Origin of the sequence: Sphingobium sp. LF-16 (assembly GCF_003711185.1) — a bacterium.
Taxonomy (GTDB): domain Bacteria; phylum Pseudomonadota; class Alphaproteobacteria; order Sphingomonadales; family Sphingomonadaceae; genus Sphingobium; species Sphingobium yanoikuyae_A.
In genome coordinates this window covers 3,490,982-3,545,000 of the sequence record NZ_CP029335.1, presented here as the reverse complement: position 1 = coordinate 3,545,000, position 54,019 = coordinate 3,490,982, and the positions used below count along the sequence as shown (strand labels likewise).

Here is a 54,019-nt window from a genome sequence, read left to right as displayed (position 1 = left end):
GTCGCGAGATCTACCAATTCTAACCAAACTCCGAATACCAACGAGTCTAGTTCGGCAGACAGACGGCGGGTGCTAAGGTCCGTCGTCAAAAGGGAAACAGCCCTAACCTACAGCTAAGGTCCCCAAGTCATCACTAAGTGGGAAAGCATGTGGGATTTCCAAAACAACCAGGAGGTTGGCTTAGAAGCAGCCATCCTTTAAAGAAAGCGTAACAGCTCACTGGTCTAAATAAGAGATCCTGCGGCGAAGATGTAACGGGGCTAAAGTGATGCACCGAAGCTTAGGGTTCAGTCTTTGACTGAGCGGTAGCGGAGCGTTCCGTAGGCCGTTGAAGCGGAAGGGTAACCGACCGTGGAGGTATCGGAAGTGCGAATGCAGACATGAGTAGCGATTAAGAGGGTGAGATGCCCTCTCGCCGAAATTCCAAGGGTTCCTGCTTAAAGCTAATCTGAGCAGGGTAAGCCGGCCCCTAAGACGAGCCCGAAGGGGGTAGTCGATGGGAACCACGTTAATATTCGTGGGCCTGGTGGTGTGTGACGGATGCCGTAAATTGTTCGGGCTTATTGGATTGCTCCGGGCAGTGAAGGGGTCCCAGGAAATAGCCCCACCGTATAGACCGTACCCTAAACCGACACAGGTGGAATGGTAGAGTATACCAAGGCGTTTGAGAGAAGTATCCTGAAGGAACTCGGCAAATTGCCTCCGTACCTTCGGAAGAAGGAGGCCCCATCTTAAGGCAACTTTTGATGGGGGGCACAGGCCAGGGGGTAGCGACTGTTTAGCAAAAACACAGGGCTCTGCTAAGTCGGCTTCAAGACGACGTATAGGGCCTGACGCCTGCCCGGTGCCTGAAGGTTAAGAGGAGGAGTGCAAGCTCTGAATTGAAGCCCAGGTAAACGGCGGCCGTAACTATAACGGTCCTAAGGTAGCGAAATTCCTTGTCGGGTAAGTTCCGACCTGCACGAATGGCGTAACGACTTCCCCACTGTCTCCAGGATATGCTCAGCGAAATTGAATTCTCCGTGAAGATGCGGAGTACCCGCGGTTAGACGGAAAGACCCCGTGCACCTTTACTGCAGCTTCAGAGTGGCATTAGGAAAGAACTGTGTAGCATAGGTGGGAGGCTTTGAAGCATTGACGCCAGTTGATGTGGAGCCATAGGTGAAATACCACCCTGTTGTTTTCTGATGTCTAACCTCGCACCGTTATCCGGTGCAGGGACCCTCTGTGGCGGGTAGTTTGACTGGGGCGGTCGCCTCCTAAAGAGTAACGGAGGCGCGCGATGGTGGGCTCAGGACGGTTGGAAACCGTCTGTTAGAGTGCAATGGCATAAGCCCGCCTGACTGCGAGACTGACAAGTCGAGCAGAGACGAAAGTCGGTCATAGTGATCCGGTGGTCCCTCGTGGAAGGGCCATCGCTCAACGGATAAAAGGTACGCCGGGGATAACAGGCTGATGATTCCCAAGAGCTCATATCGACGGAATCGTTTGGCACCTCGATGTCGGCTCATCACATCCTGGGGCTGGAGCAGGTCCCAAGGGTTTGGCTGTTCGCCAATTAAAGTGGTACGTGAGCTGGGTTCAGAACGTCGCGAGACAGTTTGGTCCCTATCTGCCGTGGGCGTCGAAATTTGAGAGGAGTTGACCCTAGTACGAGAGGACCGGGTTGAACATACCTCTGGTGTACCTGTCGTCACGCCAGTGGCGCAGCAGGGTAGCTATGTATGGACGGGATAACCGCTGAAAGCATCTAAGCGGGAAGCCTCCCTCAAGATAAGATTTCATCGAGCCGTCGTAGACCACGACGTTGATAGGCTGGATGTGGAAGTGCGGTAACGCATGGAGCTAACCAGTCCTAATTGCTCTGTTCGCGCTTAAGAGTCCCACCATCAACGACAATGCTGGAAACAGCCAAGGCGCTGATGGCGTGGTTTTAAGCCAGCCCAGATATACGAACATACAAACACACAAGCTCTTGTTGTTCACTTTCCCAAGTGAAAGTGAATAGTGCACGGTATCGATTAAAAACCCGCAGTTATGCGCCTGCTTCATTGCTTGGTGACCATAGCGTCTGTGACCCACCCGATCCCATCCCGAACTCGGCCGTGAAACCAGTCTGCGCCGATGGTACTATTGCTCAAGCACTGGAAGAGTAGGGCGTCGCCAGGCATTGAAGCACGCGCATAGCAACGGATCAAAAACCCATCACAATGTTACAAAACAGGGCGGCCCGCAAAGCCGCCCTTTTTGCGTATCAGGGCCACACAAAAGCCCAGTGTCGCGGGATGGAGCAGCCCGGTAGCTCGTCAGGCTCATAACCTGAAGGTCGTAGGTTCAAATCCTACTCCCGCAACCAACACACAACACAACACACACGCCGCCTCGGATCTCCCCAAGGCGGCTTTTCGCGTCCGCGCCCTACCAAAACAGCGGAAGCGACTTCGGTCCAACCACACCGCCAGGCCAGTAGCTGATCTCCGCATCCGACCGAACCGCAAAGTCAGGAATGCGCCGCAGCCACTCCTGCAACGCAACCTTCACCTCCAGACGCGCCAAATGCGCGCCGATGCAGCTATGCACCCCGCCGGCAAAGGCCAGAATCGGCTTGCGCGGTCGGTCGAAGTCCACGCGCGTCGGGTCCGGGAAGACATCCGGGTCATAGTTGCAGGCGGGCAGGATGCTGTTGAACTTGTCGCCCTTCTTCATCTGTACGCCGCGCATTTCCAGATCCTGGGTAAGGGTCCGGCCGGAAAAGGTAACGGAAAAGACCCGCAGCAATTCCTCCACTTGGGCATTGATCTGGTCGGGATGGGCGATGATCTCGTGCCGCCGATCGGGATTTTCCGCCAGCCACAGCCAGATATTGTTGAGCGTCGCGAACACGGTGTCGAGCCCGGCGATGAACAGGAAGAAGGTAAAGCCAAAAATCTCCCGCTCGGTCAGCGGTTCGCCGCCGGGCCGCGCCTGGATGATCGTACTGATGACGCCATCATCGGGCCTGGCCGTCTTCTCGACGATCACCTGCGCCAGATAGGCCTCGATCCCGCGCATGGCGAGGCCGGCGGTCATGCGATCCTGCGAATGGAGCAGGTCGACCGCCCAGCCGACGAAGGTATCGCGCATCTCCTGCGGCAGGCCCATCAGGTCGAGGAAGATCGACACCGGCAGCGGGCGGCCAAAGGCCGTAGTGAACTCCACTTCGCCCGCATCGATGAAGCCATCGATCAGCTCGTTGGAAAGGCGGCGCATATAGGCTTCGAGCCGCAGCACGCTTTGCGGCGAGAAGGTCGAATCGAGGATCGCGCGATATTTGCGATGATGCGGCGGATCGATCTCCAGCGGGATGAAATGGAAATAATTATTGGGATCGCGCGGGAAGGGGGTGGCCCCGGCGGTGGTAAAATATTCCGGGTGGCGCAACGCGAAGAAGGCATCCTCATGCTTGATCGTACACCAGCTGTTCCCGATCAGCGGATTGACGCTGTAGAAGATCGGCGGATGCGTCTCGTGCAGCTTCGCCATGAAGGCGTGGGGCGCGGCGAGAAATTCCGGGCCGGTGGTCAGGCCGATCTCGCGCACCAGTTCGGGCGGGACATGGGCGGGAATGTCCATAACGGGCGTCGCTTGGGCGGTTGCCATGATCGGGCTCCTCAATATTGCGCGGCGGGCAGATGGACGACCAGCCCGTCGAGCGCATCGCTGGCGATGATCTGGCAGCTCAGGCGGCTGCTCTGGCGGCGCTCGCTGGCGGTACATTCAAGCATGTCCAGCTCGGTCTGCGCCGGCGCGGGCAGGCGGTCGGCCCAATCCTCCTCGACATAGCAATGGCAGGTCGCGCAGGCGAGCCCGCCGCCGCATTCGCCGACCATGCCCTCCAGCCCCTCATTGAGCGCCGCGCGCATCAGATTCTCGCCCGCCGGCACATCGATCCGATGCTCCGCACCGCTGGCCTCGACAAAGAGGACCGTCGCCATCTTGCTCTCCCATATATCTTCGTGATGAGAACGGTGTTCTCAATGCTGGCACTATAGTCGCGGGCTGCTAGATGGAAAGCGATTATTGCAGAGAGGATCGATGAGCATGTACCGGGCGCTGCAGACCGACGACGCGATCGCGGAACTGGACGATCGTAACCAGCAGATCGTCGCCGCCGCCTATGATCTGCTCGACGAGGAGGGGCTGGAAGGGCTGACCATCCGTGCCGTATTGCAGCGCACCGGGCTGGCCCGTCGGGCGCTATACGATCGCTTTGCGGGCAAGGATGATCTGGTCCTGGCGGTGTTTGACCACACACTTCGCCGCGCAGCGGAACAGTTCGGCGAACAGGTGCGCGACCTGCCGGACCCGCTGGCGCGCTTGCATCATATCGTGACGGCCATCGTCATCGGTCGCGCAGCCATTGATGGCGATTGGCAAGGCGGCCAGCGCCGGAGCGCGGCGCTCAGCCGCGAGCATCTGCGCCTGGCGGAGGCGCGTCCGGTCGAACTGCAAAAAGCTGTCAGCCCGCTCATCGACCTGATCGCCACGATCCTGTCCGAAGGCATGGCAGAGGGGCAGGTCCGCGCAGGACCGGCGTCGTGGATGGCGCTGCTCGTCTATAATCTGGTCTCGACCACCGTCCACAGCCAGTTGCTTGCCGAAGAGGCCGCCATTCCCGACCGCCAGCGCCGATCCGAATTGGCGGTGGAGATATGGGAATTTTGTCGCCGGGCGATTGCGGTCTAGCGCGCCAGCTTCAGCCGATCGCGGAAGAAGGCGGTCATGACGTCGAAGGCCTCACGCGATTCTGGCAGGGCGGGATCGTAGAAGAAGGCATGGCCCAGCCCATCCCACATATGCAGGTCGGCATCGACCCCGGCCTTGATCAGTTCGCGATGGGTATTGACGGTCGCGCTCATCTCGAAGGCGCGGGTGCCGGTGATCAGCAGCGTCGGCGGAAACAGTTTCAGCGTGGCCGGCGACAGCGCCGGTGACACCAGCGGATCGCTACGGTCGATACCCTTGAAATAGGCGCGGACATCGTCGCGCGGCGGCAGCGCCTGGAACGGCCGGGCAAAGCTCTGGCTGTCGCCGCCCCAGCGCGCATCGCCCGACGCGCAGAAGATGCCGATTGCGCCGGGCAGCGGCAGTTTCTCATGGATGAACCAAGCGATCGCCTCGGCCGTCAGCAATCCGCCGGCCGAACAGCCGAAGATGCCAATATCCTGCGGCTGGTAGGTCTTGAGCAGTGCGCGATAGACCTTGGTCACATCCTCGGTCGCCGCCGGCCATATGGTCTCGGGCGCCTGGCGATAGGTGATGGAGAGGATCTCCACCCCGACCAGCCCCGCAAGCGGGATCGATTCCATCATGCCGGTGCCGCCGGCCACGCCCATGATGAAGCCGCCGCCCGGCAGGTTGAGCAATATCTTCCTGCGGTTGCCCGGTGCGATGCCAGCCGCCGGCGTCGCACGCACGGCCGCTATGCCGGCAATCTGCTCCTCGCGCGTCGTCACCTTGTACATCGCCTTCAGCGCATCGATGCGCGGCGCGACCAGTTGCGGCATGCGCTGGCGCAGCGCACCGGCCTGCCCGGCGGCGACCGCGCGCATCATCGGCTCTTCGGGATCGGTCGGCGTGCGCGGCAGCGCCTTCTTTGCCGCCTCGCTCAGATAGATGGAGGGGGGCAGGCGAAAGCCGGGAACATGGACCGTGCCATCCGGCTCGATCGTGCCGGTAGCCGCCGGGCTATCGGGTGGCGGCGTCTGGGCCGCTGCCGTCCCGGCCAGGGCCAGCAGGACAAACGGCAAGGCGAATCGCATCGTCATGAACATCGCTCCTCTCCATCTTATATTATGGCATATAAGATATCGACTTGAGCCGGCACGGCAAGGGGGCTAGACCGGCGGGGTGACGATCGATCCCGACAGCGCCTTCACCGACCCGCTCGACGCGATGCTGGGCTTCCATCTCCGCCGCACCGCAGCGGCGGTGACCGGCGCGCTGGGCGAGGCGCTGGCCCCGCTCGGCCTCAATCCTGGAGAAGCCACGCTGCTGCGGCTGATCGGTGCCAATCCAGGGTGCAGCCAGAGCGACATTGCCCGTGCGTTGCGCGCCCAGCCGGCCAATCTGGTGCCGCTCATCAACAAGCTGGCGCTGTCTGGCCTGTTGGAGAAGGGCGCGGGCAAGGGCCGTGCGATCCCGCTGACGCTGACGGCGGAGGGACTAGCGCTGCACGGCCAGGTCTGTGCGGCGTTTGACGCGCATGAGGCGCGGATTGGTCGCGCCATCCCGGTCGAACAGCGCCGCGACGTCATTGCCCTGCTGCGCCAGATCTGCCTCGACGCCTGTTGCGGTCCGGACTAGCCGGCGTCCGCCTCCACCCATAGCGGGTGCCGCACCATGGCTTGAGCGAACAGCTCGGATTCCAGATGCCCGGCCAGCCAGCCGCGCAATGCGGCCCAGGGCTGCGCGGCAAACCAGTCCGGCTCCACCGCCGCAAACTGCCGCACGAATGGAAAGATCGCCATGTCGGCCAATGTCCGCCGCGCACCGCAAAGCTGGGCCTGATCCCGCAACCGCGCCTCCAGCGCGTCGAGCAGCCCGGCCGCCTCGGTCCGATGGGCGACCGGGTCGCTGCCATGGCGCTCGGCATATTTGTAGCGATCGAGATGCCGTTTGAACGGCCCGTCATTGGTCGCGATCAGCGCCGCGTCGTCACCCGCCAGCCACGCCTCTGGGTCATGCCGCCCCAGCGCCCAGCGCATGATCGCCAGACTCTCGTCGATCACCCGGCCGTCGGGCAGCACCAGCACCGGCACCGTCCCCTTGGGCGACGCGGCCAGCATCGCCGCCGGTTTGGCGCGCAGCAGGATTTCGCGATGCGCCACCGCCTGCCCGCTCACCAGCAACGCCAGCCGCGCCCGCATCGCATAGGGACAACGGCGGAAGGAATAGAGGATCGGGGCATCGGCCATGGCCCGCCCTAACCGAGCGGCGAGCCAAAGAGTAGTCTTACTCCGCCTCGACCCATGTCGTCGTCAGCGCGCGCGGCGAGAGATATTTGGTCGAGGTCCAGCCGCCATCCACGACGATCGTCTGTCCGTTGATGAAGGCGGCGCCGGGCGAGCAGAGGAAGGCGATGGTGCTGGCCACATCCTCCACCTCGCCCAGCCGCGGGAAGGGGGTGGTCTCCACATTCACCCGCTTGAACATCTCGTCCTCGAACCGGTGGCGCACCATGTCGGTCATGGTGACGCCCGGCGCGACGCAATTGGCGCGGATGCCCTGCGGCCCATAGTCGCAGGCGATATGCTTGGTCAGCGCGTCCAGCCCGCCCTTGGCCGCCGAATAGGCGCCGCCGCGCCGCCCGCCGATCACCGCATAGGTGGAGGTGACGTTCACGATGCCGCAGCCCTCGCCCATATGGACGATCGCCTCGCGCGCCAGGCGGAAGGGCGCGCGCAGCATCAGGTCCAGGAACCCGTCCAGCGTGGCGTCGTCGGTTTCGTGCAGCGGCTTGGGGCTGCCCGCGCCGGCATTGTTGACCAGGAAGTCGATCCGGCCGAACCGGTCGAGCGCCAGCTGGACGATCTGCGCCGGGGCATCGTCGGCGGTGACGTCGATCGACAGGGTGGCGACCCGCGCCGGTTCGCCGATTTCGCTCTCCAGCGTCTCCAGCTTGGCCGGATCGCGGCCGACGCCGACGATCGCCATGCCGGCGTCATGCAGCATCTTCGCCGTGCAGAGCCCGATGCCGCTGCCCGCCCCGGTGATGATCGCTACCTGCATCTATCCTGTCCTCTACTCTGTCCTGCCCCGCTCTTATCCGCTTCGCCGGGCATCGGCGAACCGCCATGGCGATGCCTTGCCGCCCCGGCTTGAACCCGCGCGCGCGCCGCGTCACCCCTGCGCCATCATCTGCATAATCCAGCGAAAGGCCCGCTCATGTCCGAACTGCGCTACGACGATCGCGTCATCGTCATCACCGGTGCCGGGCGGGGGCTTGGCCGCGCCTATGCGGAACTGCTCGGCGCACGCGGCGCCAGGGTCGTGGTCAATGATCCGGGCAGCGCCGTGCGCGGCGAGGGGATCGATGCCGGCCCGGCGGCCGAAGTGGTGGCCGCGATCAAGGCGCAGGGCGGCGACGCGATCGTCTCGACCGACAGCGTCGCCACGCCGGAGGGCGGCCGCGCCATCATAGAGGCGGCGCTCGACCATTATGGCCGGATCGACGGGCTGATCCACAATGCCGGCAACGTCCGCTACGGCTCGATGCAGGCGCTCAGCCAGGAGGATTTCGATGCCGTGCTGGACGTTCATCTGCGCGGCGCCTTCCATGTCGCGCGCGCTGCCTTCCCGCATATGTGCAAGGCGCGCTATGGCCGCATCATCCTCACCAGCTCGATCGGCGGCCTCTATGGCAATCGCGATTGCGTCAATTATGGCATGTCCAAATCGGGCATGATCGGCCTCAACAATGTGCTCGCGCTGGAGGGGGAGGCCGAAGGGGTCAAATCCAACATCATCGTGCCCGGCGCCGTCACCCGCATGGCCGAGGGGTTGGATATCTCGCAATATCCGCCGATGGGGCCGGAACTGGTCTCGCCGGTCGTCGCCTGGCTGGCGCATGAAAGCTGTTCGGTCACCGGCGAGATGCTGGTGTCGATCGCCGGCCGGGTCGCCCGCGCCTTCATCGCCGAAAGCAAGGGCGTCTATCAGCCCAGCTGGACGCCGGAGGATGTCGGCGCCCGGATCGACGCGATCATGGACAGCCAGGATCCGCTGGTCTTCGGGCTTGAGGGCCATGTCGATCATATCCGCTACAGCTTCGGCCGCGCCGTCGCGGGGGAATAGGGCGCGCGGTCAGGTCGAACCCGGCCGATCGCATCCGGCCAGTCGAACCCCGGCGGTCGATGCGCTATGGATCGGGCATCCCCGTGCGGAGTCGGAACCCATGAAGGCGGAACGGATCGACGAGGCCAGCCTGCGCCAACTGGTCGAAAGCTTCTATGCCCGCGTCCGCGCGGACGACCGGCTTGGTCCGATCTTCAACGACGCCGTGGACGACTGGCCGGCGCATATCGACCGGCTGGTCGATTTCTGGTCGTCGGTGATGCTGTCGTCGGGCCGTTACAAGGGACAGCCCGTCCCGGTGCATATGGCGCATCGCGACCGGATCACGCCCGAGCTGTTCGACCATTGGCTGAATCTCTGGTCGCAGACGACCGACGCCGTCATGGTTCCGGCGGCGGCCGCCGCCTTGCAGGACAAGGCGCAGCGGATCGCGGAAAGCCTGCAACTCGCGCTGTTCTTTCGGCTGGGGGCGCCACCGGCCGCGGGTGCATGAAGGGCGCGTGGATACGCGCCCCTTTCCGCCTTATTCGATCGTCACGCCGACCACGCGCCAGGCGCCATTTTCGCGATCCAGCGTCACCGTCTCGATCGCCTGTGCCTGATTGGCGTAGCTGGCGCGGAACTTCACCACTTCATAGCCATGGGGCGGGGCGGGCAGTTCCTCCTGGCTCAGCAGGCTGCGCGACTGGAGGGCGCCGAACCGGCCGCGCATCGTCTGCGACACCTCCGTCCAGACCTGCACCGTGTTGAGTTTCTGGAAAGCGCTGCCGGTGCCGCGATAGCTTTCGGCCCATTTGTCCTGATCGATCAGCGCCAGCCATTGGCGCGCCGCGTCGACGACCTCGGCATTATGCGCCTGGGCAGCGGCCGGCGTCGATTGTGGTGTGGGGGCGGCATCGGGCAGGGCGGCGAGGGCCAGCAGGCCAAGGACAAAAGTCATGAGAAGCACTCCAGGCAGGATCGGGCGCCGGCGATCGGCCGGCCCCACGCCGACGACCGGCGCCTCGTCCTGATCCGCTTCGACCGGGGCTGCGTCTGCCCCCAATAGCCTGTCCCCCAGAAAATCGGGGGGTGATGCCTCGGGCGTGCCTTCGGCTTCCAGCAACAGCCGGGCCGCCTCGCGGCTGCTCGACACCGCCATCTTGCGCCGGGCATCGCGCAGCCGTTCGTTGATGGTATGGACCGACAGGTCCAGGCTGCGCGCGATCGATTTCGCGTCATGGCCCCGGACCATCAGGCGCAGCGTCTGCTTTTCCTTCTCGGTCAGCGCCCAAAGGCCGTCTGTCATCCCGCTGGTCATGGCGCCAGATGTACGAAGCCCCCGGCGCGCCAGCTACCCCAAAAAATTCGTATCTTTGGCGGGGCCGGTCAGTCCGACAGGCTGCGCAGATAGGCGATCAGGTCGGCGCGCGCGAGCGGGTCGGGGATACCGCTGAACTGCATCTTGGTGCCGGGCACGAAGCGTTGCGGATTGGCGATCCAGGCGTCGAGCGCCTTGTCGTCCCAAACGCCGCCCTTGACGCGCAACGCGGCGGTATAGCCGAACCGGGCGCTGTGCTGGCCGATCGGCTGGCCGTAAATGCCGTGCAGATTGGGTCCGCCGGTGTCGGGTCCGCCAGCGCTGCTGGTGTGGCAGGCGGCGCAGGTGCCGAACAGGCGGGCGCCGGCCTTGGCGTCGGCCACCGTCATCAGCTTTTCCAGTGTCGGATTGGGGCCGGCGGCCTTCAACCGCTCGGCGCGGTGATCGTCGGCACAGCCGATCAGGCTCAGGGTCAGTAACAGGGCGGCGGAGGCGGGACGCAACATGGCGCGCCCATGCCCGATCGGCGGGCGCGCGGCCAGCGGACCAATTGTCCTACGACGCCGCCGGCGCGGGCTCTTCCACCAGCCGGGCGCGGATCTGCTGCTTCAGCACCTTGCCGGCGTCATTCTTGGGCAGGGCGTCCCACAGCGCCACCGCCTCGGGATATTTGAAGCGCGCGACGCCAAGGCCGGCCAGATGCGTAGCCAGCGTTGCGACATCCGGCGTGGCGCCGGGGCGCGGCACGATCACCGCCACCGCCCGCTCGCCGGTGCGCGGGTCGGGGACGCCGACGATCGCGATCTCGGCAATGGCGTCATGGCCGACCAGCAGATCCTCGATCTCCTTGGGCGCGATATTCTCGCCATTGCGGATGATCAGATCCTTGATCCGGCCGGTCACCACCAGATGGTCGCCATCGACCCAGGCGCCCTGGTCGCCGCTGCGATAATAGCCGTCCGGATCGAAGCTCGCGGCCTCATCCGCCTTGTGGATATAGCCGACCATCATCTGCGGCCCGCGCGCGCGAATCTCGCCATCCGGCGCGATGCGAACGGTGGCGATGCCGGGGCGGCCGTCGGTCTCGGCGGCATGGGCGACATCGGCCCGGTCGATCACGCCGACCGTGGTCACCGGCAATTCGGTCGATCCATAGACGCGGCTGACCACCGCCTGCTCGAAATAGCCGGCCGCCTCGCGGATCAGCGCCGGCGGCACCGACGCCCCGCCGCAGATGAACAATTTGAGCGCGGGCAGTCGCGTATCCGCCGCGCGCGCTGCCGCCAGCAGATGCTGCAGGAAGGGGGTGGCCCCGGCCATATGGGTGCAATCGGCCTCGGCCATGATCCGCACCGCATCGTCCGGGTTCCACTGTTCCATCAGGATCGCCGTCGCGCCCAGCAGCAGCGGCGTCTCGAACGCGTAGATCGACCCGCCGATATGACTGATCGGCGACGGCACCAGGAAACGGTCGCCCGGTTCGACCAGCCAGTGCCGGCCGATCTGGCGGATCAGCGCATTGATCGAATTATGGCTGTGCATCACCCCCTTGGGCCGGCCGGTGGTGCCGCTGGTATACATCACCATGCGCACCTCGTCGGCATCCAGCGCGGGCAGCGGCCGGCCGGTCGGGGCCGAAGACAACAGGGCGTCATAGGCGCAAACTTTGCCATCTTCCGCCCGAACGATGACGATCTCCGGCGGGTTTTCCATCTCCGCCGCTACCCGTTCCAGCATCGCGCCATAATCATGGCCGCGAAAGCGTTCCGGCACGAAGATCATCCGGCTGTCCACATCGGCCAGGATGAAACGCAGGTCATGGTCGCGCAGCGACGGCAGGATCGGATTGGCGACCATGCCGGCCAGGGTCGCGCCCATATAGATGACCGCCGCCTCCTGCCAGTTGGGCAGCATGAAGGATATGACGCTGCCGACCGGGAAGCGCGCCAGCAGCGCCTGCGCCAGCCGTTGCGCCTGATCGTGCAGGCCGGCGGCGGTCAGGCAATGGTCGCCGTCGATCAGCAGGATGCGGTCGGGCGTGTCGCGGGCGGCGTTCACCAGCGCATCGGCGGCGGTGTCCGATCGCCACCAGCCATCGGCATAGGCCTGCGCTGCCTGATCGGCGTCCCAGCGTATGTCCCATCCTGCGGCGGTGATCCGCCGTCCTGCTCCTGTCCCGGCCATGCTCGCTCCGCTGTCGATGGACGAGCCATGCGAAAGAAGCGCCGACCGGGCAAGCGCAGCGCCGATCCACCGTCCCCGCGATCAAATCGGCTGGCCGGTTCCGACCCTTCCGATCCTCCTTTATGGCCGACCCGATCCGTTTCGAGAGGGCAGCATGCGCATAGTCGACAATTTCATCGGGGGGCAGCATCGCGCATCGGCGTCGACGCGCCTGGGCGACATCTTCAACCCCGCCACCGGCCAGGTGCAGGCGCAAGTCCGCCTGTCGGCGCCCAGCGAACTGGATGAAGCGGTCGCCAATGCGCAGGCCGCGCAGCCCGCCTGGGCGGCGATGAACCCGCAGCGCCGCGCCCGCGTGATGTTCAACCTCAAGACGCTGATCGAACAGCATATGGACGAGCTGGCCGAATTGCTGTCGGTCGAGCATGGCAAGGTCCATTCCGATGCCAAGGGCGATATCCAGCGCGGCCTCGACGTGGTCGAATTTGCTTGTGGCATCCCGCATCTGCTGAAGGGCGAGTATACTGAGGGGGCAGGTCCGGGCATCGACGTCTATTCGCTGCGCCAGCCGATCGGCATCGCGGCCGGCATCACCCCGTTCAATTTCCCGGCAATGATTCCGATGTGGATGTTCGCGCCGGCGATCGCCTGCGGCAATGCCTTCATTCTGAAGCCCAGCGAGCGCAATCCCTCTGTCCCGGTGCGCCTGGCCGAACTGGCGATGGAGGCGGGATTGCCGGCCGGCATCCTGAACGTCGTCCATGGCGACAAGCAGGTCGTGGACGCGATCCTCGATCATCCCGCGATCAAGGCGGTCAGTTTCGTCGGCTCGTCCGACATCGCCCAATATGTCTATGGCCGGGGTGCATCGAACGGCAAGCGGATGCAGTGCATGGGCGGCGCCAAGAATCACGGCATCGTCATGCCCGACGCCGATCTGGATCAGGCGGTCGCCGATATCCTGGGCGCGGCCTATGGTTCGGCCGGCGAGCGCTGCATGGCGCTGCCGGTGGTGGTGCCGGTGGGTGAGCAGACCGCGGTGGCGCTGCGCGCCAAGCTGGAGGCGGGGATCGCCGGGCTGCGCGTCGGTGTGCCGAGCGATCCCGACGCCCATTATGGCCCGGTGGTCAGCGCCGCGCACAAGGCGCGGATCGAAAATTATATCCAGATGGCGGTCGACGAAGGCTCCGAGCTGGTGATCGACGGCCGTGGCTTCGCGCTGCAGGGCTATGAGGATGGCTTCTTCCTCGCGCCCACTCTGCTCGACCGCGTGACGCCGCAGATGAAGAGCTATCAGGAGGAGATTTTCGGTCCCGTCCTGCAGATGGTCCGAGCCGAAACGTTCGAGGAAGCGATCAGCTATCCGACCAAGCATCAATATGGCAACGGCGTCGCGCTCTTCACCCGCAATGGCGATTTCGCGCGCCGCTTCTGCGCCAATGTCGAAGTCGGCATGGTCGGTATCAACGTGCCGATCCCGGTGCCGGTCAGCTATCACAGCTTCGGCGGCTGGAAGCGCTCGGGCTTTGGCGACATGAACCAATATGGCATGGACGGCGTGCGGTTCTACACACGGGTCAAAACCGTGACCCAGCGCTGGCCGAGCGGCGGCGCGGTGCTGGACCAGAGCTTCGTCATCCCTACCATGGGCTGACACGTCTCCTGAGGGGGAGAGGGCAAGGGCGGGTCGGGCAACCGGATCCGCCCTTGGTCCTTTTGCCGCGTGGTGAAACGCGCGCCGGCCGCTATAGGTTAGGGATCGACCACAGGAGAGAGGCGATCCATGACCCCAAAGGGCGACCAGGCATTATATCAGCAGACACGGCGTTCGGCGCAGGAGGCGGCGGCGCTGATCCCGTCGGGCGCGAAGATCTGCATGGCTTTGGGGACCGGCCAGCCGCCTGCCCTGCTAGCCGCCCTTGCCGAACGCGCCCGGTCCGCTTCTGTCGCTGATCTGCGTATCTATTATATGCTCTGCACCGGGATCGCCGGCGCCAGCCTGTTCGACTTCGCGTTGCGCGACCGGATCACGCCGATGAGCCTGTTCCATGGCGGCGTCGAACGGACGCTGGATCGCCAGCTGGGCGACGCGCATCTCCCGATGATCGATTTCCTGCCCTGCCATTTCAGCCAGGTGCCGCGCGCCATGGTCGAGCATGTTGGCGTCGACACGCTGATTGCGACGGTCGCGCCGATGGATGCGGATGGTAATTTCAGCCTGGGAACCGATGTCGACTATGCACTGGCGGTGGCGCGCAAGCCGGGCACCCGGATCATCCTGGAGGTGAATGCGCATATGCCCTATGTGCGGGGCGATTGCATGATCCCCCTGTCGGCCGTGACGGCGCTGGTCGAGCATGATGTGGCATTGCCGACGCTGCCGGCCATTACTCGCACGGCGGTCGACGACGCGATCGGCGCCACCGTCGCCGGGCTGATCCGCGATGGCGACTGCCTGCAGATGGGGATTGGCGCGCTGCCGGAGGCGGTGTGCGCGGGTCTCGCCAACCATCGGCATCTGGGCATCCATACCGAGATGATGACCACGGGCCTCGCCGGACTGATGCAGTCGGGCGTGGTCGACAATAGCCGCAAGCAGATCCATGCCGGCAAGGCGATCTATACCTTCGCGCTCGGCGACCAGGCGCTTTATGATTTCCTGCACGATAATCCGGCGGTCGAGGCGCATCCGGTCGATTATGTGAACAGCCCGTTCCTGATCGCGCGCAATGACAATATGGTGTCGGTGAACGCGACACTGCAGGTCGATTTCCACGGCGCGTGCAATTCCGAGTTCGTCAACGGGCGACAATTCAGCGGCACCGGCGGACAGGTGGATTTCGTGCGCGGCGCCTATGCCTCGCGCGGCGGCCGATCGATCATCGCCTGCCACTCGACCGCGGCCAAGGGCACGATTTCCCGCATCACCCCGCGTCTGGACGGGCCGGTGACGACGCCGCGCATGGACACGCATCTGATCGTCACCGAATATGGCCTGGCCGACCTGAAGGGCAAGTCGGTGGGACAGCGGGCCAAGGCCTTGATCGCCATCGCCCATCCCGATTTCCGGGAGCAACTGGAGCGCGCAGCGTTCGACGCCGGGTTGTTTGCCGGCTGATCAGCGCGGACGGATCGTCAGCCACTGCGAGACGGTGCCGATCGCGCCATCCCGGTCGTGAAGGATGCTGTGGGTAAGGCCGATGCCGTCGGTGCCGAAGGAGACGGTAACGTCGCAGCCCAGCCATTCGCCGACCGGCGCGCGGAAGATATGGGCGGTGAGGTCGAGATTGGGAAAGGCGGCGTCGGCGGTCGATACCAGAGGCGCCAGGCCATTGGCGGTATCGACCAGCCCCATGGCGCGGGCGAGCGGCGATACTGCCTCATCCTCGATCAGCGCATGGGGCGTGCGGATCCAGCCAATGGCGCGGCCCGGCGCGACATATTGGCGGCGGGCATCGATGCTGGCGATGAAGCCGCCGGGCCATTCGCCGGTGCCGTCCCAGGGTGCCATGGTTTCCGGGCCGGGAATGGGATCGAAGCCGCCGCCGGCGATCGCGCTTGTGTCATAAGCCTGGGCCAGCCAGGCGCGCAGCAGGATTGCCGGCCGGCCGCCATGGCTGAGCCGCGCCTCGACCAGTTCGATGGTGCGGCCGGGTCGGATGACGCTGACGTCGATTTCGACCGTATCGAGCGGGATGGTGCCCAGGATATCATAGGACAGGCGCCCCAGTTGCAGCGGATCGGGCCGGCGGGATTTGGCGTCCACCTCGATCGCATGGGCCAGCAGGCCGATCGCGGGGGCAACATGCTGCTCCGTCACGTTCCAGGCGCCGCCGACCAGTTCCGTCGGGGTGAAATGGCGGGCATCAAGCCGCCGGAAATAGGCCATGGGGTCCTCTTCATTGCCGTCTGGGCGGGTCGGATTTCCCCTATCAGCAGGAACCGGCCGCCCGCAAGCTGACGGCGATGATGACAGTCCGGCGTCGGTCGGATGACGATTGCCGCCTTCAAAATTTAACCCCACTGCCGCGCGAACGACACGAGCGTGACTCATGCGCCCGCTAGGGAGGAGGCAGGGGAATGAGGGATGGCGAAGCCTTTGCGTGCGATATTGGTCGCGAGCCTGGCGGTGTTGGCCGCCACGGGATCGCAGGGCGAAAGCCGGCGGAGCGATACTGCCGGGCTGGCGGCGACCGCGCCACAGCCGGATAGGCCGCTGTCGGTGATGACCTATAATGTGATGGGCCTGCCCTGGCCGATCGCCCTTGGCCGGGACGAAGCACTGGGCCGCATCGCCGATCGGCTGGCGGCGCTGCGCCGGGCCGGGCGCCAGCCGCATATCGTCCTGCTGCAGGAAGCCTTTTCGCCGCAGGTCGCGCAGTTGGCGCGCCGTGCGGGCTATGCCCATGTCGCGATCGGCCCGGACAGCGGGTTGCGTACGGCGATTGTGGCGGGACCGGATGACCGTGCCTATGTGCAGGCGGCGCGATGGGACCGGGGCGAGACAGCACCCAAGCAGTTGAACAGCGGTCTGCTGATCCTGTCCGATTATCCGATCGCCGGCATCGACCGCATGGCCTTTCCCGATTTCGCCTGTGCCGGCTTCGATTGCCTGGCGAACAAGGGCGTGCTGATCGCTCATCTGGCGGTGCCGGGCTTCGACCGGCCAGTCAGCATCGTTAACACCCATCTTAACGCGCGCAAGGCGGCAGGCGTGGCGATCGTCCGGTCGCAGCGGGCGTTTGATCGGCAGGCCGGGCTGCTGGCCGACTTCGTGCGCGCCCATGTTCCCGCCGGACAGCCGATGATCCTGGGCGGCGACCTCAATATCGGCGGCGATCGCAACCGCATCCATGCCTTCTTCACCCGCTGGGCGCGGGCGGGCATGAGCTTTGTCGCGGCGCATCTGGGCGGCGCACGTCGGGCTCTGGCGGACAGCCTGCCATCCGATGCCGGCACGCACTGGGATCTCGAACAGGCGAGCGCGCGCGGCAAGGATTGGCTGTTCGCGCGCGACGATCGTGGTCGGCCGATGCGGGCCATCCACGCGGCCGTGCCCTTTGGTACGGAGGTGGAGGGCGCGCCGCTGTCCGACCATTTCGGTTACATGATCGCCTATGAACCGGAACGTCGCGCCGGGGCCGCTGTCCAGTTGGCGCAGGTGGCGTCATGACGATGATCCGCTGGATGGTGGTGTCGCTGGCAGCCCTGGCGTTCGCGGTCCCGGCATCGGCGCAGACGATTACCCCCGACCATGGCGGCTTTGTGCTGAAACGGCCCTTGCGTTTTTCCCTGCTGCCCGCGCCCCAGGACGGTGCAGCGAAGCCGGCGCGCATCTATGCGGTCGAACTGGCGCCATCGCCGGCCGAGCCGGCGGCGATCAGCATCGCGGTCCAGCGCAAGCGCAACCGGATGGCGGCGCTGCCGGCTCGTCGGATCGGTACGGTACCCCTGCCTACCGACCTGTCTGGCGATGCCCAGCCGCGCAGCAGCCTGATGCTGGTCGACGCCCATGGCAGCCTGTCACTGGCGGACGGCTTGCAGGCCGAACTGGGCTGGCAGGGGGCCAAGCTCAACAATCGCGGGGCCAATGTGACGGCGCTCTATGGCAGCGACTCAATCAAGAGCCGCGACCTGTTCTTGCCGACGGGGCGGCTGGCCTATGACGCCGCGCCCGGCGTCACCCTGCGCGCGGACTATCGCGAAACGATAGAGGCCTATGCCGGGGTCGGCCTGTCGGGTGCGCTGGGGCTGACGCGCGAGGCGTTTCGCACATTGCAGGCCGGTTTGCGGCCGGAACGCGACAGCCGCATGCGGCTGGGCAGCGACTGGATGGTGGCGCCGGACCTGACATTGGCGGTCGATGCCTTTGACGGCGAGGTCGAGGACCGGCTGGCCTTCGTCGAGGACGGCTATCTGCCGGTCAATCGCGGGTCGGCGCATGTGCGGGGGCTGGCGATGCGGGCGGAGCATCGACTGACGCCCGCGCTCAGCCTGTTGGCGCGCTACCATATGGCGCAACTGCGCCAGGAGCGGGGCGGCCGCGTGCAGGAACAGCAACTGATTCTGGAAGGTCTGTGGGCGCAGGGCCCATGGCGCTGCCGGATCGCTGCCGCGCAGAGCAGCGCGCCGGCGCTGATGCAGGATGATGGTGGCCTGCGGCTGGAGGCCGGCATCGATTATGCGTTGACCGGGCGTCGACCGATGCGGGTTGGCCTGCACCTGACCGATCCCGACCAACTGGCGAGCAGCAGGCTGATGCGCGTTGATGCCTCCGGCGCGGCGCGGCCGGAGGATCAGGCGCAGGCGCTGATGCTGACCGCCGCCCTCGCCTGGTAAGGCAAGGGGCGGCAGGAAGCACCTCAGTTCAGGGCATAGGCAATCAGCTCGTCGCCCACTGGCGTCTGCATGAAATGATGACCGCCGGCCATGATGACCAGATATTGCTTGCCATTCTGGCTGTAGGTCATCGGCGTCGCCTGACCGCCGGCGGGCAGCACGTCCTGCCACAAAGTCTTGCCGGTCTTGAGGTCGATCGCGCGGATCAGATTGTCAGTCGCGGCGGCGACGAAGATCAGTCCGCCGGCTGTCACCACCGACCCGCCATTATTGGGCGTGCCGATCGTCAACGGCAGCATCGAGGGGATGCCGAACGGTCCGTTGGTCCGTGCCGTGCCGAAGGGACGATCCCAGATGGTCTTGCCGGTGGCGATGTCGATCGCGCGGATCCCGCCATAGGGGGGCTGCTTGCAGAGCAGGCCGGTGAAGGGCAGGCGCCAGCCGGCATTGACGTCGATCGCATAGGGGGTGTGCGCCTGCGGATCGCCCGCGCCTTCCGCCCCGCCAATCTCGCCGCGTGCCTGGTCGCGCGGCGCCCAGCCCTTCTTGTTGGCTTCCTTGCGGGGCACCAGCCGGACATAATTGGGCATGTCGTTATAATTGGCGACGATCACCCCGCGTGCCGGATCGACGGCGATGCCGCCCCAGTCGGTGCCGCCATTATAGCCGGGATATTCGATCGAGCGCTTGTCGGCTTCGGGCGGAGTGAAGAAGCCCTTGTAGCTCGCCCGGCGGAACTGGATGCGGCAGATCATTTGGTCGATCGGCGACATGCCCCACATGTCCTTTTCGGTGAGGTCGGGCTTGCGCAGCGTGTGGTAGAGCGAGATGCGCTGGGTGGCGGCGCGCTGCTCCGGCTCGACACCGATCTGCGGTGCCTTGATATCACCGATCGGGGTCAGCGGCCGGCCGGTGCGGCGGTCGAGCACATAGATGTCTCCCTGCTTGCTGGGCAGCAGCATCGCCGGCACCGGGCCGCGCGCGGTCGGGAAATCGATCAGGGTCGCCTGGGCGCCGAAATCATAGTCCCACACATCCTTGCGCACTGCCTGGAAATTCCAGCGCGGCTTGCCGGTCATCACGTCGATCGCGACCAGCGAGGTGGCGTAGCGATTTTCCTCCGGCCGGCGCAGGCTGCTGTAATAATCGGCGGCGCTGTTGCCCATCGGCAGATAGACGAGGCCAAGCTGCTCGTCGCCCGAGGCGATCGTCCACATGTTCGGGGTGCCGCGGGTATAGGTCTGGCCGGCCGGCGGCGGACCGCTGCGTTCCGGGTGCATCATGTCCCAGGCCCAGCGCATCTTGCCCGTGACCGCGTCATAGGCCTGGATCACGCCGGACGGCGCCCAGCGATCCTGCCCGTCCAGCACCTGATGGCCGGTGACGATGACGCCGCGCACGATGGTTGGCGGCGAGGTGATGGAGACATAGCCTGGAGGGACTTGGCCCATGCCGTCGGTGATGCGGACCTGGCCATTGCTGCCAAAGTCGCGGCACTGCTGGCCGGTGCGGGCGTCAAGCGCCATGATCCGTGCGTCGAGCGTGCCCAGGATGATGCGCTGGGCGCAGGGCGTGTCGGCCGCAGCGCCGGGCACGGCATAATAGCTGACCCCGCGACAGGCGGCGGTGTATGGAATGGCCTCATCCGAAACCTTGGGATCGAAGCGCCATTTCTGTTTGCCGGTGGCGGGATCGAGCGCGATCACCATGCTCTTGGGCGTGCAGACATAGAGGGTGTCGCCGATCTTGAGCGGCGTGTTTTCCGCGCCATAGGTGTTGCGGATCTGGGCCGAGGCCGGCAGGTCGCCGGTGTGGATCATCCAGGCGCGCTTGAGGTTACCCACATTGGCCGGGGTGATCTGGGCGAGCGGCGAGTAGCGCCGGGCGCTGTTGGTGCCGCCATAGGCCGGCCAGTCGGCGCCGGTGGTGCCGAGCGAGGGATCGGCCATGGCATAGCGGGCGTCGGGCAGGCCCTGCAGCACCGGCGGGATGAAGTTGCTGGCGATGCTCCAGAAAAAGCCGATCGCGACAGCGAAAGTGACAGCCACCCCGACCCATGCACGGTGCCAGCGACCAGCGCTGCGGTCGAGCGTCGGCCACACCAGTTGCAGCGTGATCAGGAGGACCAGCGGGGCGACGACGCGCGGCACCAGCGCCCAGGGATCAAGGCCCACTTCCCAATAGGCCCAGAGCAAAGTGACAGCGAAGATGACAATGTAGAGCCAGCCGCCAGCCTTGCGCCCGCGTGCCAGCAGCACGCCCGCGACGATCAGGGCGATGCCCGTGACCAGATAATAAGGCGAGCCGCCCGAGATCAGCAGCCAGGCGCCCCCGCCGGTCAGCACCAGCCCGATGAGGCCGAAGACGATGCCCAATATCAGGGCGGCGATCGATCGGCGGGGGGTGCGTTTGTCATGGTCGGATACTCCCTGGGCAGGAGGCACGGGCAGGTGCCGGTTTACAAAGGAGAAACCGACCAGCTTCGTTCCAGACATGAACAAAATTTCATCTTCGTGGCGCGATTGTAGCGCGCATGCAATGCTAATGCGTTTGACTCGCATTCTGGACATGCCTAACGCGCGGCGCAGATAGAGAGCCATCGGGGAAATCATAATGCGTCTGTCCTTGCGCCACCTCCTGTTGAGCAGCAGCTTTGCCCTTGTCGTGATGCCGACCGCTGCGCGCGCAGCAGAAGCAGACAATGCCGCAGAGGACGCGTCGCGGATCGTCGTGACCGCTGCCAACCAGCCGTCCAGTTCCGCCACCGCCCTGTCGCTGTCGGTGCGCGAGACGCCGCAGTCGGTGACGATCATCAATCGCGAACGGATCGAGGATTTCGCGATCACCAATGTCAATGACCTGCTCGACCAGACGATCGGCATCAATGTCGAGCGCGTCGAGACGGACCGTACCTATTTCAACTCGCGCGGCTTCGACGTGTCCAACTTCCAGGTCGATGGTGTCGGCCTGCCGCTCGCCTGGGGTATCCAGTTCGGCGACCTCGACACTGCCCTGTTCGAGAATGTCGAGGCGGTGCGCGGCGCCAATGCGATCATGACCGGCATCGGCAACCCGTCGGCGACGATCAACTATGTCCGCAAGCGGCCGCTCGACGAGTTCCAGGCCAAGGGCACGGCCCAGCTCGGTTCGCGCGACCTGTGGCGGGTCGAGGGCGACGTCAATGTCCCGGTGACCGATACGGTGTCGGCGCGCTTCATCTATGCGCATGAGGATCGCGACACGCATCTGGACTATAACCATATCAATCGCGACGTTTTTGGCGCGATCGTCGCCTGGCAGGTGACGCCCGATCTCAAGGCGACGGTCGGTTACACGCGCCAGGAAAATGACGCCGACGGCGTGCTGTGGGGGGCGATGCCGCTGGTGTTCACCGACGGCACCCGGATCGACTATGCGCGCTCGGCAACCACCTCGGCCGACTGGACCTATTGGAACACGAAGGACCAGAATAGCTTTGGCGAACTGGTCTATACCATGGGCCAATGGACGCTGAGCGGCATGTTCACCTACAAGCGCTTCCAGGAGAATGCGAAGCTGCTCTATGCCTATGGCTATCCCGACAAGGAGACCGGCGAGGGCGTCTATGGCATGGCGGGCATCTACCCGTCCGACTATAAGCAATATCTGGGCGATTTCAGCGCCACCGGCCCGTTCAGCCTATTCGGCCGCGAGCACAAGCTGGTGCTGGGCCTGTCCTATGCCAAGTCGAACGCCAAGGAGTGGGAGAATTTCGCCGAGGACAGCGCGCTGGTCTATCCGTCGGTCTATGACTGGGGCAGCGCGCAGGTGACCGAGCCGGACTATCCGGGCGAATATCTGGCCGCCAAATATAGCGACGAACTGACCCGCCTCTATGGCGCGGCGCATCTCAACTTCACCGACCAGTTGAAGGGCGTGATCGGCGCCAGCGCGATGTGGATCAAGTCGTCCGGCACTTCCTATGGCACCGATCAGGCGCGCGACGACCACAAGATCAGCCCCTATCTCGGCCTGCTCTATGACGTGACGCCCAACGTCACCCTCTATGCCAGCTATACCGACATCTATAACCCGCAAGCGGAGGTCGACGCCAATAATCGCAAGCTGGACCCGGCCAAGGGCACCAGCATCGAGGGCGGCATCAAGAGCAGCTGGTTCGGCGATCGCCTCTATGCCACCGCCACCGTGTTCCGCGCCAAGCAGAAGGGACTGGCCGATTATGCCGGTACCTTTGGCGAGGATGGACCGGGCAAGGCCGGCGGCAGCTATTATGCCGGCGTCGATACCACCTCGACCGGTTTCGAGCTGGAAGTGGCGGGCAAGATCACCGACCAGTGGACGCTGAGCGGCGGCTATACCCAATATGATATCGAGGATGACGAGGGCAACGACACCCGCACCTGGTTGCCGACCAAGTCGCTGAAGCTGGCCACCACCTATCAGGTGCCGCAGCTCAACGACCTGAAGCTGGGCGCGCAGATGCGCTGGCAGAACGCGATCAAGACGACGCTGACCGATGTCTATGACGGCGATGTTTACATGGGCGATGTGGTCGTTAAGCAGAAGAGCTATGCCGTGCTCGACCTGATGGCGGGTATCCGGGTGGTCGATCATCTGCGGGCGAGCGTGAACGTGAAGAATGTCACCAACACCAAATATCTGGGCAGCCTGATGTGGGGCCAGGCCTTCTATGCCGCGCCGCGCACGGCGGTGTTCACGCTGAGCGTCGACTATTGACGAAGGCGGCCGCTCTGCGTGCCCGTAGCGGCTGGCGTTATCGCGGCAATGTCGCGCTGCGCACGCTTGCGGGCACGGTGGGCGCCTATGCGGTTGCGGCGCTGGCGGCGATGCTGCTGGCCCGCACCCTGCCGATGGGCCGGCTGGAGGCGGTCACGGTGGCGACCATGTTCTCCTATTTGTTTGCGCCAGCAGTAACCGTGTGGGCCTTCCTCGCACGCGGACCCTGGGTCGCTCTGGGCGGCGTTGTGTTGCTGTCCGCCGGGCTGGCGGGACTGGTCTGGACCAGCGGAGGCTTTGCATGAGCGGGGCATCGGCGATGGTGCGGGATGGCGTGCGGCAGGCGATGGCCTGGCTGCACGGCTGGACCGGGCTGCTGCTGGGCTATGTGCTGTTCGTCATGTGCCTGGCCGGGACGCTCAGCGTCTTCAAGCCGGAGATCGGCCGCTGGATGCGGCCCGAGGTGACGGCGCAGGCGGATGGCAAGAGCGCGATCGTCGCGGCGACCGGCTGGCTGTCGAAACATGCGCCCGGTTCCACCGGCTGGTATCTGACCGCGCCTGACGGCCGGGCCAATACGGTCGAGGCATCCTATGACCAGGGCAGCGATTATCTGTATCGCGCGCTCGATCCGGTGAGCGGCGCGCCGGTCGCGCGCGAGACGCTGGGCGGCGAATTTTTCTATCGCCTCCATTTCGAGCTGGAAATTCCCTATCCTTGGGGCCGGCTGCTCGCCTCGCTGGCGGCGATGGTGATGCTGGTCGCGCTGGTCACCGGGATCATCGCGCACAAGCGCATCTTCAAGGACTTCTTCACCTTCCGCCCGGCCAAGGGCCAGCGGTCCTGGCTTGACGGGCATAATGCGACTGGCGTGCTGGCCATGCCCTTCCACCTGATGATCACCTTCACCGGGCTGCTGACGCTGGCGTCGCTCAACATGCCCTGGCCGATCAGTGCCGGCTATGGTGACAAGGTGATGGAGATGTACGAGGCGCTGGCGCCGGGTTCGGTGACCCGTCCGGCGGCCGGAAAGCCCGCGTCGCTGGCGCCGATCGCACCGATGCTGACAGCGGCCGAGCGCGCATTTGGCGGCGGCCATGTCGGCCGCGTCTATGTGTTCAATCCCGGCGACGCGGCATCGGTCGTCACCGTCTACCAGTCCGATGCCGACTCGATCGGCTATATGCGGGGGCAGGCGAGCTTCGACGGCGCGACCGGCCGGCTGCTCAAGAGCTGGGTCGAACGGCGGCCGGCGATGCGCACCTATCAGGTCATCTATGGCCTGCACATGGCCCGCTTCGCGCCGATGGCGACGCGCTGGCTCTATGTGCTGGGCGGGGCGATGCTGACGCTGGCGATCTCGACCGGCATGGTGCTGTGGATCGCCAAGCGGCGCGAGCGCCAGCCGCTCTCGATCGGCAATCGCATCCTCGAACGGCTGAACGTCGGCGTAATCACCGGCGTGCCGTTGGGTGCGGTGGCCTATTTCATCGCCAATCGCCTGTTGCCGATCGGCATGGCGGGGCGCCCCGAAGCGGAAGTGTCCGTGGCCTTGTGGACCGCGGCCGCGGCCGTGCTGGCCGGGTTGGCGCTGCGTCCGGTCATCGGCTGGCCACTGATGATGGGGCTGCTCGCCTTTGCCTGCGCGTTGGCGGCGGTCCTCGGGCCAGTCTGGTCGACCGAGCCGATCCTGCTGGCCGGCAATCTCCTGTTCCTGGCCATGGCCGGCGCGCTGGCGCTGATCGTGCGTCGGCAGATGCGGCGGCGCAATGTCCCAACGCCAGCGCGACGACGGATGCGGGAGCAGCCGGCATGATCGTCGCGGGACTGCTCTATATCGGCTTCTTCGCATTGGCGGCGGCGATGGCGCGGCATGGACCGGCGCTGCTCGGCCCCTGGCAGCGCCATGGGCTGGCCCGGCATCTGCCGCTGCTCGGCTGGAGCGCGATTGCCCTGTCGCTGCTCGGTGCGATCCTGTCCGGCACCGACGGGATCGGCATCGTCACCTGGTGCGGGCTGCTGCCGCTGATGGCGGGGGCGGTGCTGCTGGCGCTGACCTATGGCCCCCGGCTGGCGCGTGGCGGGCTGCTGCTGGCATTGGCGCTGATGGTCGTCGGCGCGGTTTAGGCCGCCTTCATCTCGATACTGGCGATCAGGCCGCCATCGGGCGCATTGCGCAGCGCGACGATCGCGCCGAAACTGAGGCCCAGCGACCGCGCGATGGTGAGGCCGATGCCGGTGCCGTGGCGGCCGCCCGGCTGGCTGCTGGCGCCGCGGGTGAAGGGCTCGAACATCTGGTCCAGATCCTGCGGCGGGATGCCGGGGCCATGGTCGCGTATCTCGATCGTGACATGGCCGGGCGTGCGCAGGCAGCTGATCTCCGCGCATCCGCCATATTTGACGGCATTGTCGACCAGATTGCTCATGCAGCGGGTCAGCGCATTGGGCTTGACCCGGACCGACGCGCCGCAACCGGCGGCGAACTGAACCGGAGCGCCCAGTTCCTGCGCATCCTCGGCCATGCTGGCGAGCAGGGAATCAAGGTCGATCACCGACCATTCCTCATGCGTCTCGGTGCTGGCGGCAAGGTCCAGCCCTTCACGCACCAGCCGCTGCATCGCCTCATGATCCTGCAGCAGGCGGGCGCGCAGTTCCTCATTCTCGACCAGTTCCAGCCGCAGCCGCAGCCGGGTGAGCGGGGTCTGGAGATCATGGCTGATCGCCGCCAGCAACTGGGTCCGTTCGGTAAAGCCAGCACGGACGCGGCGCTGCATCAGGTTGAAGGTGGAGAGGGCGGCGCGCACCTCCTCGGGACCGCGCTCGGGAATTTCCTCCGGATCGCGCGACACGGAAAAGGCTTCGGCGGCCTGGGACAGGCGGCGCAGCGGCTTGGCGGCGATCCGGCCGATCAGGATCGAGAGGCCGGCGGCCGAGAGCAGGATGACGACCAGATAGGCCGGGCTGAACAGCGAACTGGGCGGTCGGGCGAGGCGCGGGAAGGTGAGCGCCATGCTGCGGCGCTGGCCGGTCGCGTCGGTCATGCGCACGATCCAGCAATCGGGCCGGGGCGCATCGATCAGGCCGGCAGCCCGGCTGCGCCCGGCATCCTTGTCGGGGAAACAGAGGCCGAAGGGCACCTGTCCCGCCTCCGGCTGGGCGCGGGGGCCGAAACGCCGGGCGAGCGCGGCTTCGAGATCGGGATCGGGCTCGTTGATGGAGATGCCGTCAGGGGCGATGGATGCGCCGACAATGCCGTGATTTTCCAGCATCTGCTGGACGCGCACCGGATCGCGGCGCAGCCGGTCGGCGACGTCGAAGGCACTGGCCAGCACGCGCTGGCGGCGGACGCGCTCGAAATCATGGCGGCGGCCCTGTTCCGACACGGCGAGCGCGAGGATGGCCGAGAGCGAGATGCCGACGGTCAGCAGCACGAAGATATGCCCCGCCATCGAGCGGAAGAAATCCCGCACGCGCTGCACCGGCTGGCCGATCATTCGTAGCGCACCGGGCTGGCGAGGACATAGCCTTCGCCCCGAACGGTCAGGATCAGGTCGGCGCCGCCGGTGGCGCCGGCCAGCTTCTGTCGCAGGCGGCTGACCTGCAGGTCGATGGTGCGGTCGAAGGCGGCGGTGGCGCGCCGTTCGGGCAGCAAAGTCTCACGCGCCAGCACGACATTGGGCTCCTCTATGAAGCGGGAGAGCAGGCGGAATTCGGCGGAGGACAGCATTACCAGCCGGTCGTCCGGGGCGATCAGCCGGCGTTGCAGCAGATCGAGCCGCCAGGGACCGAAGACGGCATAGCGGGACTGGTCGGCGGGTGCCGCGGCCTCCACGCGGGGGCGGCGCAGCAAGTTTCGGATGCGCACCAGCAGCTCGCGCGGCTCGAACGGCTTGGTCAGATAATCGTCGGCGCCCAGTTCCAGCCCCAGCACCCGGTCGATCGCGCTGCCGCGCGCCGTCACCATGATGATCTGGATGCCCGACCCTTCGGCGCGCAGCTCGCGGCACAGCGACAGGCCGTCGCCATCGGGCAGGTTGAGATCGAGGACGATCAGGTCGACCGGCTGGTCGCGCAGGGCCTGGCGCAGTTCGGCCAGGTTCGATGCAGAAAGCAGGTCGTAATTTTCCTGCCGCAACTGATCGACGATCAGACCGCGAATATCGGCATCATCGTCGACGACGATGACGCTGTTGCGGCGGGGATCGGACAGGTCAGCCATGTTGCGCTTCTAGCGGCGGATATTGCAAAAGTCTGTGCCTCTACCGGGGATGATACAGGGCGATACAAAGCGATACGCGTTCGGATGTCACGCGACATGATGATGCGTCAGGATATCAACTTGGTCTAGCAGGATACGCCTCAAATCGCGATCAGGCGATCGTCGGCGCTGCCTGCCGGCGGTAACGATGTGAAGCCATGCCCATTTTCACAGAGCTCCGGAGCCTCCGGGTCGCACCGATCGCATTATGCATCCTGATCACCGCTTGCGGACAGGAAAAGGCGCCAAAGAAAGGGCCTGTGGAAGTGGGCGTGGTGACGCTGGCGGCACAGAATGTGACCGTCTCGTCCGAATTGCCGGCGCGCACCGTGTCGACCATGCAGTCGGAAGTCCGGCCGCAGATCACCGGCGTGATCCAGAAAAGGCTGTTCACCGAAGGATCGATGGTGACGGCCGGCCAGCCGCTCTACCAGATTGACGAACGGCTCTATCGTGCGTCGCGCGACGAGGCGCAGGCGGCGCTGGTGAGCGCGCAGGCGACGGCGGTAGCGGCACAGGCCAAGGCGCAGCGCTATCGCGGCCTGGGCGATACCGAGGCGGTGAGCGCGCAGGACCGCGACGATGTGATCGCGACGGCGCGCCAGGCAGCGGCCGCCGTGGGCCAGGCGCGCGCCTCGCTCGACACCGCCAATGTCAACCTGACCTTCACCCAGGTGCGCGCCCCGATCAGCGGCCGGATCGGCCGCACCCTCTTCACCCCCGGCGCGCTGGTGACCGCCAGCCAGACCGATCCGCTGACGACGATCCAGCAGCTTGACCCCATCTATGTCGACGTCACCCAGTCGAGCAGCCAGTTGCTGCAGCTGCGGCGATCGCTGGCGGCGGGCAAGACGCTGCCGGCCAGCGCGACGATCCGGCTGAAGCTGGACGATGGCAGCGAATATCCGCTGGAAGGGCGGATCGAATTTGCCGAGCCGATCGTCGATGTCGACAGCGGCACGGTGACGCTGCGCGCGCGCTTCCCCAATCCCGACGGCATGCTGCTGCCCGGCATGTTCGTGCGCGTCGTGGCGCCGCAGTCGGTCGTGCCCGGCGCGATCCTGGCGCCGCAGCAGGGCATCGCCCGCGACGCCAAGGGCAATGCGACCGCGCTGGTCGTGACCAAGGACAACAAGGTGGAGCGCCGCACCGTCACCGCCGCGCAGGCGATCGGCGACAAATGGCTGATCACCGCAGGCCTGAAGGCCGGCGACCGGCTGATCGTCGAAGGCACCGACAAGGTCCAGCCCGACGACAAGGTAAAGCCCGTCGCCGTCGCGGCGAAGAAGTAGGAGAGGCCCGGTGCTGAGCCGCTTTTTCATCGACCGGCCGATCTTTGCCTGGGTCATCGCCATCGGCATCATGCTGGCGGGCCTGGGTGGCATGCTGTCGCTGCCGGTCGCCCAATATCCCGACATCGCGCCGCCGGGCGTCGGCATCAGCGCCACCTATCCGGGCGCGTCGGCCGAAACGGTCGAGACCAGCGTCACCCAGGTCATCGAACAGCAGCTGACCGGCATCGACGGCCTCATGTATTTCTCCTCCTCGTCGACATCGACGGGGCAGTCGCGCATCACCGTCACCTTCCAGAAGGGCACCGATCCCGACACCGCGCAGGTGCAGGTGCAGAACCGGGTGCAGCAGGCGCTGAGCCGCCTGCCCAGCGCCGTGCAGCAGCAGGGCCTGTCGGTCACCAAGCAGCAGACCGACTTCCTGATGCTGGTGGGTCTCTATGACGAGACCGACAATGCCACCCAGGCGGACATTGCCGACTATCTGGTCAATAATTTCCAGGATTCGATCGCCCGGATCGACGGCATCGGCGCGACCCAGATCTTCGGGTCGCAATATGCGATGCGCATCTGGCTGGACCCCTATAAGCTGGCCGCGGTCAAGCTGATGCCGTCGGACGTCGAAACCGCGATCAAGGCGCAGAATATCGAAGTGTCGGCCGGCCAGATCGGCGCCGATCCGGCACCGGCCAACCAGCAGATCAACGCCACCGTTACGGCGCGTGCGCGCCTGGAAACGCCGGACCAGTTCCGCAACATCGTGGTGAAGACGCAGAGCGACGGGTCGGTCGTCCACCTGTCCGACGTGGCCCGCGTCGAGCTGGGCAATGAAAGCTATACCACCAGCGCGCGCCTCAACGGCCATCCGGCATCGGGCATGGCGTTGCAGCTGGCGCCGGGCGCCGACGCGCTCAAGACCGCCGAGCTGGTGAAGGCGCGCGTCGCCGAACTGGGTGGCAACCTGCCGCACGGCTACAAGATCGTCTATCCGCGCGACACCACGCCCTTCATCAAGCTGTCGGTCGAGGAAGTCGTGCAGACGCTGATCGAGGCGGTCGTGCTGGTCGTCATCGTGATGTTCGTCTTCCTGCAGAGCTGGCGCGCGACGCTGGTGCCCGCGATCGCGGTGCCGGTCGTGCTGCTCGGCACGTTCGGCATCCTTGCCCTGTTCGGCTATTCGATCAACACGCTGACCCTGTTCGGCATGGTGCTGTCGATCGGCCTGCTGGTCGACGACGCGATCGTCGTGGTGGAGAATGTCGAGCGCATCATGGAGGAAGAGGGGCTGTCGCCCCGCGACGCCACGATCAAGTCGATGATGGAGATTGGCAGTGCGCTGGTCGGCATCGCGCTGGTGCTGTCGGCGGTGCTGCTGCCCATGGCCTTCTTCGGCGGATCGACCGGCGTCATCTATCGCCAATTCTCGATCACGATCGTGTCGTCGATGCTGTTGTCGGTCGTGGTCGCATTGATCCTGTCGCCGGCCCTGTGCGCCACCATGCTGAAGCCGATCGACAAGGCGCATCGCGAGAAGGGCTGGTTCGGCAAGTTCAACCGCTGGTTCGAGCGGCTGACCAATGGCTATGTCCGCCGCACCCAGGGCGTGATCGGCAAGCGGGGCATCTTCTGGGGCCTCTATGTGGTGGTGCTGGGTATATTGGTCTTGCTGTTCATGCGTCTGCCCACCAGCTTCCTGCCGGTCGAGGATCAGGGCCAGGTGATGGTGCAGGTCACGCTGCCGTCCGGTGCCAAGTCGAGCCGCACCAACGCGGCGATCGACCAGGTGCAGAGCTATTTCCTGAATGACGAGAAGGACAATGTCGCCTTCGCCTTCATCATGACCGGCTTCAGTTTCCAGGGGCAGGGCGAGAATGTCGGCCAGGGCTTCATCAACCTGGCGCCATGGGACGATCGCAAGGGCAAGACGAACGAGGCCGGCACGATCGCCAACCGGGCGACCAAGCAGCTGGGCGCGATCCGCGATGCCAAGGTGTTGGCGATGACGCCGCCGGCAATCCGCGGCCTGGGCCAGTCCAACGGCTTCACCTTCGAACTGCTGAACAGCGGCGGCCTCAGCCGTGAGCGCTTCCTGGAGCTGCGCAACCAGCTGATCGCGTCCGCGCAGCAGGATCCGGTGCTGGCCGGCGTGCGTGCGGCCTCGCTGGAGGATACGCCGCAGCTCAAGATCGACATCGATACCGAGAAGCTGACCGTGCTGGGCCTGACCCAGGCCAATGTCGACGATGTGCTCAGCTCCGCCTGGGGCAGCACCTATGTCAACGACTTCGTCGATCGCGGCCGGGTGAAGCGCGTCTATATGCAGGCCGACGCTCCCTATCGCGCCTTGCCGAGCGATCTCGACAACTGGATGGTGCGGTCGAGCACGACCGGCGAGATGGTGCCCTTCTCCGCCTTTGCCACCAGCCATTGGGTGATGGGGCCGAGCAGCGTGCAGCGCTTCAACGGCCTGTCCTCCTTCGAGATCCAGGGCCAGTCGGCGCCGGGTGCCAGCTCGGGCGATGCGATGGACCGGATGGTGGCACTGCAGAAGCAGCTGCCGGCCGGCACCAGCTATGCCTGGAGCGGCCTTAGCTATCAGGAGCAACTGTCCGGCGGACAAGCGCCCCTGCTCTATGGCCTGTCGGTGCTGGTGGTCTTCCTCTGCCTCGCCGCACTCTATGAAAGCTGGTCGATCCCGCTGTCGGTGCTGCTGGTCATTCCGCTTGGCCTGATCGGTGCGGTGCTGGCGGTGACGCTGCGCGGGCTGGAGAATAATATCTTCTTCCAGGTCGGCCTGCTGACCACCATGGGTCTGGCGGCGAAGAATGCGATCCTGATCGTCGAGTTTGCCGAACTGGCGCATCGCAATGGTCGCAATGCGCTGGAAGCGGCGCTGGAGGCGGCGCGGCTGCGCTTCCGTCCGATCCTGATGACCAGCCTGGCCTTCATCGCGGGCGTCATTCCGCTCGCCATCGCCACTGGGGCTGGCGCGCAGAGCCGCGTCGCGATCGGCACGGCGGTGGTCGGCGGCATGGTGACGGCGACGGTGCTGGCGATCTTCTATGTGCCGCTCTTCTTCGTCTCGATCGCCCGCCTGTTCGGCATGGACAAGAAGAAGCCGGGTGGCGAGCCGCCGGCCCAGGAACCGCCCGTGGACGGAGTGCCCGCATGACCCGCGCTGCATGGATGATGATGCCGCTGTCGGCGCTGGTGCTGGCCGGGTGCGACATGGCGCCCAAATATGTCCGGCCGCAAACGCCGGTGGCGCCGGCCTTCCCGACGGGTGAGGCCTATGCCCCGGCCAGCGCCGAACCTGCGGGCCTGCCCTGGACCGCGCTGATCGGCGACGCGCGGCTCAAGACCGTGATCGAGCGGGCGCTGGCCAATAATCGCGACCTGCGGGTGGCGCTGGCCAATGTCCAGTCGGCGCGGGCGCAATATAAGGTCGAGCGGGCGGCGCAGCTGCCGACGATCACTGGCGATGCGGCGGCAAGCTTCAGTCGCCAGAATGACAATCGGCAGAACAGCTATAGCGCCGATGTCGGCTTCAGCGCGTTCGAGATCGACCTGTTCGGCCGGGTCAAGAATCTGACCCGATCGACGCTCGAATCCTATCTGGCGACGCAGGAAGGCATGCGGTCGACCCGCATCACCCTGATTGCCGAGACGGCGAACGCCTATGCGACGATGGCGGCGGACCAGGAATTGCTGGCCCTGTCGCGCCAGACGCTGGCGAGCGCGGAGCGCAGCCTGAAACTGACGCAGACGCTCAACACATCGGGCCTCGCCGGCAAGCTGGACGTGCATCAGGCCGAAACCACGGTGGAGCAGGCGCGCTCCGACATCGAGGCGAATGTCACCCAGGTCGCGCAGGACCGCAACGCGCTGGAACTGCTGGTCGGCGCGCCGGTCGAGGATGCGTTGCTGCCGCAATCGCTCGACAGCCTGTTGCAGTCGACCGCGAAGGTGCCTGCCGGCCTCTCCTCCGACGTGCTGTTGCAGCGACCCGATGTGTTGCAGGCGGAGCATCAGCTCAAAGCCGCCAATGCCGATATCGGCGCGGCGCGGGCGGCGATGTTCCCCAAGATCAGCCTGACCACGGCGATCGGCGTGGCCAGCTCGGCCCTGTCCTCGCTGTTCAGCGATGGCGGCTTTGCCTGGTCGGCGGCACCATCGGCCAGCATGCCGATCTTTGGCGGGGCGGCGCGCGGCAATCTGGACTATAGCAAGGCGCAGCGCGACCTTTACGTCGCGCAATATGAGAAGGCGATCCAGACCGCCTTCCAGGAAGTGTCGGACGGGCTGGCGCGGGCCGGCACGATCGACCGGCAGCAGGCGGCGCAGCAGGCGCTGGTGACGGCGAACCAGCGCTATTATGCGCTGGCGGACCAGCGCTATCGCGCGGGCATCGACACCTTCCTCAATTCGCTGACCAGCCAGCGTTCGCTCTACAGCGCCCAGCAGTCGGCGATCGCAACTGAGCTGGCGGCGGTGCAGAATCGCATCCTGCTCTACCGGGTGATCGGCGCCGACCAATAGGCGCCGATCCGCCCTCTTCTCCCGCTTTTCCATGCCCGCGAATCCTGTTATTCTGCGCGCATAAAGAAGAAGGAGAGGGCCATGGCATTGCTGGCTCGTTGTCTGGACTGGCTGTGCGGCATCTGTGCATCCGCCGCGCAGGATGAGTGCGTCATCAACCAGCTGATTTCCAGCGTGACGCGATCCCGACATACGCCCTGATCTCTTCGCAGCCGCAACATAGTTCTTCACCTGCGCGCGGCGCCGTGTAGACTGGCGCTGCGGCATGATGCGCCGCAGGCTTGGGACATGGGGTGGCGCAAATGGCTCCCGACAGTCGTGATGCAGGCGATCGGCCCTGGTGGAAGGGCGCGGTCCTCTATCAAATCTATCCCCGCAGTTTTCAGGATTCGAACGGCGATGGCATTGGCGACCTGCCGGGCATCACCGCGCGGCTGGAGCATGTCGCCCGGCTGGGCGTGGACGCGATCTGGATTTCGCCGTTCTTCCCCTCGCCGATGCGCGATTTCGGCTATGATATCGCCGATTATTGCGGGGTGGACCCGATCTTCGGCACGCTCGCCGATTTCGATGCGCTGGTGGCGCGCGCGCATGAACTGGGGATCAAGGTCACGATCGACCAGGTCTATGCCCATAGTTCCGACCTCCATCCCTGGTTCGCGCAGAGCCGGCAGGACCGGGACAATGACAAGGCGGACTGGTTCGTCTGGGCCGACCCCAGGGCGGATGGCACCCCGCCCAACAACTGGCAGTCGGTGTTCGGCGGCCCGGCCTGGACCTGGGACGCGCGGCGGCGGCAATATTATATGCACCAGTTCCTGACCAGCCAGCCGCAGCTCAACGTCCATAATGTCGCGGTGCAGGATGCACTGCTGGCGGCGATGCAATTCTGGCTGGACCGGGGCGTCGACGGCTTTCGCCTCGATGCGCTCAACCATGCGATGCACGACCCGGAATTGCGCGACAATCCACCCGCGCCCGAGGGGGAAGGGCCGCGCACCCGGCCGTTCGACTATCAGATTCGCCGCTACAGCCAGTCGCATCCCGGCGTGGTCGATTTCGTCGCGCGCATCCGGGCACTGACCGATCGCTATGGCGCGATCTTCACCGTGGCGGAGGTGGGCGGCGACCTCGCCGAGCAGGAGATGAAGGCCTATACGGCGGGCGAGGATCACCTCAACAGCGCCTATGGCTTCAACTTCCTCTATGCCCCGGCGCTGACGCCGGGCCTGATCGCGGACACGCTGGCGCGCTGGCCGGACGAACCGGGCATGGGCTGGCCCAGTTGGGCGTTCGAGAATCATGATGCGCCGCGCGCCTTGTCGCGCTGGTGTACGCCGGAGGATCAGCCCGCCTTCGCCCGGCTCAAGATGCTGCTGCTGATGGCGCTGCGCGGCAATGTCATCCTCTATCAGGGCGAGGAACTGGGCATCACCCAGGTCGATATCCCGTTCGAGAAGTTGCAGGATCCCGAGGCGATCGCCAACTGGCCGCTGACCCTGTCGCGCGACGGTGCGCGGACGCCGCTGCCCTGGTCGGTCGATGCCGCGGAGGCGGGCTTTACCGATGGCGAGCCCTGGCTGCCATTGGGCGCGGAGAATGTCGCGCGGGCGGTGGCAGCGCAGGAGGGCGACCCCGCGTCGCTGCTCCACTTCACCCGCGCGATGATCGCGCTGCGCAAGGCGAACCCGGCGTTGCGCCATGGGCGCCTGGATATCATGCGTGCCGACGACCAGTGCCTGGCCTTCCGCCGGGTGGCAGAGGATCAGGCGCTGACCTGCATCTTCAACCTGTCGCCGACGCCCGCGCCTTGGCCGGACGAAGTGGAAGGGCGTGGCGCGATCATCGCGGCGATCGGCGATGCGGCGCCGGGGATGGCATTGCCGCCCTATGCCGCGCTGCTGCTGGCACAGGATTAGGTCACACCCGCGTTCCACCGGGCAAAGTATATAGTGTCGTGCGGCAAAAAGGGCGGAATGCGCCCCACATGCCCCGGCAACGCCCCACCGACGCGACGCTTGGGTCACATCCGGGTCAGAGTGACGCGCCATTCGGGTCATGATGACGCGCCGGCTAAGCGACAGCCACGCACCGCCCGCGCTTCGGTTGGGGCACGAATGCTCAGTTGGAATCAAGGGGGTCGTGGTGCGATCCATCGTCGAGGATAGATCAGAGAAGCGGCGAATAGGACAGGGCTATTGGAGATGCGCCGATGGCGACATGCATCTCCAATACCTCCCCGAATCAGGTTCGGCGAGGCATTGGACGGATCAGCCTACTGCCGCCAGTTCCGGCGTGACGAAGCCGGCGAGGCGGCGTTGGATGATTGCGGTGGCGTCGTCGACGATGCGGGTGATGAGGTCCTGACAGGTCGGGATGTCGTGGATCAGGCCCTGAATCTGGCCGGCCCAGATCAGCCCCGCGTCCAGATCACCGGTTTCGAGCGCGACCCGGCCCTTGGCGCCCGACACCAAAGGCTGGATGTCGGGGAAGACCGATCCTTCGCGCAGCGAGATTTCGACCACCTCGTCCGACACGCTGTTCTTGGCGACGCGACCCGTATTCTTGAATTTGCGGAAGATGAGGTTGGTGCCGCGCTCGTCATTGTCGACCAGGAACTGCTTCACATTCTGGTGGATCGGCGCCTCGACCGTGGCGCAGAAGCGGGTGCCCATGTTGATGCCTTCCGCGCCCAGCGCCAGCGCGGCGGCGAGGCCGCGGCCGTCGCCGAAGCCACCGCTGGCGATCATCGGGATGCTGAGCTTGTCGGCCGCCGCCGGGATCAGGATGAGGCCCGGAATATCGTCCTCGCCAGGATGGCCGGCGCATTCGAAGCCGTCGATCGAGATGGCGTCGACGCCCATCCGCTGCGCCGACAGGGCATGGCGGACGGCGGTGCATTTATGGACGACGATGATGCCATGCGCCTTGAAATCATCGACATGTTCCTGCGGCTTATGGCCGGCGGTCTCGACGATCTTGATGCCGCTGTCGATGATCGCCTGGCGATATTCCGCATAGGGCGGCGGATTGACCGAGGGCAGGATGGTGAGGTTTACGCCGAACGGCTTGTCGGTCATCGTGCGGCAGCGATCGATCTCGCGGCGCAGATCGTCCGGCGTCGGCTGGGTGAGCGCGGTCAGGATGCCGAGGCCCCCGGCATTGGAGACGGCGGCGGCCAGTTCGGCGCGGCCGACCCACATCATGCCGCCCTGCACGATCGGATGCTCGATGCCGCACAATTCGGTGAAACGCGTCTTCAAAGCCATCACAGTGCCTCCACGATCGTCACATTGGCGATGCCGCCGCCTTCGCACATGGTCTGCAGGCCATAGCGCTTGCCCCGTGCTTTCAGCGCATGGACGAGCGTGCTCATCAGTTTGGTGCCCGATGCGCCGAGCGGGTGGCCGAGCGCGATCGCGCCGCCATGGACGTTGAGCCTGGCCGGATCGGCGCCGATCGCCTTGAGCCAGGCCATAGGGATGGAGGCGAAGGCCTCGTTCACCTCGAACAGGTCGATATCGTCGAGTTTCAGGCCCGAGCGTTCGAATGCCTTGCGGGTGGCGGGGATCGGCTCCTCCAGCATGATGACCGGATCACCGGCGGTGACGGTCAGGTTGACGATGCGGGCGAGCGGCGTGAGGTTGAAACGCTTGATCGCCGCTTCGCTCGCCACCAGCACGCCCGACGCGCCATCGGTCATCTGGCTGGCATTGGCGGCGGTGATGGTGCCGCCTTCCTCCAGCGTCTTGACGCTGGCCATCGCCTCCATCGTGCCGCCACGGCGCACGCCGTCGTCGGTGTCGAAAATCCCCTCGGGCGTCAGGACGGGAACGATCTCCGCCTTGAAGGCGCCGCTGTCGATCGCGGCTGCCGCCTTGGCATGGCTGGCCAGCGCATAGGCGTCCATATCCTCGCGGGTGAAGCCATATTTGTTGGCGATCGCCTGGGCGCCATGGAACTGGCTGAATTCGGCGACGCCATAGCGTTTCTGGATGCTCTTGGGCCAAGGGCCGTCGCCCAGCCCGGCGGCAGCGTGGAGCTGGAAATTGGAGCCCATCGGCACGCGGGTCATGCTTTCGGCGCCCGCCGCAATCACCAGGTCCTGGGTGCCGGACAGGATCGCCTGCGCCGCGAAATGCAGTGCCTGCTGCGAGGAGCCGCATTGCCGGTCGATCGTCACGGCCGGCACGCTGTCGGGCAGCTTGGAGGCGAGGACGAGGTTGCGGCCGAAGGCGAAGCTCTGTTCGCCCGCCTGGCTGACGCAGCCGACGATCACATCCTCGATGGCGGCGGGATCGATGCCGGTGCGGTCGACCAGCGCGTTGAGAATGGTGGCGCCCAGATCGGCGGGATGGATGTCGATCAGCCCGCCCTTGCGGGCACGGCCGCCGGCGGTGCGGACGGCTTCGACGATATAGGCCTCGGCCATAGGTCAGGCTCCTCTGAAATGGGGGGGACGCTTGGCGAGCAGGGCGGCAAGCCCCTCCTGCGCCTCGCCGGCGCCGGCGACCGCCATCGATCGCAATTCGCGGTCGAGCTGGGTCTCGAATCCGGTGTCAAAACTGTCATGCAGCAGGGTGCGGGCGGCGCCATAGGCGGCCGTCGGCGCGTCGGCGAGGCGGGTGGCGAGCGCCAGCCCTTCCGCCTCCAGCGCGTCATCATCGACCAGCCGGGTGACGAGGCCGATGGCTTCGGCCTCCTCGCTTTTGATGCGGCGGTTGGTGAGGATGATCTCCTGCGCGCGGCGCAGGCCGACGAGGCGTGGCAGCAGCCAGCTGAGCCCGCCATCGGCGGTCAGGCCGATCGCGCCATAGGCCGCGGTATAATGGGCCGAGCGGGCGGCCAGCACGACATCGCCCAATATGGCGAGACTGAAGCCTGCGCCCGCCGCCGGGCCGTTGACCAAAGTCACCAGCGGCTTGGCCATGCGGGCGAGGCGCGTGACGGCGGCGTGGAAGGTGGCGATGAGTTCGGTGAGGACGGTGGGCAGTTGCGCGCCCGCGCCGCCCATCAGCGCGACATCGCCGCCGGCGCAGAACAGCTTGCCATTGCCGGTGAGGACGACGCAGCGGACCGCCGCATCGCCCTCGCACCGGATCGCGGCGTCGAGCAGCGCACGGGCGAGCGGCAGGTCGATCGCATTGCCGACCGCCGGACGATCCAGCGTGATCCGGGCGATGCCGTCGGCGATCGCCAGCGCCACGCCGCTGCCCGACCCGCTCATCAGCGCGGCGCCATGCGGATGGCGCCGTCGAGGCGGATCACCTCGCCATTCAGCATCGGGTTGCGGACGATCGATTCGACGAGTTGGGCATATTCGGCCGGCTTGCCGAGGCGGCTGGGGTGGGGCACCTGCGCGCCCAGCGCATCCTGCACATGCTGGGGGAAGGCCTCCAGCATCGGCGTCAGGAAGATGCCCGGCGCGATCGTCATCACGCGGATCTTGTGCTGGGCGAGATCGCGGGCGATCGGCAGGGTCATGCCGACCACGCCGCCCTTCGACGCGGAATAGGCGGCCTGGCCGATCTGGCCGTCATAGGCCGCGACCGAGGCGGTGTTGACGATGACGCCCCGCTCGCCGTCCATCTCCTCGGCCGCTGCCGCGCGGGCGGCGAATTTGGATATCATGTTGAAGGTGCCGATCAGGTTGACGGTCACCGTCTTGGCGAAGCTGTCGAGCGGATGAGGCACATTTTCCTTGCCCACCGTCTTCACGGCCGGGGCGATACCGGCGCAATTGACGAGGATGCGGGCGGTGCCATGGGCGGCTTCCGCCGCGTCGAGCCCGGCGGTGACGCTGGCATCGTCGGCAACATTGACGCCGACATAAAGCCCGCCGATTTCGGCGGCGACCGCCTTGCCGGCTTCCTCATTGAGGTCGAAGATCGCGACCTTGGCACCCTGCGCCGCGAGCATGGTCGCGGTGGCACGGCCGAGGCCGGAGGCGCCACCGGTGACGATGGCGGCCAGTCCCTTGATATCCATTATCTGTCCTCTCCCGGCAGAATTATACGAGTTCGACGGCCATGGCGGTGGCTTCGCCGCCGCCGATGCAGAGGCTGGCGACGCCGCGCTTGAGGCCGCGGGTTTCCAGCGCGCCGAGCAGGGTGGCGACGATGCGCGCGCCCGATGCGCCGATCGGATGGCCCAGCGCGGTGGCGCCGCCATTGACGTTGAGCTTGTCCGCCGGGATGCCCAGTTCCTTGGCGGCGATCATCGCGACCACGGCAAAGGCCTCGTTGACCTCGAACAGGTCGACATCCTCGACCGACCAGCCGGCCTTGGCCAGCAGCTTTCGCATCGCGGGCACCGGCGCGGTGGTGAACTTGGCGGGCTCATGGGCATGGGCGGCGGTGGCGACGACCTTCGCCACCACTTTAAGGCCCTGCTTTTCCGCGACGCTCTGACGGGTCATCACCAGCGCGGCGGCGCCGTCCGAAATGGACGAGGCATTGGCGGCGGTGATGGTGCCATCCTTGACGAAGGCGGGCTTGAGGCCGGGGATCTTTTCCGGCCGGGCCTTGCCGGGCTGTTCGTCGGTATCGATGACGGTGTCGCCGCCCCGGCCCGATACGGTGACCGGCGTGATCTCGCGGACGAAGGCGCCGCTGCCGATCGCCGCATTGGCGCGGTCGAGCGAGCGGATGGCATAATCATCCTGATCGGTGCGGGTGAACTGATAGTCGCGCACGGCCTCTTCGGCGAAGACGCCCATCGCCTTGCCGGGTTCATAGGCGTCCTCCAGCCCGTCCATCATCATCGTGTCGATGATGCGGTCATGGCCGATGCGTGCGCCGCTGCGATGCTTGGGCAGGGCATAGGGGGCGTTGGTCATGCTCTCCATGCCGCCGGCGATCACGATGTCGGCCGCGCCCGATGCCAGCGCCTCATGCGCCATGATCGCCGCCTGCATGCCGGATCCGCACATTTTGTTGACGGTCGTCGCCTCGGTATTGAGGCCGAGGCCCGCGCCGAGCGCCGCCTGGCGCGCGGGCGCCTGGCCCAGGCCGGCGGGCAGCACGCAGCCCATATAGATGCGATCGATGGCGTCAGTAGCGACGCCGGCGCGCTCGACCGCGGCCTTGACCGCCGTCGCGCCAAGATCGGTGGCCTTGACCGCCGAGAGCGCGCCCTGGAACCCGCCCATGGGGGTGCGGGCATAGCTCGCAATGACTACCGGATCGTCCTGCATCCTAATTCTCCTTCAAAGGCTGCGCGCAATGACCATGCGCTGGATGTCCGACGTGCCCTCGTAAATCTGGCACACGCGGACATCGCGGTAGATTTTCGCGATTCCGAATTCTTCAAGATAGCCATAGCCACCCAGTGTCTGCATCGCGCCGGATACCACCGCCTCGGCCGCTTCGGAGGCGAACAGCTTGGCCATCGACGCCTGGGTCAGGGCCGGCTGGCCACTGTCCTTCATCGCGGCGGCGGACAGGACGAGCTGGCGCGCGGCCTCCAGTCGGGTGGCGAGGTCGGCAAGGCGGAAGCCGACTGCCTGATGCTCGATGATCGCCTTGCCGAAGCTCTTGCGGTCCTTGGCGTAAGCGACGGCAATCTCCAGCGCCGCCTGCGCCATGCCGACGCACTGGGCGGCGATGCCGATGCGGCCGGTTTCCAGATTGGCCAAAGCGATGCGATAGCCCTGGCCCGGCTGGCCGATCAGCAGATCATCCTCGACGAACATGTCCTCGAACCGCAGCGCGCAGGTGTCCGACGCGCCCTGGCCCATCTTGTGTTCGACCTTGTCGACCGCATAGCCTGGCCGGTCGGTCGGCACGATGAAGGCGGACAGGCCTTTCTTGCCGGCGTCGGGATCGGTGACGGCGATGATCATCACCAGTCCGCCGATCTTGCCGGAGGTGATGAACTGCTTGGCGCCGGTGATGCGCCAGCCGCCATCGACCTTGACCGCGCGGGTGCGCACGGCCGACGCGTCGGAGCCGGCATCGCTTTCGGTGAGGGCGAAGGCGCCGATGGTGCGGCCGCCAATCAGGTCGGGAAGGAAGCGGGCCTTCTGTTCCTCGCTGCCATCCTTGAGCAGGCCAGAGACGAGGATCGAATTCTGGATCGAGACGATGGTGGAGAGGGCGCCGTCGGCAGCGGCCAGTTCCATCAGGGCGAGGGCATAGGAAACCGAATCCGCCTCCGCGCCGCCATAGGCTTCGGGCGCGGTCATGCCCCAGAGGCCAAGGCCGGCCATCTCCTCGAACAGCGAGCGGGGATAGCCGCCCTCCGCCTCGAACCGGGCGCTATGGGGGCGGATCGTCGCCTGGGCGAAATCCCGGACGGTATCGCGAATCGCGCTCTGGATTTCGGTCAGCATAAACCCTTGCGTCTCTCCTATACTCATGAGTAGGTTGCGCCTGTTGCGATTTCTTGTCAACAGGCGGCATGGAGGAACAGCGAGTGTCGGCGAAAAGCGCAGTGGCGATCCCGTCTCCCTTCCGCACGCGGGAGGAGAAGGCGCGCGAGCGGGAGGAAAAGCGCGAGGCGGTGCTGCGCGCGGCGGTGCGCATGTTCAACGCGCGCGGCTTCCATGCGACCTCGCTGGACGATGTCGCCGCGAGCCTGGGGATCAGCAAGCCGACCATCTATCATTATCTGGGCAACAAGGAGCAGGTGCTGATCGAATGCGTCACCCGCGGCCTGGAAATGCTGCGCGCGGCGGCCGATGAGGCCCGCGCGGGGGAAGGCAATGGTCTGGCCCGGCTCGGCTATTTCCTGCGCCGCTATGGCGCGGTGATCATGGATGATTTTGGCGCCTGCGTGGTGCGGACGGGTGACGAATGCCTGTCGGCCGAAGGCGCGATCCTGTTCCGATCGCGCAAGCGCGACATCGACCTGGCCATGCGCGGGCTGATCGCCGACGCGGTGGCGGACGGGTCGATCGCCCCGGTCGACGTGAAGCTGGCGGCCTTCACTTTGGCCGGCGCGCTCAACTGGGCGGCGCGCTGGCGCGATCCGGCAGGCGCGATGAGCGCCGAGGCGATCGCGATGGCGCAGGTCGACCTGCTGATTGCCGGCCTCGCCCCGCGCGGCTGAGGACGCCCGCTTCTCTCCTGTCTAAATTGGTCAAGCGACGCGCCATGGCGCGCGCCTATGACCGGCCCATGGACAGACAGCCCGCCATGACGGGCGGGAAGGAGAGGGCCGGATGGAGATTGCCGCCATGCCATTGCAGGCGATGCTGGACCGGGAGGCGATCCGCGATTGCCTCGCCCGGCTGGCGCGGGGTGAGGACCGGCGCGACGCCGATCTGATCCGGGCGTGCTGCTGGCCGGACGGCAGCACCGACTATGGTGTGTTCGCCGGTGATTTCGACGCCTATCTTGCCTGGGTGGTGCCCGGTGCCGACGCGATCCTCTGTACCCAGCATCTGCTGGGACAGAGCGTCATCGACCTGGCGGGCGATACGGCGCGGGTCGAGACGCAGGTCCAATCCTATCATCGCATCGACATGGGCGACGCGCAGCGCGACGTCATGATCGGCGGCCGTTATCTCGACATTCTCGAACGGCGCGACGGGCAGTGGCGGATCGCGCGGCGGACCATGCTCTATGACTGGGTGCAGGATATCGGCGTCTCAGCCGACTGGAGCCAGGGGGTGATGGGCATGGCATTCAGCGCGCCGCATTTCACCGGCCGCGCGAACGGCGATCATAGCGTGCGCTTCTTCGCGCGCGAGACGGATTGAGGGAGAGGATCATGAAACCGCTGGACGGCAAGGTCGCGATCGTGACCGGCGCAAGCCGGGGCATCGGCAAGGGCATGGCGCTGGCGCTCGCCGAGCAGGGGGCGACCGTCTATGTCACCGGGCGCACGGTCAAGGCGGGCGACCATGAACTGCCGGGCACGGTCGGCGAGACGGCGGCGCAATGCGATGCGCGCGGTGGCCGGGGCATTGCGGTGCAGGTCGATCATGGCGACGATGCACAGGTGGCCGCGCTGTTCGACCAGGTGCAGCGCGAGCAGGGGCGGCTCGACCTGCTGGTCAATAATGCCTTTGCGATCCCCGAGGATCTGACCGTGCCGGGCAGCTTCTGGGAAAAGCCCTTGTCCAACTGGGACATGGTCGATGTCGGCGTGCGCTCCAATTTCGTCGCGGCGCGCCATGCCGCGCAGATGATGGTGCCGCAGGGTTCGGGGCTGATCGTCGCGATATCGGGCTATGTCGGCGTGACCTATACCTATGGCGTCGTGTTCGGCACTGCCAAGTCGGCGGTCGACCGCATGGCGCGCGATATGGCGATCGAGTTGCAGCCTTATGGTGTCGCCTCGCTCGCGCTATGGCAGGGGCTGACCATGACCGAGCGGGCACAGCGCAACATTGCCGCCAATCCGGCGATGAAGGCGCTGACCGTCACCAATCCGCTGGTCGGCTGCTCGCCCGAATTTCCCGGCCGGGTGATCGCCGCGCTGCTCGCCGATCCGGCGATCATGGCGCGATCGGGGGGCACCTTCATCACCGCCGAACTGGCGCAGGATTATGGCATCACCGATGTCGACGGGAAGACCATCCCGTCGCTGCGGGCCGAGCGCGGCGCACCGATCTGGCAGCCGATCGCCCCGCGGACGGAGGCATAGGATGGCCGCGGATCGCCAGGCGCGGATCGACGCGCTGCTCGACCGGCAGGATATTGTCGACTGCCTGACCCGGTTCAGCCGGGGTATGGACCGGTTCGACCGCGCCCTGTTCCTGTCGGCCTTTCATGACGATGCCACCGTCGCGGCGGGCAGCTTCGTCGGCGCGCCCGATGCGCTTTATGCCTGGGCCAGCGCCCTGCACGAGGGCGGGCAGGTGGCGACCCATCATAATCTGCTCAACATGACGATCGATATCGACGGCGACAGCGCCCATGCCGAAACCTATTATCTGTTCGTCGGCCGCAACCGGGACGAGAGCAACTGGATCGCCGGGGGCCGCTATCTCGACCGGCTGGAACGGCGCGATGGCCAGTGGAAGATTGTGCTGCGCACCAACATGATCGAATGGTCCGGGCTGGTGCCGACCCTGCCGCTGCCGTTCGGCGACGTGCTGGACCTGCATGCCAATGGCGCGCCGGCACGGGACAAGAGCGATCCTTCCTATCAGCGGCCTCTGGTCAATCGGCGGGCGCCGCATATTCCCCAATAGCGCGCATCGCGGGGTCGATCCTTGGGCGGGGACATTCTGTCCACGTTGACGCCGCCTGCCGCGCATCCCACCTTCGCATCGAAATGGGGCCATGCTGCGTTGGACGCAGCGACGGGCGCGCCCTGTGCCCGCTGCCCTACATCCTGCCGAAGAAGGTGATCCGATGACCATAGCCCTTGCCGACCCCAGCCTGCTGCGCGAACAATGCTATGTCGACGGCCAGTGGATCGGCGCTGCCAGCATCGACGTGACCGATCCTGCGACGGACGAGCGGCTGGCCGGCATTCCCGCGATCGACGAGGCGGGGACGCGCGCGGCGATCGAGGCGGCGGAGGCGGCGCTGCCAGAGTGGAAGGCGAAGACGGCGGGTGAGCGGTCGCGCATATTGCGCCGCTGGTTCGAACTGCTGATCGCGCATCAGGATGACCTGGCGATGATCCTGACCCGCGAGCAGGGCAAGGCGCTGACCGAGGCCAAGGGCGAGATCGCCTATGCGGCCAGCTTCATCGAATGGTTCGGCGAAGAGGCCAAGCGCATCTATGGCGAGATCATTCCCAGCCACCGCGCCGACAGCCGCATCGTCGTCATCAAGCAGCCGGTGGGCGTGGTCGCCGCGATCACGCCGTGGAATTTCCCCGCCGCGATGATCACGCGCAAGGCGGCACCGGCGCTAGCGGCGGGCTGCACCATGGTGCTGAAGCCCGCCACCCAGACGCCGCTGACCGCGCTGGCGCTCGCCGTTCTGGCCGAGCGGGCGGGCGTGCCCAAGGGGGTGTTCAACGTCGTCACCGGATCGTCGCGGGTGATCGGCGCGGAACTGACCGGCAACCCGCTGGTGCGCAAGCTGAGCTTCACCGGATCGACCGAGGTTGGCAAGACGCTGATGGCGCAATGCGCGCCGACGATGAAGAAGCTGTCGATGGAACTGGGCGGCAATGCGCCCTTCATCGTCTTTGCCGACGCCGATCTGGATGCGGCGGTCGAAGGCGCGATCGCGTCCAAATATCGCAACAGCGGCCAGACCTGCGTCTGCGTCAACCGCATCCTTGTCCAGCGCGACGTCGCGCCGGCCTTTGCCGAGAAGCTGAAGGCGGCCGTCGCGAAGCTGAAGGTCGGGCCGGGCACGGAAGCGGGCGTGACCCAGGGGCCGCTGATCGACGAGAAGGCGGTCGAGAAGGTCGAGGAACATGTCGCCGACGCGCTGGCCAAGGGCGGCACGCTGGTGAGCGGTGGGCATCGCCACAAGCTGGGCCACAGCTTCTTCGAGCCGACCATCATCAGCGGCTGCACGCCGGAGATGAAGCTGGCCGACGAGGAGACGTTCGGGCCGCTCGCCGCGCTCTTCCTGTTCGACACGGAAGAGGAGGCGGTGGCGCTGGCCAACGCCACCGAGGTCGGCCTGTCGGGCTATTTCTACACCCGCGACCTGTCGCGCGCCTGGCGCGTGGGCGAGGCGCTGGAGGTCGGCATGGTCGGCATCAACACCGGCCTTATCTCGACCGAGGTCGCGCCGTTCGGGGGCATCAAGGAATCGGGCATGGGCCGCGAAGGATCGCGCCATGGCATCGAGGACTATGTCGAGATCAAATATCTGTGCATGTCCGGGATCTGACGCAGACTATCGAAAGGGGATGATGATGGCGGGAGTGGTGGCGGTAACCGGCGCGGCCGGTGCGCTGGGCCGGGCGGCGGTGCAGGTGCTGCGCGCGGCCGGCTGGACGGTGGCGGGTATCGATCTGGGCGATGTGCCGGCCGATGGCGTCGACCTGGCGCTGGGCGGCGTTGACCTGTCCGACGAGCAGGCGGTGGCCGGCGCGGCGGACAAGATCGGCGAAGCGCTGGGCGGCCTCGACGCGCTGGTTAATATTGCCGGCGGTTTCAGCTGGGAGACGGTGGAGGATGGCTCTGTCGCCACCTGGGACCGGCTCTATGGCATGAATGTCCGCACCACGCTGATCGCGACTCGCGCGCTGTTGCCGCTGCTGCGCGATGGCGGCGGGGCGATCGTCAATATCGGCGCGGCGGCCTCGGTTAAGGCGGCGGCCGGCATGGGCGCCTATGCCGCGTCCAAGGCCGGCGTGGCGCGCCTGACCGAAGCGCTGGCCGAAGAACTGAAGGATGCGGGCGTGCGCGTGAATGCGGTGCTGCCCAGCATCATCGACACGCCGGCCAACCGCGCCGACATGCCCGACGCGGATGCCAGCCGCTGGGTCTCGCCCGAGGCGTTGGGAGGGGTGATCGCCTTCCTGCTGTCGCCCGCCGCTGCGCCGATCACCGGCGCGCTGATCCCGGTCACTGGCCGGGTCTGATCGCGATCGACCGGTTGCCGTTGCAAGGCGCGCAACCGGTCGATGGCGTTTCGTGCAACTGGCCTTGGCGCCTTTGCATTTGCGAAAAAAGCCGGGGAGGACCAGATGAACCTCGATGCTGCGACGCAGCAATATTCTTGTCTGAGGTTCTTATGTTTTCGCTCATCTCGCTCTATTTCGCCTATCGCCGGGACGTCGTCACCGCCGAGCGTTATATCGCCGCGCTGACCCCCGCTGCCGAGCCGGTTTCGGCCGACGTCGTGACCTTCCCGGTCGCCAAGGAAGAAAAGCTGGCCCGCGCCGCCTGATCGGCGCGCCAGCTGACGACTGACTACCTCTCCCGCTGACTGCCCATTTTCGGGGCAGCGTCGCGGCCAGAAGGCCGCCAAGGGATCGCCACAGCGCTAACAGCGCCGGCCCGCCGCTCCGCCATTGCAAGTCAACATATGTGTTGATTAACAAAATGGCGAGAACAGCGATCCCCAGGAGAGGTCATGACCTGCAAGCCGACGCAGACGCCTGCGGCTGACACATTCGATATCCCGACCCTGCGCGAGAAATATCGCGCCGAGCGCGACAAGCGGATGCGCGCCGACCGGGAAGGCCAATATCAGCCGACCACCGACGACACGACGCACAGCTATGACGTCGACCCGCATATGCCGGTCGTCGCGCGTGACCCGATCGTCGAGGAACTGGATGTCGTGGTGCTGGGCGCGGGCTTTGCCGGCCTGCTCGCCGGCTATCACCTGACCAAACAGGGCGTCACCAATTTCCGCAATATCGACCATGGCGGCGATTTCGGCGGCGTCTGGTACTGGAACCGCTATCCCGGCATCCAGTGCGACAATGACGCCTATTGCTATCTGCCGCTGCTGGAAGAAACCGGCTTCATGCCGTCGAAGAAATTCGCCGACGGCGCGGAGATCCAGGCCTATTGCCGCCAGATCGCCGAAAGCTTCGGTTTCGCCGACAAGGCGCTGTTCCACACCCTCATCACCTCGCTGAAATGGGACGAGACGATCCAGCGCTGGCGCGTCGGCACCAGTCGGGGCGACGAACTGCTGGCCCGTTTCGTGGTGATGGGCTGCGGCGTGCTCAACATGCCCAAGCTGCCCGGCATCGCCGGCATCAACAGCTTCAAGGGCAAGATCTTCCACACTGCCCGCTGGGACTATGACTATAGCGGCGGCAGCTATGCCAATCCGGTGCTCGACAAGCTGGCCGACAAGCGCGTCGCCATCATTGGCACCGGCGCGACCGCGATCCAGGCGGTGCCCTATCTCGGCCGCTACGCCAAACAGCTCTATGTCATCCAGCGCACGCCATCGACCGTGGACGAACGCCCCAATCCGGCGACGGATGCCGACTGGGCGGCGTCGCTCCAGCCCGGCTGGCAGGCCGATCGCCAGGCCAATTTCCACCGCGCCGCAATGGAGTCCTTTGCGCCGGGCGAGCCGGATCTGATCTGCGACATCTGGACCGAGATTGCCCGCAACCTGTCGGCCGAACTGGAAGCCGAAGGCTGGCCGGAAATGTCGATCGAGCAGTTTATGGCCAAGCGCGAGGTGGTCGATTATCGCGTGATGGAGCGGCTGCGCGCCCGCGTCGACGAGATGGTCGATGACAAGGCGACGGCCGAGGCCCTGAAGCCCTGGTATCGCTTCCTCTGCAAGCGTCCGCTGTCGAGCAATGAGTTCTACCCGACCTTCAACCGGCCCAATGTCACGCTGATCGACGTTGCCGACAGCAAGGGGCTGGAGAAGATCACCGAGAAGGGCTTCGTGTCGGGCGGCGTCGAATATGAGGTCGACTGCATCATCTTCGCCAGCGGCTTCGAGGTGACGAGCGAGCTGAAGCGCCGCTGGGGCATCGATGCGGTCGAGGGACGCGATGGCCTGTCCATCTACGATCATTGGGCCAATGGCCCGCGCACCCTGCACGGCACCATGACCCATGGTTTCCCCAACCAGTTCTTCATCGGCTATATCCAAGGCGGCCTCAACGCCAGCGTGACCGAACAGTTCGGCCGCCAGGCGGAGCATATCGCCCATATCATCCATGCGGTGATGGATAAGGGCGCCAAGGTGGTCGAGACCACCCTGCAGGGGCAGGAGGATTATGTCCGCCATTTCGAGGAAATGGAAATCGACATGACCGCCTTCCAGCAGGAATGCACCCCCAGCTATTTCACCAATGAAGGCCAGGTGAAGGCGCCCTGGGCACTGTTCCGCAGCTATGGACCGGGCTGGGGCGCATTCCAGAAACTGGTGCAGGACTGGCGCGCGAAGGGTGATCTCGACGGCATGGAATTGCGGTCCTGAGCCATGGGCCGGATCGCCCCGGGGATGGTTCGTGGCGCTCGCCGCTCTTCCCTTGGGACGCTCCCGCCAGTTGCGATAGGCAGGTTGAAAATATTGTCCTTGCGGACCCGGCGAGCAGACTCGCGGGCCGTACCCATCGGGCAACGCGGACGTTGCAGGAGGATGCCATGAGCAAGATCGACAATATCGATGTGGAGGCACTGGCCAAGCCGCTGACCTACCCGACCGAGGCATTCCTGTCGAAGGACTATGCCCTGGCGGAGAAGGAAAAGCTGTGGCCCCATGTCTGGCAGATGGCGGCGCGGGTCGAGGAACTGCCCGATGTCGGCGACTGGATGACCTACGACATTTGCGATGAGTCGATCATCATCGTGCGGACCGCGCCCGACACGTTGCGCGCCTTCTTCAATGTCTGTCCGCATCGCGGCCGCCAACTGGTCGACGTGCCCAAGGACGTGCATTCGGTGCGCGGCAAGAACCGGCGCAGCTTCGTCTGCGGCTTCCATGGCTGGACCTTCGATACCGAGGGCAACAACACCTACATCCTCGACCCGCAGGACTGGCAGGGCGCGCTCAATGCCGAATGCACCCGCCTGTCGGATGTGAAGATCGACACATGGGGCGGCTGGATCTGGATCCATATGGACCTCAATGCCGAGCCGCTGATCGATTTCCTGGGCGATGCCGGCCGCATCCTGTCCCACTTCGAAATGGACAAGATGCGCTACAAATGGCGCAAATGGGTGGTCTATCCGGCCAATTGGAAGACCGCTCTGGAGGCTTTCATGGAGCCTTATCATGTCGCGGGCACCCATACCCAGCTGCTCGATTATGGCGATTATTACGCATACAGCGCGGCTTATGGCCTGCATGGGGTGAGCGGTTTCGACCAGCGCGACCCGGCCTTCCAGATGAGCCAGAGCAGCAGCGTCACCCGCGCCGGCAAGGGCGACGATCCGCGCCGCTCCACCTATGAGCTGATCCGCGAAAATTACGAGACGCTGAACTATGCCGCCTCGACCGAGACCTTGGTCAATGCGGCCAGCCGGCTGGTCGACGAACTGCCCGAGGGCACGGCGGCGGGCGACGTCATCGCCCATTGGCTGAAATCCGCCAAGGCGGACGATGCCGCGCGCGGCGTTATCTGGCCGGAAATCCCGCCCGAGGTGATGGCCGAGGCGGGGCTTGCCTGGCACGTCTTTCCCAACATGTCGGTGCTGCAGGGGATCACCTTCGCCCTTTGCTACCGCACCCGTCCCTATGGCGACGATCCCGACATGTGCATCTTTGAATCCTACGCGATCGAGCGCTTTCCCGAAGGTGAAGTGCCGGTCACCGAATGGGAAGAGACGGAGGCCACCGCCGAGGGCTGGGGCGCCGTCCTCGCCCAGGATTTCTCGAACATGGAATGGGTGCAGAAGGGCATGAAGTCGCGCGGCTTCCGCGGACCGCTGCCCAACCCCCACCAGGAACGCAAGATCACCAATTTCCACCGCAACCTAGCCACGTACATGGGTACGGGCGCACCGAGGTTACTCAAATGAGCTATGACGATCCCAAGTCCGCCGTCAACGTGAACGCCACCGACAAGAAGGGCACGCCGGTCTACAAGCGGATGCTGGACCTGTTCGAGGCCGAAGGCATCAACACGCTGTTCGGCATTCCCGACCCGAATTTCGTCCACATGTTCCTGGAGGCCGAACGGCGCGGCTGGACCGTGGTTGCGCCCCATCATGAAGCCGCAGCCGGCTTCATGGCCGAGGCCGCGTCGCGCATCACCGGCAAGCCGGCCGTCGCGATCGGCACGCTGGGGCCGGGCATCGCCAATATGGCGCCCGCCATCCAGTGCGCGCTGGTCGAAAATTCGCCGGTCATCTTCCTGTCGGGCCAGCGCGCCCGCGTCACCGAACAGCGTGTCCGTCGCGGCCGCATCCAGTTCGTGAAGCAGATGCCCTTGTTCGAGAATAGTGTCAAATATGCTGCCTCGATCGAATATGCCGACCAGACCGACGAGGTCGTGCGCGAGGGCATCCGCAAGGCGATGGGTGGCACCCCCGGCCCGGTCTATATCGAATATCCCAGCCACATCATCCTGGAAGAGCTGGACCTGCCCGCGCCGCTGGCGCCCGATCGCTATCGCCTGGTCAACCAGGGCGCGGACATCGACCGGGTCAAGGAAGCGGCCGACCTGATCCGCGCCGCCAAGAACCCGATCCTGCTGGTCGGCCATGCCGTCCACACCTCGCGCTCGGGCGCGGCGGTGAAGGAACTGGCGGACCTCATGAACTGCCCGGTGATCCAGACTTCGGGCGGCACCAGCTATATCAAGGGGCTGGAAGATCGCACCTTCCAATATGTCTTCTCCAAGGCGTCGATCGAGGCGGTCACGGAATCGGATCTGGTGTTGGCGCTGGGCACCGAACTGGGCGAGCCGGTCCATTTCGGCAAGTGGCGCTACTGGATGAAGAATGAAGCGATCCGCAAGTGGATCTATGTCGAGCAGGATCCCGCCGCGATCGGCGTCAACCGCCCGATCGACGTGCCGCTGGTCGGTGACCTGCGCGGCGTCGTGCCGCAGCTGGTCGAGGCGCTGAAGGATACGCCGCGCGCACCCGCGCCGATGCTGGAAGCCTTCATGCGTGATGGCCAGGCGGAACTGGACGAACTGGCGGCGGAATCGCGCACCAAGAGCGACGGCACCGGCGACCTGCCGATCCATCCCGCCCGTCTGGCGGTGGAAGCGACCGAGGCCTTCCCCAAGGACGGCATCCTGATCCGCGACGGCGGTGCCGGCGTGATCTTCCAGTGGACCTATTCGCAGTGCAAGCCGAATGACGTCATCTGGAACCAGAATTTCGGTCATATCGGCACCGGCATTCCCTATGCGACCGGCGCGATGCTGGCGGACAAGGCGGCCACCGGCGTCAGCCGTCCGGGCCTGTTGCTGACCTCCGACAGCAGCTTCATGTTCCATATCGCCGAACTGGAAGTGGCGGTGCGCACCAAGCTGCCGCTGGTCTGCGTCGTCGGCGTGGATAATCAGTGGGGCCTGGAAGTGGGCGTCTACAAGCGCACCTTCGGCCAGGGCACGGAAGAAACCGGCACCCATTGGAGCAAGGAAGTCCGCTTCGACAAGATCGGCGAGGGCTTTGGCTGCCACGGCGAATATGTGACCCGCGCGGAGGACATCAAGCCGGCGATCGCGCGTGCCTATGCCAGCGGCAAGCCGGGCGTCGTCCATGTCGTGATCGACCCCAAGGCCAATTCGGAAGAAATGCCGAAATATGCCGAATTCCGCACCTGGTACGCCGAAGGCACCCAGTAAAACGCCCTTCCTTCCCGGATAAGGGGAGGGGGACCGCCGCAGGCGGTGGAGGGGTGTCTCCCTGGCGGACACACCCCTCCGTCTGGCCTTTGGCCAGCCACTTCCCCTTCAAGGGGAGGATTTTGGAGAGGATGGGACATCGACATGCGCGACTATCGGAACTTCTATATCGACGGCCAGTGGGTCGCCCCGGTCGAACCGAAGACCGCGGATGTCATCAACCCGGCGACCGAGGCGGTGGCCGGCACCATCTCGCTCGGCGGCGTGGCCGATGTGAACAAGGCGGTCGCCGCCGCGCGCAAGGCCTTTGCCAGCTGGTCGCAGACCACGCGCGAACAGCGGCTTGACCTGCTGCTCGCCATCCAGGCGGAATATGCGCGGCGCCAGGCCGAATTGGGCGACGCGATCATCGAGGAAATGGGTGCGCCGTCCTCGCTCGCCCATGGCTTCCATGTCGGCCTGGGGGCGGGGCATCTGCAGACCGCGATCGAGGTGCTGCGCGAATTCAAGTTCGACGAACAGCATGGCGCGACGATGATCGCGCGCGAGCCGATCGGCGTCTGCGCGCTCATCACGCCGTGGAACTGGCCAATGAACCAGACCTGCGTGAAGATTTTCCCGGCGCTGGCGACCGGCTGCACCATGATCCTGAAGCCGCCACAACTGGCGCCTTTCTCGGCCCAGATCCTGGCCGAAATTCTCGATACGGCGGGCGTGCCGGCGGGCGTGTTCAACATGGTGCAGGGCAGCGGCAGCGTGATTGGCACGGCGCTTTCCACCCATGAGGATGTCGACATGGTGTCCTTCACCGGCTCCGAGCCGGTCGGCGTGCAGATTCAGAAGGATGCCGCGACCACGATCAAGCGGGTCGGGCTGGAACTGGGCGGCAAGAGCGCTTTCATCGTGCTCGACGATGGCGCGCTGGCCGCCAATGTCGCGGGCGCGACCGGCGGCATGATGGGCAATTCGGGCCAGACCTGTAGCGCGGGATCGCGCCTGCTGGTGCCGGCAGCGCGCATGGATGAGGTGATCGCGGCGGCCAAGGGCGCAGCGGACGCGGTGACGGTCGGCGATCCGACCGGCAATGTCGCCATGGGTCCGGTCGTGTCGAAGAGCCAATACAACATCATCCAGGACTATATTCAGAAGGGCCTGGACGAGGGCGCGACCCTGATCGCCGGCGGCGCCGGTCGCCCGGACGGGATCGACAAGGGCTGGTTCGTGAAGCCGACCGTGTTCGTCGGCACCAACGACATGGTGATCGCGCGCGAAGAAATCTTCGGCCCGGTGCTGGTGATCATCGGCTATGATGATATCGACCATGCGGTGGCGATCGCCAATGACAGCAATTTCGGTCTCGCCGGCTATGTCAGCGGCACGGATGTGGACCAGTGCCGTGCCGTCGCCCGGCGGATGCGCACCGGCTGGATCAGC

45 protein-coding genes, 1 tRNA gene and 2 rRNA genes (2 of these 48 cut by a window edge) are annotated in these 54,019 nt (G+C 65.6%); 30 read left to right on the top strand and 18 right to left on the bottom strand.

Annotation, left to right across the window (positions count from 1 at the left end):
- The 3 genes from DIZ22_RS16620 to DIZ22_RS16610 form a co-directional block, all read left to right on the top strand.
- Positions 1 to 1,878, top strand: a 23S ribosomal RNA gene (locus DIZ22_RS16620); it begins 914 nt to the left of the window's first position.
- Positions 1,879 to 2,054: 176 nt separating this feature from the next.
- Positions 2,055 to 2,169, top strand: a 5S ribosomal RNA gene (rrf, locus tag DIZ22_RS16615).
- Between the two features lie 110 nt (positions 2,170 to 2,279).
- A tRNA-Met gene (locus tag DIZ22_RS16610) sits at positions 2,280 to 2,356 on the top strand.
- A 62-nt stretch (positions 2,357 to 2,418) separates the two neighbouring features.
- Here DIZ22_RS16610 and DIZ22_RS16605 read toward each other — a convergent pair.
- Positions 2,419 to 3,639 carry a cytochrome P450 gene (locus DIZ22_RS16605; protein WP_048936852.1) on the bottom strand — a complete coding sequence of 407 codons (1,221 nt, stop codon included), beginning with the start codon at positions 3,637 to 3,639 and terminating at the stop codon, positions 2,419 to 2,421.
- Between the two features lie 11 nt (positions 3,640 to 3,650).
- Entirely contained in the window at positions 3,651 to 3,974 is a 324-nt protein-coding gene (locus DIZ22_RS16600) for a 2Fe-2S iron-sulfur cluster-binding protein (protein ID WP_048936851.1), read from the bottom strand.
- Between the two features lie 100 nt (positions 3,975 to 4,074).
- Here DIZ22_RS16600 and DIZ22_RS16595 point away from each other — a divergent pair, with 100 nt between their 5' ends.
- Positions 4,075 to 4,725: a TetR/AcrR family transcriptional regulator gene (locus tag DIZ22_RS16595; RefSeq protein ID WP_234415702.1), complete on the top strand. Its 651-nt coding sequence runs from the start codon at positions 4,075 to 4,077 to the stop codon at positions 4,723 to 4,725.
- On the opposite strand, the gene DIZ22_RS16590 is transcribed toward DIZ22_RS16595, so the two are convergent.
- Positions 4,722 to 5,807, bottom strand: a complete 1,086-nt coding sequence (locus DIZ22_RS16590; RefSeq protein ID WP_048936874.1) for an alpha/beta hydrolase fold domain-containing protein — start codon at positions 5,805 to 5,807, stop codon at positions 4,722 to 4,724. The two genes, DIZ22_RS16595 and DIZ22_RS16590, sit on opposite strands and share 4 nt — an antisense overlap.
- Before the next feature lie 82 nt (positions 5,808 to 5,889).
- On the opposite strand from DIZ22_RS16590, the gene DIZ22_RS16585 reads away from it, so the two are divergent.
- Positions 5,890 to 6,345 carry a MarR family transcriptional regulator gene (locus DIZ22_RS16585; protein WP_048936849.1) on the top strand — a complete coding sequence of 152 codons (456 nt, stop codon included), beginning with the start codon at positions 5,890 to 5,892 and terminating at the stop codon, positions 6,343 to 6,345.
- On the opposite strand, the gene DIZ22_RS16580 is transcribed toward DIZ22_RS16585, so the two are convergent.
- Both DIZ22_RS16580 and DIZ22_RS16575 read right to left on the bottom strand, forming a co-directional pair.
- Complete coding sequence (locus tag DIZ22_RS16580; RefSeq protein WP_048936848.1) at positions 6,342 to 6,956, bottom strand: glutathione S-transferase; 615 nt, start codon at positions 6,954 to 6,956, stop codon at positions 6,342 to 6,344. The two genes, DIZ22_RS16585 and DIZ22_RS16580, sit on opposite strands and share 4 nt — an antisense overlap.
- Before the next feature lie 37 nt (positions 6,957 to 6,993).
- The gene (locus DIZ22_RS16575; protein ID WP_048936847.1) at positions 6,994 to 7,770 is read right to left on the bottom strand and encodes an SDR family oxidoreductase; all 777 of its coding nucleotides are present in this window, start codon (positions 7,768 to 7,770) and stop codon (positions 6,994 to 6,996) included.
- 156 nt (positions 7,771 to 7,926) lie between these two features.
- Here DIZ22_RS16575 and DIZ22_RS16570 point away from each other — a divergent pair, with 156 nt between their 5' ends.
- Positions 7,927 to 8,835 carry an SDR family NAD(P)-dependent oxidoreductase gene (locus tag DIZ22_RS16570; protein WP_004209116.1) on the top strand — a complete coding sequence of 303 codons (909 nt, stop codon included), beginning with the start codon at positions 7,927 to 7,929 and terminating at the stop codon, positions 8,833 to 8,835.
- Positions 8,836 to 8,935: 100 nt separating this feature from the next.
- A complete protein-coding gene (locus tag DIZ22_RS16565) occupies positions 8,936 to 9,328 on the top strand; it encodes a group III truncated hemoglobin (RefSeq protein ID WP_048936846.1) in 393 nt (130 codons plus the stop codon).
- A gap of 30 nt (positions 9,329 to 9,358) precedes the next feature.
- Here DIZ22_RS16565 and DIZ22_RS16560 read toward each other — a convergent pair whose 3' ends face one another.
- From DIZ22_RS16560 to DIZ22_RS16550, 3 genes are all read right to left on the bottom strand, one after another.
- A complete protein-coding gene (locus DIZ22_RS16560; protein WP_048936845.1) occupies positions 9,359 to 10,135 on the bottom strand; it encodes a DUF4019 domain-containing protein in 777 nt (258 codons plus the stop codon).
- Between the two features lie 68 nt (positions 10,136 to 10,203).
- On the bottom strand, positions 10,204 to 10,641 hold the full coding sequence (locus tag DIZ22_RS16555; RefSeq protein WP_048936844.1) for a c-type cytochrome: 438 nt from the start codon (positions 10,639 to 10,641) through the stop codon (positions 10,204 to 10,206).
- A gap of 49 nt (positions 10,642 to 10,690) precedes the next feature.
- Positions 10,691 to 12,319, bottom strand: coding sequence for an AMP-binding protein (locus DIZ22_RS16550; protein ID WP_107917535.1), 1,629 nt, complete (start codon positions 12,317 to 12,319; stop codon positions 10,691 to 10,693).
- A 154-nt stretch (positions 12,320 to 12,473) separates the two neighbouring features.
- On the opposite strand from DIZ22_RS16550, the gene DIZ22_RS16545 reads away from it, so the two are divergent.
- Entirely contained in the window at positions 12,474 to 13,973 is a 1,500-nt protein-coding gene (locus tag DIZ22_RS16545; protein WP_122928414.1) for a CoA-acylating methylmalonate-semialdehyde dehydrogenase, read from the top strand.
- 129 nt (positions 13,974 to 14,102) lie between these two features.
- Positions 14,103 to 15,437, top strand: a complete 1,335-nt coding sequence (locus DIZ22_RS16540) for an acetyl-CoA hydrolase/transferase C-terminal domain-containing protein (RefSeq protein WP_048936843.1) — start codon at positions 14,103 to 14,105, stop codon at positions 15,435 to 15,437.
- Here the strand turns inward: DIZ22_RS16540 and DIZ22_RS16535 are convergent, their stop codons facing one another.
- Positions 15,438 to 16,208, bottom strand: a complete 771-nt coding sequence (locus tag DIZ22_RS16535; protein WP_048936842.1) for a thioesterase family protein — start codon at positions 16,206 to 16,208, stop codon at positions 15,438 to 15,440. It abuts the gene before it with no gap.
- A 198-nt stretch (positions 16,209 to 16,406) separates the two neighbouring features.
- On the opposite strand from DIZ22_RS16535, the gene DIZ22_RS16530 reads away from it, so the two are divergent.
- Both DIZ22_RS16530 and DIZ22_RS16525 read left to right on the top strand, forming a co-directional pair.
- Entirely contained in the window at positions 16,407 to 17,492 is a 1,086-nt protein-coding gene (locus DIZ22_RS16530) for an endonuclease/exonuclease/phosphatase family protein (RefSeq protein WP_048936841.1), read from the top strand.
- Positions 17,489 to 18,658 (top strand): TonB-dependent receptor, encoded by a 1,170-nt coding sequence (locus DIZ22_RS16525; protein WP_048936840.1) that lies wholly within the window; start codon positions 17,489 to 17,491, stop codon positions 18,656 to 18,658. The genes DIZ22_RS16530 and DIZ22_RS16525 overlap by 4 nt, the downstream gene beginning before the upstream one ends.
- Before the next feature lie 23 nt (positions 18,659 to 18,681).
- Here DIZ22_RS16525 and DIZ22_RS16520 read toward each other — a convergent pair whose 3' ends face one another.
- Positions 18,682 to 21,153, bottom strand: a complete 2,472-nt coding sequence (locus DIZ22_RS16520) for a membrane-bound PQQ-dependent dehydrogenase, glucose/quinate/shikimate family (RefSeq protein WP_240626746.1) — start codon at positions 21,151 to 21,153, stop codon at positions 18,682 to 18,684.
- 118 nt (positions 21,154 to 21,271) lie between these two features.
- Between DIZ22_RS16520 and DIZ22_RS16515 the strand changes: the two genes are divergently transcribed.
- The 4 genes from DIZ22_RS16515 to DIZ22_RS16500 are packed head-to-tail and all read left to right on the top strand — an operon-like array spanning position 21,272 to position 25,522.
- Positions 21,272 to 23,395 (top strand): TonB-dependent siderophore receptor, encoded by a 2,124-nt coding sequence (locus DIZ22_RS16515; protein ID WP_048936838.1) that lies wholly within the window; start codon positions 21,272 to 21,274, stop codon positions 23,393 to 23,395.
- Entirely contained in the window at positions 23,392 to 23,700 is a 309-nt protein-coding gene (locus tag DIZ22_RS16510) for a hypothetical protein (RefSeq protein ID WP_004209102.1), read from the top strand. The genes DIZ22_RS16515 and DIZ22_RS16510 overlap by 4 nt, the downstream gene beginning before the upstream one ends.
- Positions 23,697 to 25,211 carry a PepSY-associated TM helix domain-containing protein gene (locus DIZ22_RS16505; RefSeq protein WP_107917536.1) on the top strand — a complete coding sequence of 505 codons (1,515 nt, stop codon included), beginning with the start codon at positions 23,697 to 23,699 and terminating at the stop codon, positions 25,209 to 25,211. Before DIZ22_RS16510 ends, DIZ22_RS16505 begins: the two co-directional genes overlap by 4 nt.
- A complete protein-coding gene (locus tag DIZ22_RS16500; RefSeq protein ID WP_048939215.1) occupies positions 25,208 to 25,522 on the top strand; it encodes a DUF3325 family protein in 315 nt (104 codons plus the stop codon). The genes DIZ22_RS16505 and DIZ22_RS16500 overlap by 4 nt, the downstream gene beginning before the upstream one ends.
- On the opposite strand, the gene DIZ22_RS16495 is transcribed toward DIZ22_RS16500, so the two are convergent.
- Positions 25,519 to 26,889 (bottom strand): HAMP domain-containing sensor histidine kinase, encoded by a 1,371-nt coding sequence (locus DIZ22_RS16495; RefSeq protein WP_048939214.1) that lies wholly within the window; start codon positions 26,887 to 26,889, stop codon positions 25,519 to 25,521. The two genes, DIZ22_RS16500 and DIZ22_RS16495, sit on opposite strands and share 4 nt — an antisense overlap.
- A complete protein-coding gene (locus DIZ22_RS16490; RefSeq protein ID WP_048939213.1) occupies positions 26,886 to 27,614 on the bottom strand; it encodes a response regulator transcription factor in 729 nt (242 codons plus the stop codon). The genes DIZ22_RS16495 and DIZ22_RS16490 overlap by 4 nt, the downstream gene beginning before the upstream one ends.
- A gap of 197 nt (positions 27,615 to 27,811) precedes the next feature.
- On the opposite strand from DIZ22_RS16490, the gene DIZ22_RS16485 reads away from it, so the two are divergent.
- The 4 genes from DIZ22_RS16485 to DIZ22_RS16470 all read left to right on the top strand — a co-directional run bounded on the left by DIZ22_RS16485 (position 27,812) and on the right by DIZ22_RS16470 (position 35,403).
- Entirely contained in the window at positions 27,812 to 28,945 is a 1,134-nt protein-coding gene (locus tag DIZ22_RS16485; protein WP_026109107.1) for an efflux RND transporter periplasmic adaptor subunit, read from the top strand.
- Between the two features lie 10 nt (positions 28,946 to 28,955).
- Positions 28,956 to 32,117 (top strand): efflux RND transporter permease subunit, encoded by a 3,162-nt coding sequence (locus DIZ22_RS16480; RefSeq protein ID WP_037521992.1) that lies wholly within the window; start codon positions 28,956 to 28,958, stop codon positions 32,115 to 32,117.
- Entirely contained in the window at positions 32,114 to 33,484 is a 1,371-nt protein-coding gene (locus DIZ22_RS16475; RefSeq protein ID WP_122928413.1) for an efflux transporter outer membrane subunit, read from the top strand. Before DIZ22_RS16480 ends, DIZ22_RS16475 begins: the two co-directional genes overlap by 4 nt.
- Before the next feature lie 302 nt (positions 33,485 to 33,786).
- Complete coding sequence (locus DIZ22_RS16470) at positions 33,787 to 35,403, top strand: alpha-amylase family glycosyl hydrolase (protein ID WP_048939211.1); 1,617 nt, start codon at positions 33,787 to 33,789, stop codon at positions 35,401 to 35,403.
- A gap of 351 nt (positions 35,404 to 35,754) precedes the next feature.
- Here the strand turns inward: DIZ22_RS16470 and DIZ22_RS16465 are convergent, their stop codons facing one another.
- Genes DIZ22_RS16465 through DIZ22_RS16440 form a run of 6 tightly spaced genes read right to left on the bottom strand, consistent with a single transcriptional unit; the run spans position 35,755 to position 41,816 of the window.
- Positions 35,755 to 36,753, bottom strand: coding sequence for a nitronate monooxygenase family protein (locus DIZ22_RS16465; RefSeq protein ID WP_048939210.1), 999 nt, complete (start codon positions 36,751 to 36,753; stop codon positions 35,755 to 35,757).
- Positions 36,753 to 37,916: an acetyl-CoA C-acetyltransferase gene (locus DIZ22_RS16460; protein ID WP_048939209.1), complete on the bottom strand. Its 1,164-nt coding sequence runs from the start codon at positions 37,914 to 37,916 to the stop codon at positions 36,753 to 36,755. The genes DIZ22_RS16465 and DIZ22_RS16460 overlap by 1 nt, the downstream gene beginning before the upstream one ends.
- A gap of 3 nt (positions 37,917 to 37,919) precedes the next feature.
- Positions 37,920 to 38,711: an enoyl-CoA hydratase-related protein gene (locus DIZ22_RS16455; protein WP_048939208.1), complete on the bottom strand. Its 792-nt coding sequence runs from the start codon at positions 38,709 to 38,711 to the stop codon at positions 37,920 to 37,922.
- The gene (locus DIZ22_RS16450) at positions 38,711 to 39,472 is read right to left on the bottom strand and encodes a 3-hydroxyacyl-CoA dehydrogenase (protein ID WP_048939207.1); all 762 of its coding nucleotides are present in this window, start codon (positions 39,470 to 39,472) and stop codon (positions 38,711 to 38,713) included. The genes DIZ22_RS16455 and DIZ22_RS16450 overlap by 1 nt, the downstream gene beginning before the upstream one ends.
- A 22-nt stretch (positions 39,473 to 39,494) precedes the next feature.
- Positions 39,495 to 40,679 carry an acetyl-CoA C-acyltransferase gene (locus tag DIZ22_RS16445; RefSeq protein ID WP_010336219.1) on the bottom strand — a complete coding sequence of 395 codons (1,185 nt, stop codon included), beginning with the start codon at positions 40,677 to 40,679 and terminating at the stop codon, positions 39,495 to 39,497.
- Positions 40,680 to 40,691: 12 nt separating this feature from the next.
- Complete coding sequence (locus DIZ22_RS16440; protein WP_122928412.1) at positions 40,692 to 41,816, bottom strand: acyl-CoA dehydrogenase family protein; 1,125 nt, start codon at positions 41,814 to 41,816, stop codon at positions 40,692 to 40,694.
- A gap of 83 nt (positions 41,817 to 41,899) precedes the next feature.
- On the opposite strand from DIZ22_RS16440, the gene DIZ22_RS16435 reads away from it, so the two are divergent.
- The 11 genes from DIZ22_RS16435 to DIZ22_RS16390 form a co-directional block, all read left to right on the top strand.
- Positions 41,900 to 42,535: a TetR/AcrR family transcriptional regulator gene (locus DIZ22_RS16435; protein ID WP_048939218.1), complete on the top strand. Its 636-nt coding sequence runs from the start codon at positions 41,900 to 41,902 to the stop codon at positions 42,533 to 42,535.
- Between the two features lie 112 nt (positions 42,536 to 42,647).
- Positions 42,648 to 43,187 carry a nuclear transport factor 2 family protein gene (locus DIZ22_RS16430; RefSeq protein WP_048939206.1) on the top strand — a complete coding sequence of 180 codons (540 nt, stop codon included), beginning with the start codon at positions 42,648 to 42,650 and terminating at the stop codon, positions 43,185 to 43,187.
- A gap of 11 nt (positions 43,188 to 43,198) precedes the next feature.
- The gene (locus DIZ22_RS16425) at positions 43,199 to 44,077 is read left to right on the top strand and encodes an SDR family NAD(P)-dependent oxidoreductase (RefSeq protein ID WP_048939205.1); all 879 of its coding nucleotides are present in this window, start codon (positions 43,199 to 43,201) and stop codon (positions 44,075 to 44,077) included.
- A gap of 1 nt (position 44,078) precedes the next feature.
- The gene (locus DIZ22_RS16420) at positions 44,079 to 44,627 is read left to right on the top strand and encodes a nuclear transport factor 2 family protein (RefSeq protein ID WP_048939204.1); all 549 of its coding nucleotides are present in this window, start codon (positions 44,079 to 44,081) and stop codon (positions 44,625 to 44,627) included.
- Positions 44,628 to 44,790: 163 nt separating this feature from the next.
- The gene (locus tag DIZ22_RS16415; RefSeq protein WP_048939203.1) at positions 44,791 to 46,239 is read left to right on the top strand and encodes an NAD-dependent succinate-semialdehyde dehydrogenase; all 1,449 of its coding nucleotides are present in this window, start codon (positions 44,791 to 44,793) and stop codon (positions 46,237 to 46,239) included.
- 19 nt (positions 46,240 to 46,258) lie between these two features.
- Positions 46,259 to 46,936, top strand: a complete 678-nt coding sequence (locus DIZ22_RS16410) for an SDR family NAD(P)-dependent oxidoreductase (RefSeq protein WP_048939202.1) — start codon at positions 46,259 to 46,261, stop codon at positions 46,934 to 46,936.
- Between the two features lie 152 nt (positions 46,937 to 47,088).
- On the top strand, positions 47,089 to 47,244 hold the full coding sequence (locus tag DIZ22_RS21885) for a hypothetical protein (RefSeq protein ID WP_004209077.1): 156 nt from the start codon (positions 47,089 to 47,091) through the stop codon (positions 47,242 to 47,244).
- A gap of 186 nt (positions 47,245 to 47,430) precedes the next feature.
- Complete coding sequence (locus DIZ22_RS16405) at positions 47,431 to 49,260, top strand: NAD(P)/FAD-dependent oxidoreductase (RefSeq protein ID WP_048939201.1); 1,830 nt, start codon at positions 47,431 to 47,433, stop codon at positions 49,258 to 49,260.
- A 167-nt stretch (positions 49,261 to 49,427) separates the two neighbouring features.
- Entirely contained in the window at positions 49,428 to 50,804 is a 1,377-nt protein-coding gene (locus DIZ22_RS16400; protein WP_048939217.1) for an aromatic ring-hydroxylating dioxygenase subunit alpha, read from the top strand.
- A complete protein-coding gene (locus DIZ22_RS16395; protein WP_122928411.1) occupies positions 50,801 to 52,585 on the top strand; it encodes a thiamine pyrophosphate-binding protein in 1,785 nt (594 codons plus the stop codon). The genes DIZ22_RS16400 and DIZ22_RS16395 overlap by 4 nt, the downstream gene beginning before the upstream one ends.
- 144 nt (positions 52,586 to 52,729) lie before the next feature.
- On the top strand, positions 52,730 to 54,019 hold the 5' portion of the coding sequence (locus DIZ22_RS16390; protein WP_048939199.1) for an aldehyde dehydrogenase family protein. Its footprint extends 126 nt past the window's final position; 1,290 of the gene's 1,416 nt are visible here — the first part of the coding sequence; it begins with the start codon at positions 52,730 to 52,732; the stop codon falls past the right edge of the window.

What these genes read in the sequence shown, in the direction of transcription:
- DIZ22_RS16595 (WP_234415702.1), top strand. Translation starts at nt 4,075, where the DNA reads ATGAGCATGTACCGGGCGCTGCAGACCGACGACGCGATCGCGGAACTG.
- DIZ22_RS16605 (WP_048936852.1), bottom strand. Translation starts at nt 3,639, where the DNA reads ATGGCAACCGCCCAAGCGACGCCCGTTATGGACATTCCCGCCCATGTC.
- DIZ22_RS16515 (WP_048936838.1), top strand. Translation starts at nt 21,272, where the DNA reads ATGCGTCTGTCCTTGCGCCACCTCCTGTTGAGCAGCAGCTTTGCCCTT.
- DIZ22_RS16570 (WP_004209116.1), top strand. Translation starts at nt 7,927, where the DNA reads ATGTCCGAACTGCGCTACGACGATCGCGTCATCGTCATCACCGGTGCC.
- DIZ22_RS16430 (WP_048939206.1), top strand. Translation starts at nt 42,648, where the DNA reads ATGGAGATTGCCGCCATGCCATTGCAGGCGATGCTGGACCGGGAGGCG.
- DIZ22_RS16540 (WP_048936843.1), top strand. Translation starts at nt 14,103, where the DNA reads ATGACCCCAAAGGGCGACCAGGCATTATATCAGCAGACACGGCGTTCG.
- DIZ22_RS16505 (WP_107917536.1), top strand. Translation starts at nt 23,697, where the DNA reads ATGAGCGGGGCATCGGCGATGGTGCGGGATGGCGTGCGGCAGGCGATG.
- DIZ22_RS16525 (WP_048936840.1), top strand. Translation starts at nt 17,489, where the DNA reads ATGACGATGATCCGCTGGATGGTGGTGTCGCTGGCAGCCCTGGCGTTC.
- DIZ22_RS16475 (WP_122928413.1), top strand. Translation starts at nt 32,114, where the DNA reads ATGACCCGCGCTGCATGGATGATGATGCCGCTGTCGGCGCTGGTGCTG.
- DIZ22_RS16520 (WP_240626746.1), bottom strand. Translation starts at nt 21,153, where the DNA reads ATGTCTGGAACGAAGCTGGTCGGTTTCTCCTTTGTAAACCGGCACCTG.
- DIZ22_RS16590 (WP_048936874.1), bottom strand. Translation starts at nt 5,807, where the DNA reads ATGACGATGCGATTCGCCTTGCCGTTTGTCCTGCTGGCCCTGGCCGGG.
- DIZ22_RS16415 (WP_048939203.1), top strand. Translation starts at nt 44,791, where the DNA reads ATGACCATAGCCCTTGCCGACCCCAGCCTGCTGCGCGAACAATGCTAT.
- DIZ22_RS16460 (WP_048939209.1), bottom strand. Translation starts at nt 37,916, where the DNA reads ATGGCCGAGGCCTATATCGTCGAAGCCGTCCGCACCGCCGGCGGCCGT.
- DIZ22_RS16580 (WP_048936848.1), bottom strand. Translation starts at nt 6,956, where the DNA reads ATGGCCGATGCCCCGATCCTCTATTCCTTCCGCCGTTGTCCCTATGCG.
- DIZ22_RS16575 (WP_048936847.1), bottom strand. Translation starts at nt 7,770, where the DNA reads ATGCAGGTAGCGATCATCACCGGGGCGGGCAGCGGCATCGGGCTCTGC.
- DIZ22_RS16445 (WP_010336219.1), bottom strand. Translation starts at nt 40,679, where the DNA reads ATGCAGGACGATCCGGTAGTCATTGCGAGCTATGCCCGCACCCCCATG.
- DIZ22_RS21885 (WP_004209077.1), top strand. Translation starts at nt 47,089, where the DNA reads ATGTTTTCGCTCATCTCGCTCTATTTCGCCTATCGCCGGGACGTCGTC.
- DIZ22_RS16495 (WP_048939214.1), bottom strand. Translation starts at nt 26,889, where the DNA reads ATGATCGGCCAGCCGGTGCAGCGCGTGCGGGATTTCTTCCGCTCGATG.
- DIZ22_RS16530 (WP_048936841.1), top strand. Translation starts at nt 16,407, where the DNA reads ATGGCGAAGCCTTTGCGTGCGATATTGGTCGCGAGCCTGGCGGTGTTG.
- DIZ22_RS16405 (WP_048939201.1), top strand. Translation starts at nt 47,431, where the DNA reads ATGACCTGCAAGCCGACGCAGACGCCTGCGGCTGACACATTCGATATC.
- DIZ22_RS16420 (WP_048939204.1), top strand. Translation starts at nt 44,079, where the DNA reads ATGGCCGCGGATCGCCAGGCGCGGATCGACGCGCTGCTCGACCGGCAG.
- DIZ22_RS16465 (WP_048939210.1), bottom strand. Translation starts at nt 36,753, where the DNA reads ATGGCTTTGAAGACGCGTTTCACCGAATTGTGCGGCATCGAGCATCCG.
- DIZ22_RS16425 (WP_048939205.1), top strand. Translation starts at nt 43,199, where the DNA reads ATGAAACCGCTGGACGGCAAGGTCGCGATCGTGACCGGCGCAAGCCGG.
- DIZ22_RS16440 (WP_122928412.1), bottom strand. Translation starts at nt 41,816, where the DNA reads ATGCTGACCGAAATCCAGAGCGCGATTCGCGATACCGTCCGGGATTTC.
- DIZ22_RS16600 (WP_048936851.1), bottom strand. Translation starts at nt 3,974, where the DNA reads ATGGCGACGGTCCTCTTTGTCGAGGCCAGCGGTGCGGAGCATCGGATC.
- DIZ22_RS16550 (WP_107917535.1), bottom strand. Translation starts at nt 12,319, where the DNA reads ATGGCCGGGACAGGAGCAGGACGGCGGATCACCGCCGCAGGATGGGAC.
- DIZ22_RS16555 (WP_048936844.1), bottom strand. Translation starts at nt 10,641, where the DNA reads ATGTTGCGTCCCGCCTCCGCCGCCCTGTTACTGACCCTGAGCCTGATC.
- DIZ22_RS16500 (WP_048939215.1), top strand. Translation starts at nt 25,208, where the DNA reads ATGATCGTCGCGGGACTGCTCTATATCGGCTTCTTCGCATTGGCGGCG.
- DIZ22_RS16455 (WP_048939208.1), bottom strand. Translation starts at nt 38,711, where the DNA reads ATGAGCGGGTCGGGCAGCGGCGTGGCGCTGGCGATCGCCGACGGCATC.
- DIZ22_RS16565 (WP_048936846.1), top strand. Translation starts at nt 8,936, where the DNA reads ATGAAGGCGGAACGGATCGACGAGGCCAGCCTGCGCCAACTGGTCGAA.
- DIZ22_RS16410 (WP_048939202.1), top strand. Translation starts at nt 46,259, where the DNA reads ATGATGATGGCGGGAGTGGTGGCGGTAACCGGCGCGGCCGGTGCGCTG.
- DIZ22_RS16470 (WP_048939211.1), top strand. Translation starts at nt 33,787, where the DNA reads ATGGCTCCCGACAGTCGTGATGCAGGCGATCGGCCCTGGTGGAAGGGC.
- DIZ22_RS16450 (WP_048939207.1), bottom strand. Translation starts at nt 39,472, where the DNA reads ATGGATATCAAGGGACTGGCCGCCATCGTCACCGGTGGCGCCTCCGGC.
- DIZ22_RS16490 (WP_048939213.1), bottom strand. Translation starts at nt 27,614, where the DNA reads ATGGCTGACCTGTCCGATCCCCGCCGCAACAGCGTCATCGTCGTCGAC.
- DIZ22_RS16395 (WP_122928411.1), top strand. Translation starts at nt 50,801, where the DNA reads ATGAGCTATGACGATCCCAAGTCCGCCGTCAACGTGAACGCCACCGAC.
- DIZ22_RS16400 (WP_048939217.1), top strand. Translation starts at nt 49,428, where the DNA reads ATGAGCAAGATCGACAATATCGATGTGGAGGCACTGGCCAAGCCGCTG.
- DIZ22_RS16535 (WP_048936842.1), bottom strand. Translation starts at nt 16,208, where the DNA reads ATGGCCTATTTCCGGCGGCTTGATGCCCGCCATTTCACCCCGACGGAA.
- DIZ22_RS16485 (WP_026109107.1), top strand. Translation starts at nt 27,812, where the DNA reads ATGCCCATTTTCACAGAGCTCCGGAGCCTCCGGGTCGCACCGATCGCA.
- DIZ22_RS16545 (WP_122928414.1), top strand. Translation starts at nt 12,474, where the DNA reads ATGCGCATAGTCGACAATTTCATCGGGGGGCAGCATCGCGCATCGGCG.
- DIZ22_RS16560 (WP_048936845.1), bottom strand. Translation starts at nt 10,135, where the DNA reads ATGACCAGCGGGATGACAGACGGCCTTTGGGCGCTGACCGAGAAGGAA.